Source organism: Massilia sp. P1_C10 (assembly GCF_056406475.1).
The window spans coordinates 54,610-109,428 of record NZ_JBFUAC010000004.1; the positions used below are offsets into that span (position 1 = coordinate 54,610).

56 protein-coding genes and 1 tRNA gene (2 of these 57 cut by a window edge) are annotated in these 54,819 nt (G+C 66.2%); 30 read left to right on the forward strand and 27 right to left on the reverse strand.

Annotated features, from left to right (window positions below; translation table 11 throughout):
- The 4 genes in view from AC1D02_RS10270 to AC1D02_RS10285 are tightly spaced (at most 60 nt apart) and all read left to right on the forward strand, a layout consistent with a single transcriptional unit that may run on beyond the window.
- A protein-coding gene (locus tag AC1D02_RS10270; protein ID WP_477316379.1) for an SPFH domain-containing protein crosses the window boundary here: on the forward strand, positions 1-1,797 show its 3' portion. It extends 339 nt beyond the left edge of the window; only the last 1,797 of its 2,136 coding nucleotides appear in the window; its start codon lies beyond the left edge, outside the window; it ends in the stop codon at positions 1,795-1,797.
- Between the two features lie 8 nt (positions 1,798-1,805).
- Entirely contained in the window at positions 1,806-4,019 is a 2,214-nt protein-coding gene (locus tag AC1D02_RS10275) for a bifunctional serine/threonine-protein kinase/formylglycine-generating enzyme family protein (RefSeq protein ID WP_477316381.1), read from the forward strand.
- Positions 4,020-4,079: 60 nt separating this feature from the next.
- Complete coding sequence (locus AC1D02_RS10280; protein ID WP_477316383.1) at positions 4,080-4,478, forward strand: OsmC family protein; 399 nt, start codon at positions 4,080-4,082, stop codon at positions 4,476-4,478.
- A gap of 4 nt (positions 4,479-4,482) precedes the next feature.
- A complete protein-coding gene (locus tag AC1D02_RS10285; RefSeq protein ID WP_477316385.1) occupies positions 4,483-5,358 on the forward strand; it encodes a pirin family protein in 876 nt (291 codons plus the stop codon).
- A 169-nt stretch (positions 5,359-5,527) separates the two neighbouring features.
- Here the strand turns inward: AC1D02_RS10285 and AC1D02_RS10290 are convergent, their stop codons facing one another.
- The 4 genes from AC1D02_RS10290 to AC1D02_RS10305 all read right to left on the reverse strand — a co-directional run bounded on the left by AC1D02_RS10290 (position 5,528) and on the right by AC1D02_RS10305 (position 9,995).
- Positions 5,528-6,022, reverse strand: a complete 495-nt coding sequence (locus AC1D02_RS10290) for a DUF1801 domain-containing protein (RefSeq protein ID WP_477316387.1) — start codon at positions 6,020-6,022, stop codon at positions 5,528-5,530.
- A 58-nt stretch (positions 6,023-6,080) separates the two neighbouring features.
- Positions 6,081-7,547: an FHA domain-containing protein gene (locus AC1D02_RS10295; protein ID WP_477316389.1), complete on the reverse strand. Its 1,467-nt coding sequence runs from the start codon at positions 7,545-7,547 to the stop codon at positions 6,081-6,083.
- A 167-nt stretch (positions 7,548-7,714) separates the two neighbouring features.
- Positions 7,715-8,674 (reverse strand): PP2C family protein-serine/threonine phosphatase, encoded by a 960-nt coding sequence (locus AC1D02_RS10300; RefSeq protein ID WP_477316391.1) that lies wholly within the window; start codon positions 8,672-8,674, stop codon positions 7,715-7,717.
- A 67-nt stretch (positions 8,675-8,741) separates the two neighbouring features.
- A complete protein-coding gene (locus tag AC1D02_RS10305; RefSeq protein WP_477316393.1) occupies positions 8,742-9,995 on the reverse strand; it encodes an MFS transporter in 1,254 nt (417 codons plus the stop codon).
- A 107-nt stretch (positions 9,996-10,102) separates the two neighbouring features.
- Between AC1D02_RS10305 and AC1D02_RS10310 the strand changes: the two genes are divergently transcribed.
- Positions 10,103-10,573 carry a GNAT family N-acetyltransferase gene (locus tag AC1D02_RS10310; protein WP_477316395.1) on the forward strand — a complete coding sequence of 157 codons (471 nt, stop codon included), beginning with the start codon at positions 10,103-10,105 and terminating at the stop codon, positions 10,571-10,573.
- Here the strand turns inward: AC1D02_RS10310 and AC1D02_RS10315 are convergent.
- From AC1D02_RS10315 to AC1D02_RS10345, 7 genes are all read right to left on the reverse strand, one after another.
- Positions 10,560-11,003 (reverse strand): STY0301 family protein, encoded by a 444-nt coding sequence (locus AC1D02_RS10315; protein WP_477316397.1) that lies wholly within the window; start codon positions 11,001-11,003, stop codon positions 10,560-10,562. The genes AC1D02_RS10310 and AC1D02_RS10315 overlap by 14 nt on opposite strands.
- A 178-nt stretch (positions 11,004-11,181) precedes the next feature.
- The gene (locus AC1D02_RS10320; RefSeq protein WP_477316399.1) at positions 11,182-11,484 is read right to left on the reverse strand and encodes a putative quinol monooxygenase; all 303 of its coding nucleotides are present in this window, start codon (positions 11,482-11,484) and stop codon (positions 11,182-11,184) included.
- A gap of 150 nt (positions 11,485-11,634) precedes the next feature.
- Positions 11,635-12,090: an SH3 domain-containing protein gene (locus tag AC1D02_RS10325; protein WP_477316401.1), complete on the reverse strand. Its 456-nt coding sequence runs from the start codon at positions 12,088-12,090 to the stop codon at positions 11,635-11,637.
- Positions 12,091-12,101: 11 nt separating this feature from the next.
- Entirely contained in the window at positions 12,102-13,628 is a 1,527-nt protein-coding gene (locus AC1D02_RS10330; protein WP_477316403.1) for a hypothetical protein, read from the reverse strand.
- On the reverse strand, positions 13,598-15,973 hold the full coding sequence (locus tag AC1D02_RS10335) for an FtsW/RodA/SpoVE family cell cycle protein (protein WP_477316405.1): 2,376 nt from the start codon (positions 15,971-15,973) through the stop codon (positions 13,598-13,600). Before AC1D02_RS10335 ends, AC1D02_RS10330 begins: the two co-directional genes overlap by 31 nt.
- Entirely contained in the window at positions 15,970-16,923 is a 954-nt protein-coding gene (locus AC1D02_RS10340) for a protein kinase domain-containing protein (RefSeq protein WP_477316407.1), read from the reverse strand. The genes AC1D02_RS10335 and AC1D02_RS10340 overlap by 4 nt, the downstream gene beginning before the upstream one ends.
- A 118-nt stretch (positions 16,924-17,041) precedes the next feature.
- Positions 17,042-17,536: a glycine zipper domain-containing protein gene (locus tag AC1D02_RS10345; protein WP_477316409.1), complete on the reverse strand. Its 495-nt coding sequence runs from the start codon at positions 17,534-17,536 to the stop codon at positions 17,042-17,044.
- Between the two features lie 208 nt (positions 17,537-17,744).
- Here AC1D02_RS10345 and AC1D02_RS10350 point away from each other — a divergent pair, with 208 nt between their 5' ends.
- Both AC1D02_RS10350 and AC1D02_RS10355 read left to right on the forward strand, forming a co-directional pair.
- Positions 17,745-18,878, forward strand: a complete 1,134-nt coding sequence (locus AC1D02_RS10350) for a metallophosphoesterase (RefSeq protein WP_477316411.1) — start codon at positions 17,745-17,747, stop codon at positions 18,876-18,878.
- Positions 18,879-18,957: 79 nt separating this feature from the next.
- On the forward strand, positions 18,958-20,394 hold the full coding sequence (locus tag AC1D02_RS10355; protein ID WP_477316413.1) for a M20/M25/M40 family metallo-hydrolase: 1,437 nt from the start codon (positions 18,958-18,960) through the stop codon (positions 20,392-20,394).
- Between the two features lie 63 nt (positions 20,395-20,457).
- Here the strand turns inward: AC1D02_RS10355 and AC1D02_RS10360 are convergent, their stop codons facing one another.
- From AC1D02_RS10360 to AC1D02_RS10380, 5 genes are all read right to left on the reverse strand, one after another.
- Positions 20,458-20,649 (reverse strand): Thivi_2564 family membrane protein, encoded by a 192-nt coding sequence (locus AC1D02_RS10360; protein WP_477316415.1) that lies wholly within the window; start codon positions 20,647-20,649, stop codon positions 20,458-20,460.
- Positions 20,650-20,843: 194 nt separating this feature from the next.
- Entirely contained in the window at positions 20,844-21,224 is a 381-nt protein-coding gene (locus AC1D02_RS10365) for an Lcl C-terminal domain-containing protein (protein ID WP_477316417.1), read from the reverse strand.
- 157 nt (positions 21,225-21,381) lie between these two features.
- Complete coding sequence (locus AC1D02_RS10370) at positions 21,382-21,531, reverse strand: hypothetical protein (RefSeq protein WP_477316419.1); 150 nt, start codon at positions 21,529-21,531, stop codon at positions 21,382-21,384.
- A gap of 90 nt (positions 21,532-21,621) precedes the next feature.
- Positions 21,622-22,050, reverse strand: a complete 429-nt coding sequence (locus tag AC1D02_RS10375; protein ID WP_477316421.1) for a hypothetical protein — start codon at positions 22,048-22,050, stop codon at positions 21,622-21,624.
- 299 nt (positions 22,051-22,349) lie between these two features.
- Positions 22,350-22,436, reverse strand: a tRNA-Leu gene (locus AC1D02_RS10380).
- Positions 22,437-22,702: 266 nt separating this feature from the next.
- Here AC1D02_RS10380 and AC1D02_RS10385 point away from each other — a divergent pair.
- The 11 genes from AC1D02_RS10385 (at position 22,703) to AC1D02_RS10435 (ending at position 35,167) form a co-directional block, all read left to right on the forward strand.
- Positions 22,703-23,491, forward strand: a complete 789-nt coding sequence (locus AC1D02_RS10385; RefSeq protein ID WP_477316423.1) for a hypothetical protein — start codon at positions 22,703-22,705, stop codon at positions 23,489-23,491.
- Between the two features lie 21 nt (positions 23,492-23,512).
- Positions 23,513-25,726: a penicillin acylase family protein gene (locus AC1D02_RS10390; RefSeq protein ID WP_477316425.1), complete on the forward strand. Its 2,214-nt coding sequence runs from the start codon at positions 23,513-23,515 to the stop codon at positions 25,724-25,726.
- Between the two features lie 149 nt (positions 25,727-25,875).
- Entirely contained in the window at positions 25,876-26,424 is a 549-nt protein-coding gene (locus AC1D02_RS10395) for a thymidine kinase (RefSeq protein WP_477316427.1), read from the forward strand.
- A gap of 23 nt (positions 26,425-26,447) precedes the next feature.
- On the forward strand, positions 26,448-27,011 hold the full coding sequence (locus AC1D02_RS10400; protein ID WP_477316429.1) for a hypothetical protein: 564 nt from the start codon (positions 26,448-26,450) through the stop codon (positions 27,009-27,011).
- 158 nt (positions 27,012-27,169) lie between these two features.
- Positions 27,170-29,410, forward strand: coding sequence for a carboxy terminal-processing peptidase (locus tag AC1D02_RS10405; RefSeq protein ID WP_477316431.1), 2,241 nt, complete (start codon positions 27,170-27,172; stop codon positions 29,408-29,410).
- Between the two features lie 143 nt (positions 29,411-29,553).
- Positions 29,554-30,741 (forward strand): acyl-CoA dehydrogenase family protein, encoded by a 1,188-nt coding sequence (locus AC1D02_RS10410; RefSeq protein WP_477316433.1) that lies wholly within the window; start codon positions 29,554-29,556, stop codon positions 30,739-30,741.
- A gap of 10 nt (positions 30,742-30,751) precedes the next feature.
- Positions 30,752-31,882 carry an acyl-CoA dehydrogenase family protein gene (locus tag AC1D02_RS10415; RefSeq protein ID WP_477316435.1) on the forward strand — a complete coding sequence of 377 codons (1,131 nt, stop codon included), beginning with the start codon at positions 30,752-30,754 and terminating at the stop codon, positions 31,880-31,882.
- Positions 31,879-32,325: a MaoC family dehydratase gene (locus tag AC1D02_RS10420; protein WP_477316437.1), complete on the forward strand. Its 447-nt coding sequence runs from the start codon at positions 31,879-31,881 to the stop codon at positions 32,323-32,325. The genes AC1D02_RS10415 and AC1D02_RS10420 overlap by 4 nt, the downstream gene beginning before the upstream one ends.
- Positions 32,318-32,761 (forward strand): MaoC family dehydratase, encoded by a 444-nt coding sequence (locus tag AC1D02_RS10425; protein WP_477316439.1) that lies wholly within the window; start codon positions 32,318-32,320, stop codon positions 32,759-32,761. Before AC1D02_RS10420 ends, AC1D02_RS10425 begins: the two co-directional genes overlap by 8 nt.
- 84 nt (positions 32,762-32,845) lie before the next feature.
- Positions 32,846-33,913, forward strand: a complete 1,068-nt coding sequence (locus AC1D02_RS10430) for a phosphotransferase (RefSeq protein ID WP_477316441.1) — start codon at positions 32,846-32,848, stop codon at positions 33,911-33,913.
- Positions 33,914-33,940: 27 nt separating this feature from the next.
- Positions 33,941-35,167 (forward strand): acyl-CoA dehydrogenase family protein, encoded by a 1,227-nt coding sequence (locus AC1D02_RS10435; RefSeq protein ID WP_477316443.1) that lies wholly within the window; start codon positions 33,941-33,943, stop codon positions 35,165-35,167.
- Between the two features lie 74 nt (positions 35,168-35,241).
- Here AC1D02_RS10435 and AC1D02_RS10440 read toward each other — a convergent pair whose 3' ends face one another.
- Genes AC1D02_RS10440 through AC1D02_RS10450 form a run of 3 tightly spaced genes read right to left on the reverse strand, consistent with a single transcriptional unit; the run spans position 35,242 to position 38,041 of the window.
- The gene (locus AC1D02_RS10440) at positions 35,242-35,949 is read right to left on the reverse strand and encodes a histidine phosphatase family protein (protein ID WP_477316445.1); all 708 of its coding nucleotides are present in this window, start codon (positions 35,947-35,949) and stop codon (positions 35,242-35,244) included.
- Positions 35,950-35,980: 31 nt separating this feature from the next.
- Positions 35,981-36,883 carry an HD-GYP domain-containing protein gene (locus AC1D02_RS10445; protein WP_477316447.1) on the reverse strand — a complete coding sequence of 301 codons (903 nt, stop codon included), beginning with the start codon at positions 36,881-36,883 and terminating at the stop codon, positions 35,981-35,983.
- Positions 36,884-38,041 (reverse strand): pyridoxal phosphate-dependent aminotransferase, encoded by a 1,158-nt coding sequence (locus AC1D02_RS10450; RefSeq protein WP_477316449.1) that lies wholly within the window; start codon positions 38,039-38,041, stop codon positions 36,884-36,886.
- Between the two features lie 208 nt (positions 38,042-38,249).
- Between AC1D02_RS10450 and AC1D02_RS10455 the strand changes: the two genes are divergently transcribed.
- Complete coding sequence (locus AC1D02_RS10455; RefSeq protein WP_477316451.1) at positions 38,250-39,290, forward strand: DUF5694 domain-containing protein; 1,041 nt, start codon at positions 38,250-38,252, stop codon at positions 39,288-39,290.
- 16 nt (positions 39,291-39,306) lie between these two features.
- Here AC1D02_RS10455 and AC1D02_RS10460 read toward each other — a convergent pair whose 3' ends face one another.
- Both AC1D02_RS10460 and AC1D02_RS10465 read right to left on the reverse strand, forming a co-directional pair.
- Positions 39,307-41,094, reverse strand: coding sequence for a tetratricopeptide repeat protein (locus AC1D02_RS10460; RefSeq protein WP_477316453.1), 1,788 nt, complete (start codon positions 41,092-41,094; stop codon positions 39,307-39,309).
- A 341-nt stretch (positions 41,095-41,435) separates the two neighbouring features.
- Positions 41,436-41,591 carry a hypothetical protein gene (locus AC1D02_RS10465; RefSeq protein WP_477316455.1) on the reverse strand — a complete coding sequence of 52 codons (156 nt, stop codon included), beginning with the start codon at positions 41,589-41,591 and terminating at the stop codon, positions 41,436-41,438.
- Positions 41,592-41,715: 124 nt separating this feature from the next.
- Here AC1D02_RS10465 and AC1D02_RS10470 point away from each other — a divergent pair, with 124 nt between their 5' ends.
- The 3 genes from AC1D02_RS10470 to AC1D02_RS10480 are packed head-to-tail and all read left to right on the forward strand — an operon-like array spanning position 41,716 to position 43,194.
- Positions 41,716-42,339, forward strand: a complete 624-nt coding sequence (locus tag AC1D02_RS10470; RefSeq protein ID WP_477316457.1) for a glutathione S-transferase family protein — start codon at positions 41,716-41,718, stop codon at positions 42,337-42,339.
- A gap of 13 nt (positions 42,340-42,352) precedes the next feature.
- Positions 42,353-43,000 carry a glutathione S-transferase family protein gene (locus tag AC1D02_RS10475; protein ID WP_477316459.1) on the forward strand — a complete coding sequence of 216 codons (648 nt, stop codon included), beginning with the start codon at positions 42,353-42,355 and terminating at the stop codon, positions 42,998-43,000.
- On the forward strand, positions 42,997-43,194 hold the full coding sequence (locus AC1D02_RS10480) for a hypothetical protein (RefSeq protein ID WP_477316461.1): 198 nt from the start codon (positions 42,997-42,999) through the stop codon (positions 43,192-43,194). Before AC1D02_RS10475 ends, AC1D02_RS10480 begins: the two co-directional genes overlap by 4 nt.
- Here AC1D02_RS10480 and AC1D02_RS10485 read toward each other — a convergent pair.
- Positions 43,191-43,643, reverse strand: a complete 453-nt coding sequence (locus AC1D02_RS10485) for a putative toxin-antitoxin system toxin component, PIN family (RefSeq protein ID WP_477316463.1) — start codon at positions 43,641-43,643, stop codon at positions 43,191-43,193. The genes AC1D02_RS10480 and AC1D02_RS10485 overlap by 4 nt on opposite strands.
- A gap of 37 nt (positions 43,644-43,680) precedes the next feature.
- Here AC1D02_RS10485 and yaaA point away from each other — a divergent pair, with 37 nt between their 5' ends.
- A complete protein-coding gene (gene yaaA / locus AC1D02_RS10490; protein WP_477316465.1) occupies positions 43,681-44,451 on the forward strand; it encodes a peroxide stress protein YaaA in 771 nt (256 codons plus the stop codon).
- Between the two features lie 48 nt (positions 44,452-44,499).
- Here yaaA and AC1D02_RS10495 read toward each other — a convergent pair whose 3' ends face one another.
- On the reverse strand, positions 44,500-45,309 hold the full coding sequence (locus tag AC1D02_RS10495) for an outer membrane protein assembly factor BamD (protein WP_477316467.1): 810 nt from the start codon (positions 45,307-45,309) through the stop codon (positions 44,500-44,502).
- 65 nt (positions 45,310-45,374) lie between these two features.
- Here AC1D02_RS10495 and AC1D02_RS10500 point away from each other — a divergent pair, with 65 nt between their 5' ends.
- Together AC1D02_RS10500 and pgeF are read left to right on the forward strand one after the other, a co-directional pair.
- Positions 45,375-46,412, forward strand: coding sequence for an RluA family pseudouridine synthase (locus AC1D02_RS10500; RefSeq protein WP_477316469.1), 1,038 nt, complete (start codon positions 45,375-45,377; stop codon positions 46,410-46,412).
- The gene (gene pgeF, locus AC1D02_RS10505; RefSeq protein ID WP_477316471.1) at positions 46,412-47,191 is read left to right on the forward strand and encodes a peptidoglycan editing factor PgeF; all 780 of its coding nucleotides are present in this window, start codon (positions 46,412-46,414) and stop codon (positions 47,189-47,191) included. Before AC1D02_RS10500 ends, pgeF begins: the two co-directional genes overlap by 1 nt.
- A gap of 87 nt (positions 47,192-47,278) precedes the next feature.
- Here pgeF and AC1D02_RS10510 read toward each other — a convergent pair whose 3' ends face one another.
- Complete coding sequence (locus tag AC1D02_RS10510) at positions 47,279-47,464, reverse strand: hypothetical protein (RefSeq protein WP_477316473.1); 186 nt, start codon at positions 47,462-47,464, stop codon at positions 47,279-47,281.
- 47 nt (positions 47,465-47,511) lie between these two features.
- On the opposite strand from AC1D02_RS10510, the gene phaC reads away from it, so the two are divergent.
- The 4 genes from phaC to AC1D02_RS10530 all read left to right on the forward strand — a co-directional run bounded on the left by phaC (position 47,512) and on the right by AC1D02_RS10530 (position 52,704).
- Positions 47,512-49,245, forward strand: coding sequence for a class I poly(R)-hydroxyalkanoic acid synthase (phaC, locus tag AC1D02_RS10515; protein ID WP_477316475.1), 1,734 nt, complete (start codon positions 47,512-47,514; stop codon positions 49,243-49,245).
- 169 nt (positions 49,246-49,414) lie between these two features.
- Positions 49,415-49,969: a polyhydroxyalkanoate synthesis repressor PhaR gene (gene phaR / locus AC1D02_RS10520; RefSeq protein ID WP_477316477.1), complete on the forward strand. Its 555-nt coding sequence runs from the start codon at positions 49,415-49,417 to the stop codon at positions 49,967-49,969.
- A gap of 162 nt (positions 49,970-50,131) precedes the next feature.
- Positions 50,132-51,541, forward strand: a complete 1,410-nt coding sequence (gene rimO / locus AC1D02_RS10525) for a 30S ribosomal protein S12 methylthiotransferase RimO (RefSeq protein ID WP_477316479.1) — start codon at positions 50,132-50,134, stop codon at positions 51,539-51,541.
- Positions 51,541-52,704 carry a cystathionine beta-lyase gene (locus AC1D02_RS10530; protein ID WP_477316481.1) on the forward strand — a complete coding sequence of 388 codons (1,164 nt, stop codon included), beginning with the start codon at positions 51,541-51,543 and terminating at the stop codon, positions 52,702-52,704. The genes rimO and AC1D02_RS10530 overlap by 1 nt, the downstream gene beginning before the upstream one ends.
- A gap of 35 nt (positions 52,705-52,739) precedes the next feature.
- Here the strand turns inward: AC1D02_RS10530 and AC1D02_RS10535 are convergent, their stop codons facing one another.
- The gene (locus AC1D02_RS10535; RefSeq protein WP_477316483.1) at positions 52,740-53,114 is read right to left on the reverse strand and encodes a DUF4870 family protein; all 375 of its coding nucleotides are present in this window, start codon (positions 53,112-53,114) and stop codon (positions 52,740-52,742) included.
- Between the two features lie 60 nt (positions 53,115-53,174).
- Complete coding sequence (gene trxC / locus AC1D02_RS10540; RefSeq protein ID WP_477316485.1) at positions 53,175-53,612, reverse strand: thioredoxin TrxC; 438 nt, start codon at positions 53,610-53,612, stop codon at positions 53,175-53,177.
- A 146-nt stretch (positions 53,613-53,758) separates the two neighbouring features.
- Here trxC and AC1D02_RS10545 point away from each other — a divergent pair, with 146 nt between their 5' ends.
- Entirely contained in the window at positions 53,759-54,559 is an 801-nt protein-coding gene (locus AC1D02_RS10545) for a DUF72 domain-containing protein (protein ID WP_477316487.1), read from the forward strand.
- Here the strand turns inward: AC1D02_RS10545 and AC1D02_RS10550 are convergent.
- A protein-coding gene (locus AC1D02_RS10550) for a hypothetical protein (RefSeq protein WP_477316489.1) crosses the window boundary here: on the reverse strand, positions 54,502-54,819 show its 3' end. It continues 360 nt past the right edge of the window; 318 of the gene's 678 nt are visible here — the last part of the coding sequence; its start codon lies off the right edge, out of view; the stop codon is at positions 54,502-54,504. The two genes, AC1D02_RS10545 and AC1D02_RS10550, sit on opposite strands and share 58 nt — an antisense overlap.

The window sequence follows — 54,819 nt, forward strand, 5'->3', positions numbered from 1 at the left end:
GAAATCCTGATCACCCGCAGCGCCGCGATGCCGGTGCGGTTCGAATTCGCCGACCTGCCGACCGCGGAGCACCTGACCGTTTCGGCCAGCGTCACCGTCAGCGTGAAAATCGAACAGGTGGCCGCGTTCGCGCGCCACTTCATGACCATGCCGGGCACCGTCACCACCGAACACCTGAGCGAGCTGCTGGCGCCGTCGGTGCGCCAGCTGGCCGCCGAATTCATCGCCGGCCAGTCGCTGCGCGACATGGCGCGCAATCCGGACCTGCGGGCCCAGCTCGACGAACGCCTGCAGGGCGCGCTGAAGATGCGGCTGGCGCAGTACGGCCTGGCGGCGGTGCAGGTCGACACGATCTCGCTGAAACACGAGAAGTTCGACGCCAACCGCGAGCGGATCGGCACCTTGTGGCTGGCGGCGGACGATCGCCACGTCGAACTCGAACACGCGAAACAGCTCGACCAGCTGTATGACGACGCGGAATGGCAGCGCATCCACCGCGAGGAACTCGAAAGCCGGCAGCGCTACCGCCGTGCCGAGCTGCGCCAGGACGAAGCGATCGAGCGCGCCGAGCTGTCGCTGCAAAACTCCGAGCGCATGCAGGCGGTGCGCGCGCGCGAGATCGACCTGTATTCGCGCATCGTCGACTCGAAGAACCGCAAGGAAGCCGTCGAACGCGGCGCCGGCGAGGTGCTGGCCGAACTGGAACACGAACTGGCCAAGAAGGACGCGGCGCGCGCCGACGAATCGTCCGACTGGGCGCACTTGCGCCACGTCGCCCAGATCCGCATGCGCACAGAGCTCGAAATCGCCCAGCAGGATGCTTTGGAAGCGCGCCAGATGGCGCAGCAGCGGTTCTCGCACCGTCTGCTGCAGCAGCAGATCGAGAACAAGGTCGCCCAGGCCCTGCTGATCGAGGACGAGTCGCGCAAGCGCGCCGAAATCGAGCGGCTGCACGCGCACCAGCAGGCGGCCACGCGGCGCCTGGCGGAGATCGAGGAAGAAGAGCATAGGGCCAGGTTCCAGTCGCTGTCGCTGGTCAACGCGGCGCACAAGCGCGAGGCCGAGCGCATGCAGGAGTGGGAAAACCAGGTGGCGCTGGAACGGCAGCGCGAGCTGCTGCGCGGCGGTTCGCTGCTGGCCGAGGCGGCCAACCAGAAGCTCGAGGCGATGCGGCGCGAAGGCGCCACCAGGGATTCGATCGCGCAGTACGAGAAGCTGCTGCGCACGATCGAGGCCGACGGCATCCAGTCGCGCCAGGCGCAGAAACTGGCGCTCGAAGGCGAGGAAGCGCGCCACAACATGAAGCGCCAGGGCCAGGAAGCGGAGTGGCAGCACGAGCTGCGCCGGCTCGAGCACGAGCGCGAGGAGAGGTTCGCGCAACTGGCGCACCAGGCCGACATGGCGCGCATCGAGATTTCGCGGGTCGAGACCATCGGCGCCATGAGCGACACCGCCAAGGTGGCGCTGGCGGCGGCGCCGAATGCCGCCGCGCTGGCCGACTACATGAAGACGCAGATCCATGCCGGCATGAGCCCGCAGCAGCTGGCGTCGCTGGCCGGCGTGGTCGGCGCATCGAACAACGTCACCGCGCAGGAAGCGTCGCGCATGGCGGAGCAGCGCGTGCTGCAGGAAAGCGCGCGGCGCGACGCCGAAGTCGACAAGGACCGGCGCCACCAGATCGACCTGGTCAATTTGCAGCATGACCTGCACCGGGGCGCGCTCCGCTGCGAAAACGGCCACGCGGTGCAGGCGGGCGACCGTTTCTGCCCGCAGTGCGGCGCGGCCGTCCGACCCTGATTGGAAAGATGCAGACAGCACGAGACAAGATCCGCGAGCTGCGCGCCCTGCATGAAGACGGGCTGCTAAGCCAGCAGGAATTCGACAGCCGCAAGAACGCCATCCTGGACGCGGAATACGCGCCGCCGGGAGGCGTGCTCGCGCCCGTGCGCCAGGGCACCGAGATCGGCCTGATGGCGGGCCAGGAGATCGGGCCGCAGAACCGCCGCTACAAGCTCGAACGCCTGATCGCGCAGGGCGGCATGGGCCAGGTGTGGCAGGCGATGGACCTGGCCACGCACGAGGAACTGGGCCACAGCGCCTGCGTGGCGCTGAAGATCCTGCCGCCGCAGCTGACCCTCAGCCCGACCCTTGCCAAGCTGCTGGTCGAGGAAGCGACCCAGGCGCGCCGGCTGGCGCACGAGAACATCGTGCGGGTCTACGAATGGGCGCAGGACCCGGCCACGGCGAGCTACTTCATCATCATGGAATGCCTCGAAGGCGAGGACCTGGACAGCATGCTGGCGCGCGAAGGCCCGTTCCCGCTCGAGCGCGTGACGCGCATGCTGGCGCCGGTGGCGGAAGCGTTGACGTACGCGTGGGACAAGCACCGGCTGGTCCACCGCGACATCAAACCGGGAAACGTGTTCGTCACGAAGAAGGGCGAGATCAAGCTGCTCGACTTCGGCATCGCCGCGCGCGCCCGTTCGAGCGCGAGCAATATCGGGCTGGAGGCGCCGGCCAGTTCGGGCACCGCCGGCTACCGGGCGCCGGAAGCGGGCGTGCACCAGCGCGAGCCGGCGCGCTCGCTCGACGTCTACGCGGTCGCAGTGATGATTTACCAGATGGTCGAAGGACGCATGCCGTTCGACGGCGGCCGCGGCGCGGCGCTGCAGCCGCCGCAGCCGGCCGCGCTGACCGAGCGCCAGTGGCAGGTGCTGCAAGCGGGCTTTGCGATGGACCCGGAGCAGCGGCCGGCCAGCGTGGCGGAATTGCTCGACAAGCTGCGCCACGCGGTCGGGCCGACCCCGCAGGAAGTCGCCGCCGCGCAGGCCGAGTCGCGCAAGCAGGAGGAACTGCGCCAGCAGCAGCTCGCGGCGCAGAAGAAAGCCAACGCCGCCGCGGCCGCCGCGGCCCAGTTGATCCGCGACCAGGAACGGCGCGCAAAGGAAAAGGCCGAGCGCGCGCTGGCCGAAGCGGCGCGGCGCGAGCGCAAGGAAGCGCTGCGCCAGCAACTGCGCGACCGGCGCGCGGCCGATGCCGAGAAGGCGCGGCTGGAGCAGGAAGCGCGCCAGCACAAGGCGCTGCAGGCAAAAGCCGCCGCGGCATATCGCGAGGAGCAGCACCGCGCCAGGCTCGAAGCGGCCGCGCGCGTGCAGGCGGAGCTGGACCGGCTGCTGCCGTCGCCGTCGAGCCCGGTCGCCGACACCGAAGGCGTGCTGCGCGACCGCTTCCTCGATGGATCGGGCGTGGCGCCGGACCTGGTGCTGATTCCGACCGGGCGCTTTCAAATGGGCTCGCCCGAGCACGAGCGCAAGAAGGCGATGGAGGCCGGCTCGCTGCAATCGTGGGTGGACCGCGAAACGCCGCAGCATTGGGTCGGCATCGAGCAGCCGATCGCGCTGGGCCGCTATCCGGTGACCGTGGGCGAGTGGCGGCGATTTGCGGAAGCCACCGGCTGGCAGCCGCACGAGGAATTCAACTGGGACGCGCCGGGCTTCAGCCAGGACGAAGGCCATCCGGTGGTTGGAGTGTCGTGGAACGACGCGCAGGCGTATGTGGCATGGCTGGGGGAGATGACCGGCCAGAAGTATCGGCTGCCCAGCGAGGCGGAGTGGGAATACGCCTGCCGCGCCGGCACGAAGACCGCGTTCAGCTTCGGCGACACGATCAACACCGAGCTGGCCAACTACGACGGCAATCACAGCTACGACGGCAGCCCGCCGGGCGAATACCGCCGCGGCACCACGCCGGTCGGGCAGTTTCCGCCCAATCCGTGGGGGCTGTACGACATGCACGGCAATGTGTGGGAGTGGGTGCAGGACCCGGTGCACGACAATTACAACGGCGCGCCGAATACCGGCGTGGCGTGGGAAGACGGCGGCGATCCGGGACGGCGCATCCTGCGCGGCGGCTCCTGGCTGTACAGCCCGCGCTACCTGCGCTCGGCGCTGCGCAACGGCTTTTCGGCGGGGCGCAGCAATGGCATCGTCGGGTTCAGGGTGGCGCGCAACCTGCTCTGACCGGGCCTTCTGAAATGGTGTAAATTCTCAGGTTCCACCACAGCTTTCAAAAGGAACCTTATGTCGATCTCCGTCACCCGCGACTTGTCGCAGCCGATGGGCCAAGTGGTCCATATTCGCGACCACCAGTTCGGCATCGATGGCAGCGTCGCGGAGGGAGGCACCGATTCCGGGCCGTCCGCGCATGACCTGTACGACGCGGCGCTCGCGTCCTGCAAGGCGCTGACGCTGGTGTGGTACGCCAAGCGCAAAGGCATTCCGTTGCAGGACGTGAAGGTCGACGTGGCGCGCGACGACAGCGGCGAGCGGCAGGGCGTCTACAAGCTCGCGACCACCTTGCATCTCGGCGGCGACCTGACCGAGGCGCAGCGCCAGGAGCTGTTGACGGTGGCCGGCAAGTGCCCGGTTCACAAGCTGATGACCACCGTGACCACCGAAATCACCACCGCGCTGGCGTGACGCCATGGCCATCGACTATTTCTTCAAGGCGCACGAAAAGGACCTCGGCGGCGGCTTCATGGTGCGGCGCATTTTGCCGGCGGCGGCCAAGCAGGCGGTCGGGCCTTTCATCTTTTTCGACCACTTCGGCCCGATCGACGCGCCGCCCGACGCCAACCACGACGTGCGTCCGCATCCGCACATCGGCCTGGCGACTGTCACCTATCTGTTCGAAGGCGCGATGCTGCACCGGGACAGTCTCGGCTCCCTGCAGCGCATCGAGCCGGGCGCGATCAACTGGATGACGGCCGGCAGCGGCATCGTCCACTCCGAGCGCACGCCGCCGGACCTGGTCGGCAAGCCGCGTCGCAGCCATGGCCTGCAGCTGTGGGCCGCGCTGCCCAGGGAGCACGAGGAAGGGCCGCCGGGATTCAGCCACACGGCGGCGGACCAGATTCCCGTCGCGGCGTTCGAGGGCGGCGTGGCGCGTGTGCTGATCGGCAGCGCGTTCGGCCTGACCTCGCCGGTGGCGACCTTCAGCGAAACGCTGTACCTCGACATCCGGCTCGAAGCGGGCGCCCAGCTCGAACTGGGCAAGCTGCCGGAAGAAGCGGCGATCTACCCGGTGATCGGCGAGCTCGCGATCGACGGCGCGGCGCTGGCGCCGAACACCATGGCGTATTTCCAGACCGGTGCGCGCCCGCGCATTTCAACGGCGGCGGGAGTACAATTTGTAGTGATTGGCGGCGCGCCGCTCGATGGCCATCGCTTCCTGTTCTGGAACTTCGTCTCGTCGAGCAAGGAGCGCCTGGCGCAGGCGGCGGACGACTGGGAACAGCAGCGTTACGCGAAGGTGCCGGGCGAAACCGAGTGGATTCCGCTGCCGAAACCGCTGCGCTGATTTCCCTGGCGGCGCGGCACTCGTTTAACGTGGCAACGCCTGGAAGGAAGCGCCATGAAGATCCCTAAAGATCTGCAAATCCCGGCCATTGTGTTCACGCTCGAAGCGGCCCTGCTGATCGGCCTGTCGCTCGTGTTCCTGGTGCTGGTGCCGCACTGAGGCGCCCGGTTCACGCCTTTTTCTTGCGGCTCGCTTTCGAGGCCGCAAGCACTTGCTGGTAGCGCTCGATGTAGCGCTGCGCGGGGATGCGCCGCACCGATTCGGCGATGACGTCGAGCGCGATGTCGTCGAGCTTCTTGAAGCGCAGGCAGGCGCGGCCCTTGTCGAGCTTCTTGCCCGACGCGGCCCACGCGTCGGTGAACCATTGCGCCTCGCCGCTCAGTTCCTCCTCGCAGCCGCAATACAAGCCCATCAGGTAGACCGACACGTAATTCTTCTGCGATGCGATCGCGGCGAACGGCAGCGGCTGCTTAGGGTCGCAGTGGTAGCCGGCGGGGAACACGCTGTGCGGCACCGCGTAGCCGATCATCCCGTACTGCATGCCTTCGCGGTAGCCGCTGTCGAGATTGTCGAGGATGACCTTGCGCACCGATTCGACGATGTGGCGGCGGTCTTCGGGCAGCGAGGCGAGGTAGTCGGCGACGGTGGAGGCGGACGATTGCATGCGGGACTCCTTCTGGCGATGGAGTCGATTCTATGTGTCCTGCGTGCAAATCACAACACTAAGCGGTGTGCATGTCCTGCGCCAGCGCCTGCTGCAACTGGCCCGAACGGCTGCGGATGATCCAGCTCTCGGGATACGGTTCGCTGGCAAAGCGCACGTGCCGCTGAAACGGGCTGAGCCGATCGAGCGGCGTCGCCGGCCCCAGCGCCGTCTCGACGCCGGTCACCGCGTCGAGGTGCCAGAAGCCGCCGTTCTGGTGGAACAGCACCGGCATCACGGCCGCGCGCGGCTCGCGCGGGAACGCCGGCATCGGAAAGCCCGGATGGCGCCCCGGCTCGAGGAAATAGAAGCACTCGGCGAACTCGCCCTGGTCGATGCGGTGCATGATCACGCCATGCGGCAGCAGCGCCGTCACGTTGAGCACGACGACGCCCTTGATGCTGGCCGTCAGTTCGATGCGCATGCCCAGGCGCAGCGGCACCGGCTTGTGCTTGCCCGGCCACACGCCGTCGAGCAGGATGCCGTAGCGCGACACGTCCTCGATCTCGAAGCCGCGTTCGCCGCGCCGGATGATGGCGTGGCGTCCCGACAGCCGGCGCGTCAGGCCGCTGTTGTCCTGGCCGTCGTCGCCGAAGTGCGCCAGCAGCACGTCTGCCTCGGGATCGTACTGTTCCCAGCGGCCCAGCACGCATTCGTCCAGCGCGAACAGGCGCACCTGGCGCTGGGCGCCGGCGTCCGGCGCCGCGTTGACCAGGCAGGCGCTGCTGCTCGGATACGGGTGCGGCTCGGCGCGCGACGGAATGTCGATTTCGATCAGGTCTTCGTCCCACGCGATCGTCGAGAAGCCGAGATCGACCTTGCCGGCGCCGCCGTCGAGGTTCAGGTGGGTGACCGAGGCGTTGCGCGCGGTGACGTCGATGTCGAGCCGGCCGCCGCCGGTCTGCGCGTCGACCTTGGCGATCGAGGCGTCGTCGGCGATCACGCGCACGTTCTTGTGGGTCGACAGGAAAGTCTGGTGGATTTCGGTCAGCGAGGCGTCGGCGCGCGGCACCAGCAGCACCATGGTGCAGGCCCAGCGGCGCGCCGGCAGGCTGTCCGGTTCGCTGTCGAGCTGGACGTCGATCTGGTACTGCCCGTGTTCCTTGTCGCGCGAGGAGAATTCGATGAACACCGGGCGCCAGTCGCCGCGGGTGGTGCGGGCGAACGCGTGGCGCGCGCCGCCGCCGGCGATCAGCGCCGAGCGCAGCTGCATGGTGATCCGAGGCGCCGCGTCGGCCGGCATGCTCCGCAGCTCGACCTTGATGGCCTGGCGTCCGCCGGCAGCGCGCGGATCGAAGCCGCTCACGTGCAGGTGCGGTCGCTGCAGCAGCGGAATGCCTTGCGCGTAGGCCGTCGGGACGAGCGCCTGCGCCGCCTCGCCGCCGGCGGCGCGGGCGCTGCGCACCGCGCTGATCAAGTCGAAACTCGTCGGCGTCGATGCGGCCGGCTGGGCATGCCCGCTGGCGCAAGTTTTGTCCCCTGGCATCACCCACAAGGTGCAGTGCGGGTGGTCGGAGTTACTACATTTATTCATAGTAACGTTGATCGCTTGTTTAGCTCTAGCTTACCCGGGTTTAATCACATTCCGGCAAAGCAATTGTTGCAGAGTGTGACACTTATCTTTCCTCTACGCAATTAAAGATACTTGACTAGTCAAGCATATGTCTCATCCGCGGGATCCGGGTCGGCCAACGGCCTCAGCATGATCGCGGTCAGGTTGTCGATATGCAGGCCCGGCGGCGGACTCGTGGCAATCGCGCCGAACAGCAGCTCGATCATTTCGGCCGCGCTATGGCCGGCGGCCAGCAGTTCGGGCCAGCGGCTCACCCACAGGTGCGGCTCGGCGCAGGCCCAGAAGCCGTCGGTGGCCAGCAGGTAGACCGCGTCCTCGCGCAAGGCTATCGCGCGCCGGTCGGGCAGGTGGCGCAGGAAGCGCGGCAGTCGCGCCGGCGTCAGTTCGAACAGCGCGTCGTCCAGCGCGGCCGGGTCGGCAAAGGCGTTGCCGAGCACGAAGGCCTGGGCGATCTGCGAGCGATGCTCTCCGTGCACCTGCTGCCACCATTCCTGTTCGCCCAGCACGCCGGTCATGGCGAACGCGGTGGCCGGCACGTGGTCCACGGTCAGCGGATAAATCCGCTCCGGCGTGATTTCGTACAGGCGCGAGTCGCCCACGTGGTACAGCAGCGGCGCTTCGCCGGGCGGCAGTTCGAGCAGGGTCAGCGTGGTGCCGGGACGTTTTTCGGCGTCGGCGCCCTCGGCGAACTCGGCCTGCAAGCGTGCATGCAGGCGTTCCAGGAGCTTGCTCAGCTGTGCGAGCGAGGTGCAGGGCGGCATCTCCAGCAGCCCGGCCACCGCGGCTTCGGCGGCTTCGCGGCCATGGCCGTGCCCGCCCATGCCGTCCAGCACCGCCAGGCGCGCATGGCCGCGCGGCCAGCCCTCGATCAGCCGCTGCTCGAGGCGCTCGCCGCGCAGGAATGCGGCGCGCCCGCCGGCGTCGATCATCAGCAGGTTGTCCTGGTTTTCCAGCTCGGTGCCCGGATCGGCGCCGGCAATGCTGGCGCCGGCGATGTCGAGGCGGGGGCCGAACCGGAGGCTGTCGGGCGAACGAATCATGGGCATGCTTCAGGCAGAATAACGATGCTGACAGCTTACCAAGGATTGTCCAAATCCCATGCGTCGATTAGAGCGGCTTTTCCCGCTTGCCGGTGGCCAGCACGATGGCGTTGACGATCACGCAAGATCCGGCCACGGCGAACGCGAAACGCACGCCGAAGTGGTCGGCCAGGCGGCCCCAGACCAGGCTGCCGACGGTGTAGCCGGCCGCCATCACGAACAGATAGATCGACAGCGTGCGCGCGCGGATGTGGGGCGGAAACGACGACTGCGCCGCGGCGTTCAGGGTCGAGACGGTGGCCGACCACGCCATGCCGGCGAACACGATCATCGGCACCAGCACGACCAGCGAGCGGGCGAACGACAGCGTGATCAGCATGGCGCCGTAGAGCAGCAGCGCGGCGCTCAGCAGGCGGGTCCGTTCGAAGCGGGTGCGCAGGCTCGGCAGCAGGAAGGCGGCGACCACGGCGCCGGCGCCCAGGCTGCCCATCAGCAGGCCGAACACGCTCGAATTCATCCGCAGCACGTCGCGCACGAATACCGGCAGCAGGCCGGCGAAGGCGATGGTGGCGAAGAACACGGTGCACACATTGACCAGGATGTGGCGATAACGGCTGCAGCCGAAGGCGCACGACAGGCCGGCTTTCAGGCTGTCGATGAACGGGGTGGAGGCCGCCGTGGAAGGCAGGCGCTCCTGCCACCACGCCCAGTAGACGGCCAGCAGGCCGACGAAGGACAGCGCGTTGGCCAGGAACAGCGCGCCCGGGCCGACCAGGTTGAACAGCACGCCGCCCAGCGCCGGCCCAAGGATCGCGGCGACGTTGTAGCTGAGGTTGTTGAGGGTGGCGGCCGCTTCGAGCTCGTCCGGCTCGACCAGCGCCGACATCGACGCCTGCCAGGCCGGCCACATGAAGGCCGATCCGGCGCCCAGGCAGAAGGTCAGCACCAGCACCGGCGCCGCCGTCACGTGGCCGGTGATGACCAGGCCGGCCAGGGTGCAGGCGCACAAGGCCATGAACAGGTTGCAGGAGAACAGGAATTTCGGCCGGTCCACCGCATCGGCGACCACGCCGGCGAACAGCGCGAACAGGAAGATCGGCACGTAGCTGGCGGTCTGGACGAGGGTGGTGGTCGAGGCGGAGTGCGACAGCGAGGCGATCAGCCAGGCTGAGGCGAAAGTCTGGATCCAGGTGCCGAGGTTGGACACCAGGTTGGCCGTCCACAGGCGCCGATAGCGCGCGTGCCGAAGCGGCTTCGACAGGGGCACCTTGCGGCGCACCGGCCGCGCCGGCAGGGGAACGGACAAACTGTCTTTGGACATGGTGGATCCAGTCTAGGCCTGATGGTGCTGTGCGTCAACATTCGTGTGGGCATTATTTGATCCGCTGTGCTATGTTGGCGGCAGTAACAACATGGACGAAACGACCAATGATTCGAATCAGGGCAATGGAAGCGGAGGATGTGCCGGCGATGGCGGGACTGTTGCGCACGCTGATGCTCGAATTCGTGCTGCATGATGCGACGCCGGAAGGCCGCGCGACGGTGCTGCGCGAAAACAACGAAGACGGCTTCCGCGGCTTCATCGAGAGCGGCTTCGTCTATCACGTTGCCGAAGCGGGCGGCCAAGTCGTCGGCTTTGCCGGGATGCGCGACCGCTCGCACCTGTACCACATGTTCGTCGACCGGCACTGGCATCGCCAGGGCGTGGCGCGCCGGCTGTGGGAAGTGGCGCGCGCGGCCGCGATCGAGGGGGGCGGCAGCGGCAATTTCACCGTCAACGCATCGAACTACGCGGTGCCGGTCTACGAGGCGATGGGCTTCGTGCGCACCGGCCCGACGCAGGAGCTCAAAGGGATGGTGTTCAATCCGATGGCGCTGCAGGGAACTATCGGCAGCTGATGCGATTGAGGCGCTGGCGTTTCCCGGTCGGCAGCAGGTCGTAGGAGACGTCGCAGCGCTCGACTCCGGGAGTCACCCGGATCATCAATTTCGCAGTGGTTCCCGAATACGCACAACCCATCCAGTATGTCTCGCCCGGCGATGCCGGCAAGTGCCAGCGTACGCGTTCTTGGCGTTTGGCCGGGGTGGTCGAGTCGGGAACCTGCGCGCTGTATTCGCCGCCGATCGCCACGTAGACTCCCGCCTGTTCCAGCTGGCGTGAACCAGGGGCGGCAACGAGGATCCATTCGGATGGCACGTGCGACACTGACGGTTTCTCGACAATCATCGGAGGGCATTGAATTATTTCCGGCTTCGCAAAAGCTGGATATTCGAATCCGGCTCCGAGGACTACAAATGCGGCAAGGCTTTGTATCATAAACGGCATCATTCAATCACATAAAAGGTGTCTGCGTCACGTATCTGGCTTTACCAAAGACATCGGCGTGTGGCACCTTCGACATGTTGGTCATGACGTACTTTCTCGAAGGAGGGAAGTACTTTTATGATGAGCGTGGACCTTTAGCCCGGCTAGCTAGCAGAAATGACAGTGTGGCGCACGCAAAGGGCTAACTTGCGGCCGGCATGCCTGTGCCGCCAACCGGCTCGGTCTCGAAGCGCTCGCCGAAGCCGGCGATCATCGGCCGCCCCCTGGCGATCGCCTGCTGCACGGCCGGAAGCGACAGCGACGCCTTGTGGCTGTCCTGGCTGTCCCAGGCTTCCGTTATCCAGATGGCGTCCGGATTCGACTTGTCGTGCGCGATCACGTAACTGAGGCAGCCCGGCATGGCGGCCGTGCCTTCGAGGAGGATAGCGACGAGCGCGTCACGCTGGCCCGGCACGCACAGCATTTTTCCGATCAAACCGTACATTGCGGCCGCTCCTTGAAAGTGATGGATGCGAGCGAGTGTAAGAGCAAATGATCAAATCGGCAATGGCCGCGGCCCAAGAGCTGGGGTCAGGTCCGGCGGACCTGACCCCGAATTCGTCGGCGCCGCACGAACTTGCCTCGAACTTCGAATTCAGCGCTGCCTACGCTGTTCGTCCGCGCGCCGCAGCCACAGACTGCTGACCCAACCCGTGACCGGCTTGCCGCCGACCCGCGTGCCGACTTCCCACCAGTCGCCGTCGCGCGCCCCGGTCGTCGTCACCACCGCGCCGACCGGCACCACCGCCAGCCGCCGCGCGCCGATTCCGCTGCCGGCGCGCAGGTTCAGGTCTTCGAACACCAGGTAGCTGTGGCCTGTCGATGGCCGGACGGGCGCTATCGACGCCACGCCCGCCGACGCCGCGGTCGTGGCCATCGCCGGCTTGGGCATCGCCGACAGCAGCAGGCTGCCGATGCCCCACGTCCCCGCAACCAGGATCGCCAGCGCGCGCGCGTTGGGACGCTTCCACCAGCGGGCGGGCGTCAGGAAGGCCGCCAGCACCAGCGTCAGCGCCAGCCCTACCGCAAACGCTCCGATCATGTAAGCCATGCCAGCCTCCGTCACGCGTCGAAGCGCATCACATAATGTCCCGCGACCAGGTGATGGCCGGCCGGCAGCAGGTAGGGCGTGTCGGCCCCGATGCTGGCGACGAACTGCATCTGCTCGTCGAGGTGGTACAGCGCCTGGGTCGTGCTGAGGCGGCCGATTTGATAGCCGCCCGCCGTCGCTTCGAAGCTGAACGCGTTGCGCGACAGTCCGATGCGGTCGGCGCTGGCGCTGTCGAAGCCGTCGGCGCGCTGCAGGAAACGCGCCGCGTCGAGCACGCGCAACGCGGCCAGCATTGGCGCGCTGCGGCCGAACACGAAGCGCGCGCCGCTGGCCACGGCCACGCCCGGCGGATTTGGCAAGGTGAGGATCGCCGAATAGCGGTCGGCCATCTCGGGCGCCGCGGCGGACAGGTTGACGACGCCGCCGTCGACAGGCGTGAAGCTGGCCGGCGCCGAGATGCGCTCGCGGCCGGCGCCGGTGATGGCGTGCAGCTGGTCGCTCGCGTCCACCGCGAAGCTGATCACCGCGTCCTCGGCGCGCGCGGCCACGCCGAGCGCACGATCGAGGCCGATTTCGAGCGCCAGCGCGCCGGTTTCGCGGTAGCGCGACAGCCGCGGCATCGCCAGCGCGACCAGGCTGATGCGCTGCTGCGCCACCGGCGCATAGGTCGCGTCGCCTTCGGCGGGCATCGTCGGCCGGTGGCTGACCGGCACCGCGGTCTGTTCGACTTCCTCCGGCGCGCGCGATCGCGTCTTCCATACCGCGGCGGGTTTGAGCTGGATCGGTGCGGCGGGCGGCGCCACGGCTGCCGGCGCCGGTCCGACGCGCGTCACCTTCATCAGCAGCCTGTCCGAGGGCCCGTCCATTTTCGACTTGATCGCGAAGTAGCCGCCGATCGGGTCGAAGGTGCAGTCGAACGCACCTTTCGGGCGCGCCTGGACCTCGATCGGCGCATCGGGCCCGTCGTTGATCAGCAGGATCGCGCCGTCCGCGCCGAACGGCCACGCCGGCACCGCGTGGCTGGCCGACTGGTCGTCCGCGCCGATCAGCGCCAGCCGCTGGTTCGGGTAAATCGCGCAGACCGGCTTCCAGATCGCGCTGTCGCGCGAAGTGGTGACCGCGTACAGCACTTTTTCGTCCGGCGCCGGCAGGTACACGGCGTGACCGAACTTGACTTCGACCTGGCCCGGCTCGAGCGATTCGGCGCCGACCACGTCGTAGCGCACTTCGTCGCTGCCCAGCAGGTCGCCGAAATCCTTCTGGTGCAGCTGGGCCAGCGACTGCGCCAGGTCGCGCACGCGCGCGCCGCGCGTGAGGTGGCGGTCGTCGTCGACCTCGTCCTGCGGCAGCATCAGGGTCACGTGCGAGAAGCAGCGGGTGGCGGCGCGGCCCCGATGCTCGCGCGGGGAGCGTTCGAGCAGGTCGCGCAGCAGCGGCCTGCGCGAAAACAGCGCCAGGCCCGGCGCCTGCCAGAGCGCCTCGGCGTTGAAGACGTCAGGCACTTTGCCTAGGACTTCGTGTTGGACATAGACCGGCATGATTGAATCTCCTCGGATGATTGGGCGCTGATTGCACTGAACGCTAGCAGGGGGCAGATGAAAAACAGCAGGTGGCTGCCGCCTGCCGAAAGAAAGCTCATGGGCTGGCCCATGATCGGGAAGATCGCCAGGTTGGTGCCCCAGGACAGCAGGAAGTGGCCCAGCACGAAGGCGGCGCCGCCGCACAGGGCGAAGCAGCGGAAGCGGCCCATCCAGGCGTGGCGGAAGTCGCGCGCCTCGCGGCTGGCGGCATACGAGCGCGCCGCCGTCTGCAGCACGCCGACCAGGAACAGCGCCTGCAGCATCCACAGCGCGAGGGCGCCGAGCAGTCCGTGGCGGTTCAGGAAGAACGAGGGCGCGAAGTCGTCTTGCACCTGCGGTATGTGCAGCGCGCCGCCGGCGGACTGGCCCAGCGACGAGAGGCCGAGCAGCGAGTCCGATCCCCACCACGCACCCTCGGCGATCGCGCGCGCGCCGAGCAGCAACTGCTGGCCGGTGTGCGGATGGCTGGCCGGATCGAGCCAGACCAGGAAGCGGTCGGCGTAGAAGGTCCATTGCGATACCTCGCCGGCGCCGGCGCTGCGCAGCCAGGCGATCGACGCGGCGGCGGCGCACGCAATGCAAACGACGCAGGCCGTGGCGAGATATTTGCGCGCCGCCAGCGACCAGGCGAACGCCATCGCCATGCTCCACACCAGCAGCAGGATCATGGGCGAGTAGTCGTCTACCTGGACCAGCGCCAGGCCAAGCAGGGCGATGAACAGCAGCGCGGGCGCGGCGAGCCGGAACCAGCGCAGGGCGGGGTGGATGTGCGCGGGCAGCGCCGCATTCCAGCCCAGGCCGAGGGCGATGCAGTGCGCCGTCAGCGCGGTCAGCGCGAGCTTGGCGAATTCCACAGGCTGCAGGTCGAACACGCCGGTTTCGTCGCCGAACACCACTTGCAGCAGCAGGGCAGCCAGCGCGCCGCAGGCAAGCAGCGCGAGCATCCACTCGAGCCGGGTCTGCGGCATCATGAATGGGCGCCCGCCCAATCGCAACCGCAGGTGCGCGCCGAGACCGAGGCCGATCGCCAGCAGCGCGGTGGTCTTCTGGTAGTGGCGCAGCCAGGACGATTCCATCGCGCCGAGGCCCAGTTCGAGCTGCGCCACCAGACCTACCGCGAGCAGCAGCACTCCGGCAACGGTCACCAGCGTCAGGCGGCCGGGCAGCAGAAGGCAGCACCACAGCGCGGCGCCGCCGAGCAGAATCGAAATGCCGACGCCGGGAGGCGTGCCCGCGCGCTGCAGCATCAGGGCGGCGATGCCGGCGATTGCCAGCAGCACGGCGGCGAAGCTCGCTGCGCGGGTGGCGAAGGCGACGCCGCGTTCGAACGGCCAGCTTCCGCGCTGCCACGCCAGCGCGCCGGCCAGCGCGAGCGCGCCGCAAAGGGCGATTGCGACCCACCACGCAGGCCCGCCCGGCACCGCCCATGGCCGCCGCTGGCGCCACTCCCATTGCACCTGCGGCGGCAGCTGGACGCGCGCGTCGGCGAACAACGCGACGTGGCCAAGCGGCCTGAGTTCCATCCGGTCGCCGGCCAGGTGCAGCGCCAGCCGCGTGCGGCCGGCAACCAGCGCCGTCACGCCGTCGAGCGACGTCTCGCTGCGCGCCAGGTCGAAACTGCCCGCGCCGGACGACACCAGCAGCGGCGCCGGGCCCGCGCCGCTCGCCAGTAGCAGCCGGCCATTGCCCCGGACGAGCGTCGCCGCGCCCGGGTCGATGTGTTCCAGCCCGAGCCGGTTGTCGCAATACAGGTTGCCGCCGAACGCGAGCGGGCGGGCGATGGTGATGGCGCGCGGCGCCCAGCGGTTCCAGGCCGCGGCGATGCGCGCGGCGGGGCGAGCGTCGGGGCAGGCAGCTTGTGCGCGGCCGTCGCGCAACAAGGTGGCGCCGTCGTAGCGCCAATGCTGGCCGGCGCCGGCGAATGCGACCGACTTGTCGTCGGCCGCTTCCACCGTGAACAGCGTGGCGCCGATGCGAAACTGCTGCCCTTCGCGCGGGGCGAGCGTTCCGGTGCGCCGGTCCGATCCGTCCCGTTGCAGCAGCAGCTGGCGATTGCTGACGTTTTGTGCGAACCAGCGGCCGGCGAGGTCGCGGCGAATGCCGATGTGGGCCTTGTCCGCCTGCGGCGCGGCCAGTTCCTGGCGTCCCAGCGTTATCGCTTCGCCGGGCTTGAGCGTCAGCGTGACCAGTGCCGGGGAGACCACAGCGGGCGAGCGCAACAGCGCCACCAGCTGCAAGGCGCACAACAAGCCAAGCAGGCCGGCGGCGATGGCGAATCCGCCATAGCGGAGGCGCCGGATCATGCTGCCCTCAGCGCAGTGGCCGATGCGCGCACGTCCGCGATCATGCGGCTGATCGCGATCGCGTGGGGCGGCCTGCCATCAGGGGCGGCGCTGAGCAGCTGGCGCAGCAATCCAAGCGCCTCGCCGCCGGCGCGCCGTTCGAAGAGGTTCGCCTCCTCCGGATGCAGGGTGGGCGGAATGGCGCCGCCGTGGCGCGCCAGCAGGATCGCCGCGCCGCCGGCCTGGTGCTCGCGGTAGGCCTGGCCGCAATCGCTGCAAAAGCGCAGAGGCAGCCCGGCCGTGACCAGGTAGTAGAACATCGCGCCCAGCGCGAAGTAGTCGCTGCGCGCGTCGGTGCGATAGCGGCCGTCGCGGCCGGGGAAGAACTGCTCGGGCGCCTGCCAGTTGGCGGTGCCCGCGTAGCTGTGGGCGGCCGGCTCGCCCAGCAGGCGGTTGGTGCCGAAGTCGGCCAGCTTGACGCTGCCGCGGGCGGCGTCGAGCAGCACGTTCGACGGCTTCAGGTCGAGGTAGCGCCAGCCGTACTGGTGGACCTTGGCCAGCGCCTCATTGATTTGGGCCAGCCAGGCCAGCGCCTGGTCGAAAGCGATCGAACGGCCGGCGTTGCGCAGCCGCGCCACATGCCTGGACAGGTCCGCATCCAGCAGTTCGAGCGCCATCACCGGCAAGCCGTCGTGAACGCCGCTGTCGAGCAGGCGCACGATGTGGCGTTCGTCCCAAGGTTCGAGCGAGCGCAGGAAGGCGATCTCCTTGTGGGCGCTGGCGATCCAGCGGTCGCGCTGTTCCGGCTGGGCGCGCGCCATCTGTTGCTGGTTGATCAGCTTGAGCGCGACCTGGCGGCCGGCGGGCAGGGCGTCCGCGCTCCACACCACACCGTATGCGGATCCGGCCAGCGGCGCGCGCAGGCGGTAGGCGCCCGTTTCGAGTGTGATGATCGCGCCCGCATCCAGCATGCTTCCCCCGTTCGGTGAGACGGCGAGTGCCGTCATCGAGGCTTAGTCGAGGGAGGACGAAAAAAAACGCCGCCGGTTGCCCGGGCGGCGTTTCATTACCGACTACGTTGCGCGGAAATCAACGGCCGTGATGACCGCGGTAGTAGCCACCGCGATGGCCGCCGTAGTATCCGCTACCGGTGCTGAAGTACACAACGGTCGAAGGACGGCTGTAGTAGACCGGCGCGGGCGCGTAGTACACAGGCGCTGGCTGTACATACACCGGAGCCGGTGCGTAGTAGCTGTCGCTGTACGAGCTGCGGTTGTCGTAGTACGACACTGGCGCCGGCGCTGGTACATAGCGGTTGTCGTAGTAACCACTGCTGCGGTTGTCATAGTAACCAGTGCTGCGATTGTCGTAATAACGGTCGTCACGGGTGCTGATCGAGTTACCGACCGCCGCGCCCAGCACGCCGCCGACGATGGCGCCATCGCGGCCACCGGTGTTATGTCCGATGGCGGCACCGATCAGGGCGCCGACCGCGGTATTCGCACCGCGGTCCTGAGCCATTGCCGTCGTCGAGACGGCCGTTGCGGCCAGAAGCACCGCGCCTACGAATTTTTTGTTCAACATGGCGATTTCCTCTTGCCTCAACCTGGATCGGAATGATCGTATAAAGTGCTGGGCATGGAGTCACTATAGGGGTGTCCAGAATCCCGCGCCATTGTTAATACAGACTCTTACAACTCGTGTGTCGCTTGTAACATACACTGTATTTACGCTTGCGAAGCGCCGTTTGTGCCCCATCTGGCTAGGATAAATCATTCGTCCCGGACCCTCAATGCCCCGTCGTTCCTTCCTCTTCCTCGCCTTCCTGGTCGCGCTGCTGCACGCCTACATCGGCTTTCGGTTGATCCCCGCGATGGCGCTCGGCGCCGCCGGCCTGGCCGCCGGGATCGCGCTGCTGGCAGCGTCGACGCTGCTGGTGCCCACCGGCCTGTTCGCATCGCGCCTCAAGCGCGGGCGCTGGGGCGAGCGGCTGACCTGGGCCGGACTGCTGGCGATGGGCTTCTTCTCGTCGCTGCTGGTGCTGACCGTGCTGCGCGACGCCGCGCTGCTGGTGCTGACGCTGTTCGGCGCCGCCGGCCCGGCCTTCGTGCGCGCCAGCGCGGTCGGGGTTCCCTTGCTGGCCCTGGCGGTCACGCTGATCGGATTCGTCAACGCGCGCCGGGTCGCCCAGGTGGTCGAAGTCGACGTGCCGATCGCCGGGCTGCCCGACGCGCTGCATGGCTACACCATCGCGCAGATTTCGGACATCCACGTCGGCCCCACCATCAAGCGCGGCTACCTGAACGCGATCGTCACCAAGGTCAACGCGCTGCAGCCGGACGCGATCGCGATCACCGGCGACCTGGTCGACGGCAGCGTGGCGCGGCTGGCGCTGCATACCGCGCCGCTCGAGCGCCTGTCCGCGCGCGACGGCACCTTCTTCGTCACCGGCAACCACGAATACTATTCGGGCGCCGACGCCTGGATCGCCGAAGTGCGCCGGCTCGGCATCACGGTACTGATCAACCAGCACGTGGTGCGCGAACGCGATGGCCATGCGGTGATGATCGCCGGCGTCGCCGACTTCACGGCCCACCATTTCGACGAGTCGCATCGCAGCGACCCGCATGCGGCGGCGGCCGGCGCCCCGGCCAACGTGCGGGCGAAGGTGCTGCTGGCGCACCAGCCGCGCAGCGCCGAGGCGGCGGCCGACGCCGGCTTCGACCTCCAGCTGTCGGGCCACACCCACGGCGGCCAGTTCTTCCCCTGGAATCTGTTCGTGCCGCTGCAGCAGCCGTTCACGGCGGGCCTGAACCGCTTTCGCACGCTGTGGGTCTACACCAGCCGCGGCACCGGCTACTGGGGGCCGCCGAAACGCTTCGGCGCGCCTTCCGAAATCACCCTGGTGCGGCTGGTGCGCGCGTAAAGACGCCTCGCAAAGTGTGCAAATTGGGTACAAATGGGATATTGTTCGGTCCTCATGAACCCACCGAAGGACCTGCTGCATGAATCGCACTCTGTTCCCATCGTTCGCCTTGTCCATCCTTGCCGGCGCCGTGCTGGCCGCAAACGCAGTCGCCGCCACGCCGGGTAACGATCCGGCCGCGCTAGGGCAGATCCGCGCCGCGGCCCTGAAGAGCGACTGGGCCTACGAGCGCCTGGCCGACATGACGGACCTGATCGGACCGCGCCTGTCGGGATCGCCGGGCGCCGCCGCCGCGGTGACGCAGGTGGCCGAGGCGATGCGCAAGATCGGCGCGAAGGTGACGCTGCAGCCGGTCAAGGTGCCGCACTGGGTGCGCGGCGCCGAGAGCGCGGAACTGGTCGATTACACCGGCCGTCCGGCCGGACTGTCGCAGAAAGTGGTGCTGACTGCGCTGGGCGGCTCGGGCGCGACGCCTGCCGCCGGCCTGACCGCGCAGGTGATCGTGATCCGCGACTTCGATGAACTGAAGGCGCGCGCGGCCGAGGTGAAGGGCCGCATCGTGCTGTTCGACGTGCCGTTCGACCAGCAGATGGCCGAACGCGGCCAGGCCGGCCAGGCGTATGGCCAGGCGGTGCAGTACCGCGGTGCCGGCACGCGCATGGCGGCGCAGATGGGGGCCGCTGCGGCGCTGGTGCGTTCGGTCGGCGGCGCCGACTACCGCTTGCCGCACACCGGCGCCAGTGGCTTGCAGGACGGCGCGCGCATACCGGCGGCCGCCGTGTCCACCGAGGATTCGATGCTGATGGCACGCCTCGCCAAGCGCGGCCCGGTGACCATGCACCTGACCCTGACCCCGCAGACGCTGCCCGACACCGACAGCTTCAATGTGATCGCCGACCTGCCGGGCACCGACAAGGCCGATGAAATCGTCATCGTGTCCGGGCACCTCGATTCGTGGGACCTGGGCACCGGCGCCAACGACGACGGCACCGGCGTCGTCAGCGCGATGGCGGTGATCGAGACGCTGAAGAAACTCGACCTCCGTCCGCGCCGCACGATCCGCGTGATCGCGTGGATGAACGAGGAAAACGGCGGCCGCGGCGCCCAGGCTTACCTGGAAGCGAACAAGGCCGACGCCGCCAAGCACTTCGCGGCGATCGAGAACGACGAGGGATCGGGCCGGGTATTCGGCATGCGCACCAGCGTGCCGTTCGAATCGATGAAGCAGTTTGCGCCTTTGCGCGCGGCGCTGGCACCGATGGGCGCGGGCGCGCTGCAGCGCACCGACGTGCTGGGCACGGGCGATTTGCACGGAATCGAAGCGGCCGGCGTGCCGAGCTTTTCGCCGCTGATCGACGACTCGACCTACTTCAATTATCACCACACGCCGGCCGACACGTTCGACAAGGTCAAGCCGGAAGATCTGCGCCGCCATGTGGCCGTGATGGCGACCACTACCTGGTTCCTGGCCAATATGGACCAGCCGATCGGCCGCACGGTCGTCCCCGCCCGCTGATCGCGGCGTGCAAAAAAGAAAACCCGGCGCGAGGCCGGGTTTTTTTATGACTGCTGCGGCGCGCTAAAAGTTCAGCCGCGGCAGGTAGCCGCCCGGGATGATGCCGAAGACCGACAGCACGATCAGGATCAGCAGGATGACGAACAGGACGCGCACGATTTGCGCGACCGGAGCCGGCAGGGGCAGCAGGCTGACTAGCCACCAGATCAGTCCGAAGATGACGAGGTAGACGATGAGGCTCATTATTGTGGACATGTTTTTATTCCTCTACGGCGGGGTTGACGAGATTTCAAATTAACTGGCGCAACGATATCGGAATATTGAACTCTCGACTGTACGGTAGGGCACATAAACCCTGGAATACACGCGGCGGCCCAAAGCCTTGGGTCAGGTCTGCCGGATCGACGGGGACGCCGAGTCCCGGTTTGAGGCCGGCGCCTGAACTTGCCTTAGGCCGCCTGTTCCAGAACCACCCGCCGCACCGCCCGCGCGCGCCCATGGAACTGGCGCCCGTACATGGTCTGGATACCGCTGGAAAAATTTTCACCCCACACCAGCTGCGACCGTGTCTCGGACGGCTCGCGCGACCAGTACCAGACCCGCTGGAACTGTTCCTTCTGGTTGGCGAACAGCAGCGCCAGTTCGCGCCGGTTGGGCAACTCGCCACCGGCCTGCACGGCCCAGTCGCGCGCGGCGGCCCAGGTGACGTCGTCGATTTCGCCCGGCAAGAGGATCAGGTGGTGGTCCGGCGCGCCGTCCTTTCCGAGGATGAGGCCGGCGTAGTACTCGCCTTCCCGCAACATGTCCTTGACTGGTTCGAGCCTGCTCATGCGCGCCTTCCTCGGTGATGGTCCCGGTCTGTCTCTTAAGACCGCGGCGAGGGACGCAAGTTGCCGCGTTCTGCGGCAGATATCGATTGCATCAAGCCGGCCCATCCGGAAAGCAAAAAGCCGCCCCTGAGGCGGCTTTGGCGGGCGCGGCTAAAAATCAATACAGGGCGCGCCGGCCCATCACAGGAGGGCGGACGATCGCCCGCTCGGCGCGCTGGAACAGGCCCGGCCACAACACCAGGGACCGTTCGCCGCAGTTCGAGCACAGGATATTCTTGCTGTTGACCAGCACGAGGCGCTGGATCATCGAGCGGGGTATACGGCGGGTATGTGTGGATCCGCATTCCGGGCAGGCGTTCATGATGGTCTTCTCCGATTGATTAGTCGATTGAATGGGTTACTGGCAATTCAGGGTCAGGCTGTCGCCTTCGTCGGCCTGGGCGCGCACCAGCGGGCTGTCACCGCAGCGGTAGGTGACGGTCAGGCGCTTGCGGGCGCCCGGCGCGGGGTCGCCGCACAGTTGATTGTTCGCGGTAATGGCTGGGTTCGCGTAGCGTCCGGCGATCTGGCGCACCGATTCGCGCGCATCGCACGAGGCGTTGCGCACGCCGTACAGGGCTTCGGCGATGTGCAGGCGGCTGCGGCCGTATCCGCCGTGGTCTTGCGGTCCGCCGCGTCCCTGCGCCGCCGCCATGCCGTCGCGGTAGCCCTGGTCGTAGCCGCGGCGATATTCCTGGCTCTGCGCGGATGCGGCAGCCGAAACCACGCCGAGGCCGATGAACGCGAGCGCGCACATCAGGCGCTTGCTTGTAAGTTGCTGGTCCATCGTGCTCTCCTTGCGATGATGTATTTTGTCAACAATACAACCCGCCGGAACTTCCTTCTGTGCGGTGACGCGCACAACGACCGTTCAGTTCGCTTATTCTTTGATATTCGCTCGGGTAGCAATAGAACTGCAATATTGCAAGTCTATTAATAGATTCGCCAGCACTTGGGGATGGCGGAAACAAGGTGCGGAAACCGAGCCCGGCGACTGCGGATTGAGGAGGCCCGTCTGGAAAACTCGCGCGCTGACGCAGCGCGGCATTGTTGGAGAATTTCGTTGGGCTTTGGTAGATTGTGCGATGGTGCCCGGGACCGGAATCGAACCGGTACGCCATTTCTGACACGAGATTTTAAGTCTCGGGTGTCTACCAGTTTCACCACCCGGGCAGCGGGCGAGATTTTAGCACAATGGCACCATCGCGGGCGAGGCCGCTCGTGCAAACTGCGTCTCGCTGGCTTCGAATCAAATTCGCTGGCGCCGACAAAGTTGGGGTCAGGTCCGCGGGACCTGACCCCGCCTTTGCACGCCGCACCATGCCGCTCCCGGTGAGGCGGCCAAACCGGTAACGATTAGCTTTGGCGGCGCCCCCGGATGGTGTAGCATTCTGGCGGCGCGCCGGCGCCTGGGCGCGCATGAACTCCGAGGACAAGAATTGAACATCACTATCAACGAAGAACTGCGTTCGTTTATCGATCCGCTCACCGCCAACGAACATGCCGCGCTCGAACGCAGCCTGCTGGCCGAAGGTTGCCGCGATGCGCTGGTGCTGTGGGGCGATGTGCTGATCGACGGCCATAACCGCTACGATATCTGTACCCGCCACGGCATCGAGTTCCGCACCGTGCAGAACACGAACTTCAACTCGATCGACGACGTCATGCTGTGGGTGATCGACAACCACCTGGCGCGCCGCAGCGTGTCCGACTACCAGCGCGGCGTGCTCGCCTTGCGCAAGAAGGACATCGTCACCGCCCGCGTCGCCCAGCGCGCCGCCGAGCCGGAAGCGCAGGACGCGCCCGAAACGGAAAAGAAGGTGCCGGAATCGCCGCCGTGGAACACGCGCGAAGACGTGGCCAAAGCCGCGCGCGTGTCCAGCAATACCATCAGCCAGATCGAGCGGATCCAGAAAGCCGCCACGCCGCAACTGGTGGAAGCCGTGCGCTCGGGGACCATCTCGATCAACGCCGCGGCCAACGTCGCCTCGCTGCCGGAGTCGGTGCAGATCGCCGCCGTCGCGGGCGGGCGCAAGGAGCTGCAGCAGGCCGCGCGCCAGGTGCGCGAGCAGAAGGCCGCATCGCGGCCGCCGAAGGAGCCGGAACAGGACGAAGCCGGCGAGCTGCGCGCCCAGGTGGCGGCGCTGCGCCAGAAAGTCGACACGCTCACGCAGGAAAACGCCGAACTCAGGGAAAAGCTGGGCCTCTCCGGCGACGAACAACAATAACCTTCACGAGGATTTTGCCCGATGACGTCACAACGCTTCATTTGGAGCGCGCTGCTGGCCGGCGCCTGCCTGTTCCCTCAGCTTCCCGCGGACGCCGCGGCGAAGGCGCCGACCGCCCAGCGCACCTCGCCCGAGCAGGCGCGCTGGGCGGCCACTGCGAAACGCGTGACGATCATGCGCGACAAATGGGGCATTCCCCACGTGTTCGGCAAGACCGACGCCGACGCGGTGTTCGGCCTGCTGTACGCGCAGGCCGAGGATGATTTCAACCGGGTCGAGCTCAATTACATCAATGCGCTGGGCCGCCTGGCCGAAGTCGAAGGCGAGGGCGAGATCTGGCGCGACCTGCGCATGAAGATGTTCATCACGCCGCAGGACATGCAGGCGAAGTACGCGGCCAGCCCGGCATGGCTCAGGCAGCTGATGGTGGCGTTCGCCGATGGCCTGAACTTCTACCTGCATACGCATCCGGAAGTGAAGCCTAAGCTACTGACGCATTTCGAGCCGTGGATGGCGCTGGCGTTCAGCGAGGGCAGCATCGGCGGCGACATCGAGTCGATCGACCTGAAGAAGCTCGAGCAGATGTACGGCAAACCGGCGCAAGTCACGCTGGCCGACGCCGGCACCGGCTTCGATCCCGAACCGCGCGGCTCGAACGGCTTTGCGATCGCGCCGTCGCGCAGCGCATCCGGTCACGCGCTGCTGCTGATCAATCCGCACACTTCGTTCTACTTCCGGCCCGAAGTGCACATGGTCAGCGAGCAGGGACTGAACGCCTACGGCGCGGTGACCTGGGGCCAGTTCTTCATCTACCAGGGATTCAACGAGCGGGCAGGGTGGATGCACACCTCCGGCGGCGGCGACGTCATCGACGAGTACCTCGAGACGGTCACCGAAAAGGACGGTAAGTTCTATTACCAATACGGCGGCGAGCAGCGCCCGATGCGCGCGGTGCCGATCGCGCTGCCGTACAAGACCGCGACCGGCATGGCCAGCAAGACCGTCACCGCCTACTTTACCCATCACGGCCCGGTGGTGCGCGAAGCTGACGGCAAATGGGTGTCGGTCAAGCTGATGGAAGAACCCCTCAAGGCGCTGACCCAGTCATACACGCGCACCAAGGCGAAAAACTACGGCGCCTTCTACAAGTCGATGGAGCTGCGCACCAATTCGTCGAACAACACCGTGTACGCCGACGCCGACGGCGCGATCGCTTACTTCCACGGGAACTTCGTGCCGCGCCGCGATCCGTCGTTCGACTGGAAGCATCCGGTCGACGGCAGCAATCCAGCGACCGAGTGGAAAGGCCTGCACGAGATCCGCGAGACCATCACTCTGCACAACCCGGCCAGCGGCTACATCCTTAACACCAACAACTGGCCGTTCGCGTCGTCCGGCGCCAACAGCCCTCGCCAGCAGGACTATCCGGCGTATATGTGGGCGCTGCCGGAGAACGCGCGCGGCCTGCATGCGGTGAAAGTGCTGAAGGACCAGAAGGGCTTCACGCTCGACAGCCTGATCGCCGCCGCCTACGACAGCTACCTGACCGCGTTCGAGCCGCTGGTCCCCGCGCTGGTCCAGGACTGGGAGGCGCTCGCGCCCACCGATCCGCTGAAGGCGCAACTGGCCGCGCAAGTGGCGGCGCTGCGCGGATGGGACCTGCGCTTTTCGACGGCATCGGTGCCGACCTCGCTCGCGGTCTACTGGGGCCAGCAGATGGTGGCCGCCGCATCCGCCGCGGCGAAAGCGAAGGAAGTGCCGGTGGCCGATTTCATCACCACCAGCATAGGCGCCCAGGACCGCCTGCAGGCGCTGGCGCGCGCGTCGGCCAAGCTGGAAGCGGACTTCGGCACCTGGCAGACGCCATGGGGCGAGATCAACCGCTTCCAGCGCGTCAGCGGCGACGTCGACCAGCAGTACGACGACCGCAAGCCAAGCTGGCCGGTCGCGTTCACCTCGGCGACGTGGGGCTCGCTGGCGTCATTCGGCATGGTGGCGAAGCAGAAGACCAAACGCATCTACGGCGACCGCGGCAACAGCTTCGTGGCGGTGGTCGAATTCGGCCCGCGCCTGCGCGCCAAGAGCATCCTGGCCGGCGGCGAAAGCGCGAATCCTGCGTCGAAGCATTTCAGCGACCAGGCCGAGATGTACAGCAAAGGCCAGTTCAAGGATGTGCTCTTTTATAAGAGCGACATCGAAAAGGCGTTGGAGAGGAAGTACCACCCGGGACAATAGGTCGATCGGCGCCGCGGCCCAACAGCTGGGGTCAGGTCCGCCGGACCTGATCCCGGGTTGGTCGGCGCCGCGGGCGACAGCCACTTCGCCCTCCAATTTGGGGGCGCCGCTTGCTATAATCCCGCATCCAACAGGGGACGGGGCGGCAAGTGGCAAAACTCTATTTCAGGTATTCGGCGATGAACGCCGGCAAATCGACGGCCATGCTGCAAGTGGCGCACAACTACGAAGAGCAGGGCCAGAAGGTCAAGCTGTACACCGCCGCCATCGACAGCCGCTACGGCGTCGGCAAGGTCACCTCGCGCCTCGGCCCGCAGCGCGAAGTCGACATCTTCGAAGCCGACACCGATTTCCTGGCCGAGGCGCCGAAAGTGGCCTGCGTGCTGATCGACGAAGCCCAGTTCCTCTCCACCGCCCAGGTCCAGCAGCTGCACCAGCTGGCGCAGGTGCGCGGCGTGCCGGTGATCTGCTACGGATTGCGTAGCGACTTCCGCGGCGATCCGTTCCCGGGGTCGGCCTACCTGCTGGCGCTGGCCGACGACATCGAAGAACTGAAGAACATCTGCACCTGCGGGAAAAAAGCGACGATGAACGTGCGCGTCGACGCGCAGGGCAACCGCATTCGCGAAGGCGAACAGGTCAGCATCGGCGGCAACGAGTCCTACCGCCAGGCCTGCGGCCGCTGTTTCTACTCCTGAGCGGCGCGCGCGCCGGCCGACCGATGAGTTTTCTCGCCAGCTGCCGCGCGGTCGCGCCCGCGTTCCTGTGCCAGCACGCCGACGTGCTGCTGTACCTGGCGCCATCGGCCGCGCTGGCCCTGCTGATCCGCATCCTGGCCGGCTCGCACCCGTTCTTTTTTCTGTTCACCGCCGCCGGCACCGTCTGCCACGAACTGGCGCACTTCGTCGTCGGCCTGCTGACCGGCGCCCGGCCGACCTCGCTGACCATCATTCCGCGCCGCGTCAAGACCGGCCACTGGGAGCTCGGCTCGGTCACCCTGACCCGGGTGCGCTGGTATAACGCCGCGCCGGCCGCGCTGGCGCCTTTCCTGATCATCACGATTCCCTTCCTGGTGGCGTTCTGGCGCACCGCGCCGGGCTGGCACTTCCAGCCGCTCGACCTGCTGCTGGCGTTCGCGCTGGCGCCGCAGTTCCTGTCGTTCTGGCCGTCGCCGGTCGACTGGCGCATCGCCTTGCGCTCCTGGCCTTATCTGTTGATCATCGGCGCGGGTGCCGCGCTGTTGGCGCATTACCATCCCGGGCTGTATCCATTTGTAAAACCGTGACCGCACGGGTGTGCGCTCCCTTAAGCTGGGCTGAAAATCCCTCAAGCTGGCTCTGCGCTGGGCCGGTATCCTGTTAGAATCGATCAGATTGGCCGTTCCGCGCATTTCCACGCCCGGAGCGCCCGCTTTACACAGCATCCCGCACGGAGAGACCAAGAATGAAGAAGCAGATTTTCATCGTTGCAATGGCATTCGCCATGTCAGCCCCGGTCGCCCTGGCCCAGCCCGAAAAAGTCGGCGCCACCCAGCTCAAGCCGGACGCGGCGCAGGCGCAAGCCGCCCTGTGGGCCTCCAAATTCCTGGCGCGCTACCACTACAAGTCGATGCCGCTCGACGACGCCTTGTCGGAAAAGATCTTCGACCGCTATTTCAAGACGCTTGACGGCGAGAAACTGTATTTCTTGCAAAGCGATGTCGACCAGTTCGATGTCGTGCGCACAAAACTCGACGACGCGATCAACAATGAAAACCTGACCCTGCCGTTCACGATCTACAACCTGTACCAGCAGCGCTTCAATCAGCGCATGGCATACGCGCGCGAGCTGATCAAGGGCAAGTTCGATTTCACCTCCGACGAGACCTTCCAGCTCGACCGCGAAAAGGCGGCCTGGCCGAAGAACGACGACGAGGCGCGCGACCTGTGGCGCCGCCGCGTCAAGAACGACTGGCTGCGCCTGAAGCTGGCCGGCAAGGAAGACAAGGCGATCCGCGAAACGCTCGACAAGCGCTACGAAAACTACGTCACGCGCATGCGCAAGCTGAACAACGAGGACGTGTTCCAGATGTTCATGAACGCGTATGCCACCGCGATCGAGCCGCATACCAACTACCTCGGCCCGCGCTCGGCGGAAAACTTCGACATCGCGATGCGCCTGTCGCTCGAAGGCATCGGCGCCGTGCTGCAGACGCGCGACGAATACACCATCATCCGCGAGATCGTGCCGGGCAGCCCGGCCGCGCTGTCGAACAAGCTGAAGGTCGGCGACCGCATCGTCGGCGTCGGCCAGGGCGAATCGGGACCGTTCACCGACGTGCTGGGCTGGCGCATCGACGACGTCGTGCAGCTGGTGCGCGGCACCAAGGATTCGACCGTGCGCCTCGACGTGCTGCCGGGCGAGACCGGCACCGACGGCAAGCACACCACGGTGGCGCTGGTGCGCAAGAAGATCAGCATGGAAGAGCAGTCGGCCAAGAAGTCGATCATCGAAGTGCGCGACGGCGGCGTCAAGCGCCGCGTCGGCGTGATCTCGCTGCCGACCTTCTACCAGGACTTCGAAGCGCGCCGCAAGGGCGACAAGGACTTCAAGAGCGCCACGCGCGACGTCGCCCGCATCCTCGGCGAGCTGAAAAAGGACAAGGTCGACAACGTGCTGATCGACCTGCGCAACAACGGCGGCGGCTCGCTGGTCGAGGCGGTCGAGCTGACCGGCCTGTTCATCGACAAGGGCCCGGTGGTGCAGCAGCGCACCGCGGACGGCCGCGTCGACATCGAGAGCGACACCGTGCCGGGCCTGGCATGGGACGGCCCGGTGGGCGTGCTGATCAACCGCGGTTCGGCGTCGGCGTCGGAGATCTTCGCCGCGGCGATCCAGGATTACGGCCGCGGCCTGATCATCGGCGAGCCGAGCTTCGGCAAGGGCACCGTGCAGTCGCTGGTCAACCTCGACCGCTTCGCGCCGAGCGACAAGGTCCATTACGGCGAGTTGAAGATGACGGTTGCCCAATTCTTCCGAATCAACGGCGGCACCACCCAGCTGCGCGGCGTCACCCCTGACATCAAGTTCCCGATCACGGGCGACAACGAAAGCTTTGGCGAGTCGACCTACGACAATGCCTTGCCGTGGGTGTCGATCAAGCCGGCCAGCTACTCGCCGTCGGGCGACCTGAAGGAACTGGTTGCGCCGCTGCAGAAGCGTCACGACGCGCGCATCGCCAAGGACAAGGACTTCCAGTACCTGCAGGAAGACATCAACGAGTTCCGCCGCATCCGCAAGGAAAACGCGATCTCGCTGAACGAGACCGTGCGCCGCAAGGAGCGCGATGCCCAGGAAGCCCGGGCCAAGCTGCGTGAAGCGCGCCTGGCGGCGCAGGCGCCGCTGGACGAAGCGGCGGCCGGCCCTGAAAGCAAGGAAGCGCGCGGCAAGGTGCCGGCGCCGGTGAAGCCGGTCAAGGCGGTCGCGCTGAAAGGCTCGGCGCGCCAGGACGACGGCCTGCAGGCGGACGAGCGCAACCTCGCGTCCGAACTGGCGGCGGAGAAGGCCTTCAAGAACGCCAAGGACGTGGTGCTGCAGGAAGCGGCGCACGTGCTGGCCGACGAATCGGCGATGCTCAAGACCGACCTGCGCATGGCATCGCGCGTGATGCCGTACCGCGCGCCGACCAAGGACGCCGGCAACTAAGTGACGAGAAGGGGGGGCAGGTCCGCCGGACCTGACCCCGGTTTTGCACGCTGCAGAATGAACCGCCTACGGCGGTTTTTTTTCGGGTAGAATCTTCCTGAACGGTCGTGCTTTTTTAGGCGGCGTAATAACTAGGAGACTGCATGGACCTGACTTACACTGCCGAAGACTTGGCGTTCCGCGACAGCGCGCGCGCCTTCCTCGACGCCAACCTCCCCGCGGACCTGCAGCAGAAAGTGCGCAAGCACCTGCGCCTTGCCAAGGACGACTACGTGCGCTGGCACCGCATCCTGGCCAGGCAGGGCTGGGTAGCGCCAGGCTGGCCGGTCGAATTCGGCGGCCCGGGCTGGACGCCGGTGCAGCGCCATATATGGGAAGAAGAGTGCGCGCGCGCCGGCACGCCGCCGATCCTGCCGTTCGGCGTCAATATGGTCGCGCCGGTCATCATGGCCTTCGGCAGCCCGGAACAGAAAGCCCACTTCCTGCCGCGCATCCTGTCGTGCGAGGACTGGTGGTGCCAGGGCTACTCCGAGCCCGGCGCCGGCTCCGACCTCGCATCGCTGAAGACCACCGCGGTGCGCGACGGCGACCACTACATCGTCAACGGCCAGAAGACCTGGACCACGCTGGCGCAGCACGCCGACATGATCTTCTGCCTGGTGCGCACCGACAGCGGCGTGCGCAAGCAGGAAGGCATCTCGTTCCTGCTGATCGACATGCACGCGCCCGGCATCACGGTCCGCCCCATCATCATGCTCGACGAAGACCACGAAGTGAACGAAGTGTTCTTCGATAACGTGCGGGTGCCAGTGGCGAACCTGGTCGGCCAGGAAAACAAGGGCTGGACCTACGCCAAGTACCTGCTGGGCCATGAGCGCACAGGCATCGCCGCGGTGGGCCGCTCCAAGCGCGAGCTCGGCTTCCTCAAACGCTTCGCGGCCAAGCAGATGGTCGACGGCCGGCCGCTGCTGGCCGACCCGCTGTTCGGCGCCAAGGTCGCCACGCTCGAAATCGAGCTGATGGCGCTGGAGATGACGGTGCTGCGCGTGCTGGCGCAGGCGCACAAGGCGCCCGGTCCCGAGGCGTCGGTGCTGAAGGTGCGCGGCACCGAGATCCAGCAGATGCTGACCGAACTGATGGTCGAGGCGGCCGGGCCGCTCGCCCTGCCGTTCGACCCTGCCTACCTCGAAGGCGAGACGGAGCACAGCATCGCCGACGACGATGCGGCGCCGCTGGCCGCGCACTACTTCAACGTGCGCAAGACCTCGATCTACGGCGGCTCGAACGAAATTCAACGAAACATCATCACCCAGATGATCCTGGGCCTGTGAGGAACTGAGCATGGATTTCAACTTCAAGGAAGAACAGCTGCAGTTCGCCGACGCGCTCAAACGCTGGGTGGCGAAGGACTACAGCTTCGAGGAGCGCGCGAAAATCATCGGATCCGATGCCGGCGTGTCGGATGCGGCGTGGGCGACGCTTGCCGAACTGGGAATGACGGCGCTGCCGATCCCGGAAGAGCAGGGCGGCTTTGCCGGCAGCGCGGTCGACATGTTCGTCGTGATGCAGGAGCTGGGCCGCGGCCTGGTCGTTGAGCCTTACCTCGCCACGGTGATGGGCGCCGAGTTCCTGAAGCTGGCGGGCGGCCACGAGTCGATGCTCGAACAGGTCGCCGCGGGCGAGCTTAAACTGGCGTGCGCGCTGGGCGAGCGCCAGTCGCGTTACGACTTGGCCGACATCGCAACGACCGCGGTGGCCGACGGCGCAAGCTGGATCATCAACGGCAGCAAGAGTGTCGTCGTGCACGGCGCGCAGGCGGGACGCCTGATCGTCTCCGCGCGCACCGGCGGCGCGCAGCGTGCCCAGCATGGCGTGTCGCTGTTCACGGTGCCGGCCGACGCGCCGGGCCTCACCATCACCGGCTACCGCACCCTCGACGGCCAGCGCGCGGCCGACATCGCGTTCGCCAACGTCCGCGCCGACGCGCTGGGCGAAGCGGGCAAGGGCTGGGAGATACTGGACGCGGCGGCCGACTACGGCGCCGGCCTGCTGTGCGCCGAAGCGCTGGGCGTGATGGAAGCGATCTTCGCCGCCACGCTGGAATACCTGAAGACGCGCACCCAGTTCGGCGCGCCGATCGGCAAGTTCCAGGCTTTGCAGCACCGCATGGCGGACATGTACATCCACCTGGAGCAGGCGCGCTCGATGGCCTTGCTGGCCGCGGTCAGGATGTCGGCGCAGGCGGACGAACGGCGCCGCACGGTCGCCGCTGCAAAGTTCCGCGTCGGCCAGGCGATGAAGTTCATCGGCCAGCAGTCGGTGCAGCTGCACGGCGGCATGGGCGTGACCAACGAACTGCCGGCCGCGCACATGTTCAAGCGCCTGACCATGATCGAGCTGACCCTGGGCGACTCGGATCACCACCTGAAGCGCTTCATGGCGCAGCCGGGATTTGCCGAGGTGGCGGCATGAGGTATTTCGAAGACTTTCATCCCGGCCAGGTGATCGATTTGGGCAGCAAGACAGTCAGCGAAGAAGAGATCATCGCGTTTGCCACGCAGTTCGACCCGCAGCCCTTCCATGTCGACCACGACGCGGCGGCCGAGTCGATTTTCAAGAGCGTGATCGCCAGCGGCTGGCATACCTGCAGCATGATGATGCGCATGGTGGTCGATGGCCTGATGTGCGAAGCGTCGAGCATGGGATCGCCCGGCGTGGACGGCATTCGCTGGATGCAGCCGGTGCGCGCCGGCGACACCCTCAGCGTCAGCTACGAAACCATCAAGGTCAAGGCGTCGGCGTCGCGCCCGGACCGCGGCGTGGTCTGGTCGAAGTGGACCGCGACCAACCAGCACGGCGAAGCGGTGTGCACGATCGAAGGCATGGGCATGTTCGGGCGGCGTCCCGATGCGTGAGCTCGATAACCTGGATGGGCTGGTCGGCACCGAGGTCGCGGTGTCGGACTGGATCGACATCACGCAAGAGCGCATCGACACCTTCGCCGACGCGACTTCGGATCATCAGTGGATCCACGTCGACCCGGAGCGTTGCGCGCGCGAGTCGCCGTTCGGGAAGACCATCGCGCACGGCTTCCTGACCCTGTCGTTGATGTCCACGATGTTCGAGAATGCGATCCGCCTGGTCGGCGCGAAGATGGTGCTGAACTACGGGATGAACAAGGTGCGCTTTCCGGCGCCGGTGCCGGTGGACAGCCGCCTGCGCGCGCGGCTGACGCTGGCGAAAGTCGAGGCGATCGAGGGCGGGACGCAACTGGAGTGGTCCGTGATCGTCGAATGCGAAGGCAATCCGCGGCCCGTTTGCGCCGCCGAATTCCTGATGCGGCGTTATTGAAGTGCGGGAACTGGGCGTCCCCGTCGTTCCGACCTGACCCCATTTTTCAGCAACGGCTAGAATAAATAGAACCAAGGAGACGCCATGTTCGATGAAATGATGGGCACCAAGGATGTGTCGGAGCGCCAGCGCTTCGACGTCGATGCGCTGGGGGCTTACCTGCGCGCCCATATCCCCGAGTTCCCCGAAGGTCCGATCGCGGTCAGGCAATTCAAGGGCGGCCAGTCGAATCCGACCTTCGAGCTGTCGGCGGGCGGCCAGTATTTCGTCCTTCGCACCAAGCCCGGACCCGCTGCCAAGCTGCTGCCGTCGGCGCACGCGATCGACCGCGAATACCGCGTGATGGATGCGCTGAACCGGGCCGGCTTCCCGACGCCGCGTCAATATTTGCTGTGTACCGACGAATCGGTGATCGGCCGCGCCTTCTTCCTGATGGAGTACATCGAAGGCCGCGTGCTGTGGGACCAGTCGCTGCCGGGCATGACGCCGGCCGAACGGGCCGCCATCTACGACGAAACCAATCGCGTGATCGCCAGGCTGCACACGATCGATTACGCCGCCATCGGCCTGGCCGACTACGGCAAGCCGGGCAACTACTTCGCGCGCCAGATCGAACGCTGGACGCGCCAGTATCAGGCCTCGGCCACGGAGACCATCGAGGCGATGGACAAGCTGATCGAATGGCTGCCGCAGCACATCCCGCCAGGCGAGCAGACCTCGATCGTGCACGGCGACTTCAGGCTCGACAACATGATCTTCCACCCGACCGAGCCGCGCATCCTCGCGGTGCTGGACTGGGAACTGTCGACGCTGGGCCATCCGCTGGCCGATTTCTCGTATCACTGCATGAGCTGGCACATCGAGCCGGGCCAGTTCCGCGGCATCGCGGGCCTCGACCTCGAAGCGCTCGGCATCCCGAGCCAGGAGCAGTACATCTCCACCTACTGCGCGCGCACCGGCGCCACGATCCGCGCGGAGGACTTCAACTTCTACCTGGCCTACAACATGTTCCGCCTCGCCGGCATCATGCAGGGCATCATGAAGCGCTACGTCGACGGCACCGCATCGAGCCCGCAGGCGCTCCAGAACGGCAAGGCCGCGCGCCCGATGGCCGAACTGGGATGGCAGTACGCGCTGGCCAGCATGGCCTGACCCGATCACCTCACTCAAGGACCGACCATGAACTTCGATTACTCCGACCGCTGCAAGGATTTGCAGGGCCGGCTGCTCGCCTTTATGGACGAGCATATCTACCCGAACGAAAAGGCATTCAAGCAGGAGGTCGACCGCAACGGACTTGAAAAGGGCAACCGCTGGATTCCGACGGAGCTGATCGAACGCCTGAAGCCGATCGCGCGCGAGCAGGGCCTGTGGAACCTGTTCCTGCCGAAGTCGCCGCGCGCCCCGGACGGCCTGTCGAACCTCGACTACGCGCCGCTGTGCGAGATCATGGGCCGCGTGGTGTGGGCGCCGGAGGTGTTCAACAGCGCCGCGCCCGACACCGGCAACATGGAAACGATCGAGCGCTACGGCACCGAGGAGCACAAGCGCGAGTGGCTCGAACCGCTGCTGCGCGGCGAGATTCGCTCGGCGTTCGCAATGACCGAGCCGGGCGTGGCGTCGTCGGATGCGACCAACATCGCCACCCGGATCGAGCGCGATGGCGACTCGTACGTCCTGAATGGCCACAAATGGTGGATCTCCGGCGCGGGCGACCCGCGCTGCCGGATATTCATCGTGATGGGCAAGACCGATCCGAACGCCGCGCGCCACGCGCAGCAGTCGATGATCCTGGTGCCGGCCGATACGCCGGGCATCACCATCGTGCGTCCGCTACCGGTGTTCGGGTATGACGACGCACCGCACGGGCACTGCGAGATCCTGTTCGAGAACGTGCGGGTGCCGGCGTCGAACCTGCTGCTGGGCGAAGGGCGCGGCTTCGAGATCGCGCAGGGGCGCCTGGGGCCGGGACGCATCCACCACTGCATGCGCTCGATCGGCGTGGCGGAGCGCGCGCTGGAGCTGATGTGCAAGCGCCTGAATTCGCGGGTCGCGTTCGGCAAGAAGGTGTCGGAGCAGGGCGTATGGCGGGAGCGGATCGCGGAGTCGCGCATCAAGATCGATACCGCGCGCCTGCTTACCTTGAAGGCCGCCGCGATGATGGACACGGTCGGCAACAAGCAGGCGGCCGCCGAGATCGCGATGATCAAGGTGCTGGCGCCGAACGTCGCGCAGGAAGTGCTGGACTGGGCGATCCAGGCGCATGGCGCGGCGGGCGTGTCGGACGATTTTCCGCTGGCGTCGCAGTGGGCCGGCAACCGCACATTGCGGCTGGCGGACGGACCGGACGAGGTGCACCGCAACGCGATCGCCAAGCTGGAACTGGCGAAGTGGCTTAGCGCCTAGAAGGTTCACGCGGCGCGGGCGAAGGGCTGGGGTCAGGTCCGCGACCTGACCCCGGGTTTGCCGGCGGCGCATGCTTATCTCGAGCGCTTGTACTGCGCGAACAGCGCTTCCATCGTGGTGCTGCGCGAATCGCCGTGCAGCGGCGCCGGCGGCGCGTAATTGACGAAGCGGACGACCCAGTCGGCATCGGCCGCGCCGACGTCGAGCGCGTTGATGCAGCCGGCCGCCTGCGCCAGGCCGCCGAGAAACATGCGCTGGTGCGTCAATGCAAGCGACAGGATCGCGCAATTGACGCCGCCGTGCAGCACCAGCAGCACCGTGTCCCACGTTGGGTCGGCGCGCAGCCGGGCCATCGCGGGATGGATACGGTCCATCAGTTCGCCGACAGATTCTCCGCCGAGGAAGCGCTTGTCGGCGCTGACCATGCCTTCGAACGCGCCGGTGAAGGCGTCGCGCAGTTCCGCGTCGGGAATCGCCGACAACCGGCCGCCGCGGATCTCTTCGAGTTCGGGCCAGCGGTCGATGGCGATGTCCTGGCCGGTCTCGGCGAGTACGCGCTGCGCCGTTTCCACGGTACGCGGCAGTCCCGACACGATGACGCGGTCGAAGCGCACGCCGTGATCGGCGAACGCGCGGCCGGCGGCGCTGGCCTGGTCGCGGCCCTGCGCATTGAGCGCGACCGACTCGGGCAAAAACGGTTTGCCGGATTCGTCGAAATAGGTGACGCTGCCATGCCGCATCAGGTAGACGCGTCGGCGTGCCGGGTTGGGTTGATCGCTCATCGCCATATGGTACACCGCCGCGGCGCGGGCGTCACAGCGCGGCCAGCGGTCCCCACACCGCCTTCATGCTGAAGCGCAGGTGCGCGTCGTCCTCATGCAGCGCTGCGGCGATCGGCGTGTCTCCGGTGTGCCGCACCAGCGAGACCGATGCGCCGCCGGCGTCGCGCAGCACATGCACCGTTTGCGCGGCCGCCACCACGCCCACCTCGCCGTTCTCCAGCTTCACCAGCGTCCCCGGCGGATACGCGCCGATGCATTCCTCGAACAGCACCACCAGTTCGGGATCGTTGGCGCTGTCCGCGCGCAGCTTGGCCAGCGCCAGCGGCGGCGCCATCGAGCGACGGTAGTTGCGCGCCGAGACGCAGGCGCAGTAGCGGTCGGCCATCCCGACCAGCTTCGCGTCGGTGTTGATGTCGGACTCGCGCAGGCCATCCGGGTAACCGCTGCCGTCATGGTTTTCATGGTGCTGCGTGACGCAAGCGATCCACTGCTCGTCGCCGACGCCGGCGCAGCGCAGCAGCTCGGCGCTTTCCTGGGGATGGCTGTGCACCAGCGCGCGTTCGTCGGGACTCAGGGGCAGGGTACGGTCCTGGAAAGTCTCGATCTGGCGCATCATTCCCGCGTTCATGGTCAGGGCCGCGGCGGCGATGGTCATCACTTCGAGCGGCGGCTTGCCCAACGCGCGCGCCAGCACGGATGCGATCACCGCGGTGTCGATGCAGTGGCGCACGGCGTAGCGCCCGGCGATCTGGTTCAGCAGGATGCAGGCGATGGCAACGTCGGGGCCGCGTTCGGTGGCATAGGCGACTGCGTGCGCCAGCTCGCGCAGATCGGCAGGAGCGTCGCCAACATCGCGCAGGTGCGACAGCAATCGCTCGAGCCGCGCGCTGGCCGCGTTCAACGCATGCAGCACCGAAGCGGCCGGCGCGGTCATCTAGAGGCTCGCCAGGCGTTCGAGGGCCGTCTGCAAGGTGGCGTCCTGCTTCGCAAAACAGAAACGCACGATGCCGGACTCCGTGGCGTCGCGGTAGAACGCCGACACCGGAATCGCCGCTACCTTCACTTCGCGCGTCAGCCATTCGGCGAATTCGGCTTCCGGCAGCGCCGATATCGCGTCGTAACGCACGCATTGGAAGTAGGTGCCGTCGGCCGGCAGCAAGGTGAAGCGGCTGCCCGCCAGTCCCGCGCGGAACAGGTCGCGCTTGCGCTGGTAAAAAGCGGGAAGGTCGCGGTAGGGCGCCGGATCGGCCATGTAGCTGGCCACGCCATGCTGCATCGGCGTGTTCACGGTGAACACGTTGTACTGGTGGACCTTGCGGAACTCCGCCGACAGCGCGGCCGGCGCGGCGACGTAGCCGATCTTCCAGCCGGTGACGTGATAGGTCTTGCCGAAGCTCGAGACGACGAAGGCGCGTTCGGCCAGTGCCGGATGGCGGCACATCGACTCGTGCGGCGCGCCGTCGTAGACCATGTGTTCGTAGACCTCGTCGGACAGGATCAGGATGTCGGTGCCGCGCACGATGCCGGCGAGCGCGTCGATGTCGGCGCGCCGGAATACGGTGCCGGTCGGATTGTGCGGCGAATTGATGACGATCATCCGGGTGCGCGTGCTCACGGCGGCGGCCACGCGGTCCCATGGCACGCTGTAGCCGTCATCGCCCACCTGCATCGACACCGGCACCGCAACGCCGCCCGCCAGCTCGATCGCCGGGAGGTAGCTGTCGTAGGCCGGTTCGATGACGATCACTTCGTCGCCCGGGTGCACGCAGCACAGGATCGCGGTGGTCAGCGCCTGGGTGGCGCCGGCGGTAATGGTGATTTCCGTCGCGGCGTCGTACTGGCGGCCGTAGATGGTGGCGATCTTGGCGGCGACCGCTTCGCGCAGCGCGGGTGCGCCGGCCATCATCGGATACTGGTTGTGGCCGGCGCGCATCGCATCAGAGACCATGTCAGGCAGCGCCGGATCGCACGGAAAGTCGGGGAATCCCTGGCCAAGATTGACCGCGCCGTGCTCGATGGCCAGCGCCGACATCCGGGTGAACACCGTGGTGCCGACAGCGGGCAACCTGGTGCGAAGGACGGGTGTCGTCATGTGGAATGCTGGAAAAGTTGTTGGTGTGCCCATTCTAGCGCAAGGTTCCCTTCGGGGCTCTGCGGTGGCGCTGATTCGGCCGCCAGCCGACGGTCCATGGCATGCATACCAAGTTTTTCTGATTTTTTAACGCAAACGTGTGAGCATTCGTGTTCGCTAAATTTCACAGGAGATGGGTATGCGGGGGATATTTTGCCTGGCGATTTCGATGGCTGTTTCGGGCCTGGCCGCGGCGCAGGGCTACCAGCCCGATTTCGTTCCGAGCGCACTGAAAGGCCCGGCCTCCGGGACTCCGAACGAAGTGCTGGTGCTCGGTTCGCCGCACATATCCCAACTGCCGCCGTCATTCGATACCGCCAATTTGCGGCTGCTGAACGATCGGCTTGCCGACTGGCGGCCGCAGGCGATCGCCATCGAAGCGCTCTCCGGATTGCAGTGCGATTTCCTGCGCCGCTATCCGTACCGCTACAAGGACTCGGTCGAATATTGCTGGGATGCGGCGCCTGCGCGCGCTGCCACCGGGCTCGACGTGATCGCCGCCTCGGCGGAAGCGGAAAAAATGCTCGCAGCCTGGCCCGCAAGCCCCAGTGCGCAGCAGCGCCGGCGCCTGGCGGCGGTATTGCTTGCGGCAGGCGAGCAGGCTTCGGCAATGGTGCAGTGGCTGCGCCTGCCCGACGCCGAGAGGCATGCAGGCGAGGGCCTCGATGCGGCGTTGGTCGATCGGCTCAACACGCTGGGGCGCAAGCGCGACGAGAGTTACCTGATCGCCGCCGAGCTGGCCGCCCGGCTCGGCCACGAACGCGTGTATGCGATGGACGATCACACGGCCGACACCATGACCGAGGATGAAAAAGCCGCGGGCGCCGCGATCATGAAGGCGTGGGACAACCCGGCCAACCAGCAACGCAAACGGACGGACCAGGCGCAGCGCGAGCGGCTCGGCACGCCGGAGGACGTGCTGTCGTTGTATCGCGCCTACAACGGCGCCGGCATGGGCAAGGTGGTATTCGACAGCGACTTCGGCGCTGCCTTGAACGAGCCGTCGCCCCAGGGGTTCGGACGCGGCTACGTCGGCTACTGGGAAACGCGTAACCTGCGCATGGCGGCCAATATCCGCGACGTGCTCGGCGCGCGGCACGGCATCCGCATGCTGGTGGTGGTCGGCGCGTCGCACAAGGGCTATCTGGAAGCGTACCTGCACCAGATGCACGACGTGCGTGTGGTCGACGCCACGCCGCTGTTGAAATGATGTCTGGGGCGGCGTGCTATGGCGCGACGCCCGACAGCTTCGCGAGAAGTTCGCGCGCCTCCAGGGCGCCATCGGAGCGAGGCGCCAGCGCAATCAGGGCGTTCAGTTTCGCCCTGGCCTCGGCAAGCCGGTGCACGCCGGCCAGCGCCTGCGCCGCGCCGATGTACGGAGCGCCGCACTTCGGTTCGGCGGCGATGCCGCGTTCGAATTCGGCGAGCGCTTCGGGAATCCGCCCGGAGCGCGCCAGCACTCGTCCAGCGTCGTCGAACAGAATGCAGCGCCGGGGAGAATAGTACTGGCCCTGGCGAAGCAGACGAATCGCCTCATCGGGTTTCTGCAGTTTTTCAAGCGCCAGTGCGAGCCAGTGGTAGTCTTCCATCGAGCTGCCCGGCGCGGCCTGAAGGCGCGCGCCGGCTTCGCGTTCGACGCCGGCATAATCGGCGTTGGCATACATGACCGCCGCCTTCAGACGGGTGAAATCGGCGCGTTCGGTCGGCATCACCGCCCGCGCTTCCCGATACACCTTCTCGGCTTCGGCGCCTTCGCCCAAACCGGCCAACGCCGAAATCAGATTCGTATGCGCGAAATAATTCAGGATGTCGTGCTGGTCCTGGCTCCTGGCGATCGCCTGGCGGGCTGCCTCAGCCCCTTCGCGCAGATGGCGCACACCGGGCCGTTCGGTCAGGACGGCGCTCAGATAGACCCAGGAATTCGCGGCGTCCGGATGCAGCAGGGCGATATTTCGCGCAATCGCCGCTCCCTGTTCTTCCGCGTAGCCGCAATTGACCAGGTAGCGCGCTTCCGACCACTGTTCCCACAGCTCGTCGTACTTCGCGAAGTTCTTCAGGTCGGACAGCGCGTTTTCCGCGGTTTTGCAATCGAGCGAATTCAAGGCCAGCGACACGCGCCGCCGCAAGGCGCCGCGCTTGACCGATTCGGCAATCGGCATGCTCGCGGCCCGGATGTACAGGCGATCCGCCTCCTTGCGGTGATCGAGCCGGAAGTTGACTTCGGCCGCGTTCATCACCGCGAGGCCGAGGTTCGGATCGTAGTGCAGAGCGGTGTTGAAGGCGGCGAGCGCTTCGCGCAGACGGTCCTGCCGCATCAGCGCGCCGCCGTATGCGTCGTACGCCACCGCGATGGCGTTGCGCGGGAGGCGCGGACTGGCGTTGGTCATCTTTACGACGAGCCTGGACAGGGCGCCGATGTCCTGCGGCGTCTTCGCCGTCAGCCCCTGGTAACTGGCCAAAACCGCCGGCTGCGTCGCTTCGTAGACGTAATCGGCGACGCCGCCCATCAACGCTTCCCACTGCGCAAGCGGGCCGCGCACGGTCACAGGCGGGTTGCCGGCGACGCGGGCGCGGATCGTCACCGACTCGCCGTCGACCAACATCTCGCCGGCCACGCCGATCTCGTTGCCGGTCAGGTGGCGCAAATAGGAGAACACCGACTGCAGCGTGAAGTGCGTCTGCGGAATCGCCACTTCGCTGCGGTGGTCGGTCCACGCCTCCTTCAGTTCGCCCGCATCGAGCGTGGTGACCGTTTTGCGCCGTTTGATCAGTTCATCGAACAGGGTCTTGGCAACGATCTCCCCATTTACGCCGTGCTCCTTCATCCGGGGCGAAACGTCGAAGGCGGCGATATTCAGGGTTTGCCGATACGCCTCCAGATAGCAGATCGCCAGCGCGACAATGACGCCGGTGAGCACGGCCAGCGCGATGACGCCATTGCGAAGAACGATCAGGCGCTTGTTGACCCAGTCGTATTTGCTGGCATGGCCGATCAGCTTGAGCTCATGGCGCACGGCGACCAGGGTTTCCGCGAGGCCCTCGACCTGGACGGGCGCCGGGTGTGGGACTGGCGCGGGCTTCCGCGCAATCGCTCGATTGGGGTCCGCATGCTGCTCCGTCATGGCGCCGCCTTTCCTTGAAAAACGAAATCGGAAAGCTACTGGGGGTCTAAGTCAGATTCTCGAACGTAACGCTATTGTAGGATCGCGCGTCATTCGCATCCAATGAATCATCGCCGAAGATGTTGTTACTACGCACTCAGCGGCGGGCCGCCCGGCCAGCGTCGGTTCCTGTAATGTTTTCGCGTCTACATCGTGATGTTCGTTGGGAAATTTTGGATATCGAATGCTCGCGTTCAGGAGCCTTCGCGCTTCGGCAGCATTGGTGGAATTTTATTTTCCACCACGATGACGCGGGTGTCGATCGCACCGGAATGCTCCTGTTTGACTACTTGTGTGGCGACTTCCCGTCGACGCGGGGGCAGCTGGGGAGGACGAGGGAAAAAAGCCATTTAGCTCCTGGGTGCAGTGGTGAAAGTGACAGCTAAGTGAGGCTGATTATATTTTTCGCAAGTGCATTTTTCAGACCGGGCAACGGCCCTATAATTAAAGCACTGTCTGGAATGGAGGATCGCCGTGATTCGAATCCTGGGGAAAGCGAGTTCGATCAACGTGCGCAAGGTATTGTGGACTTGCGCGGAATTGGACTTGCCATTCGAGCGTGAGGACTGGGGCAGCGGTTTTCGCCCGACCGACTCGCCGGAATTCCTGGCCCTGAACCCGAACGCAATGGTGCCGGTGCTGGTCGATGGCGACACCGTGCTGTGGGAGTCGAACACGATTTGCCGCTACCTGGCCGGGCGATACGCCGCGGGCCGGCTGTTGCCGGGCGATCCGGTGCGGCGCGCCCGCGTGGAGCAATGGATGGACTGGCAGGCGACCGAACTGAACAACGCATGGCGCTACGCCTTCATGGCCCTGGTGCGCGACAGTGCCGCGCATCGCGATGCCGCCCAGGTGGCGGCCAGCGCGGCGCAGTGGAACCGGCACATGCGGATCCTCGAAGCCCAACTGGAACGGACCGGCGCATTTGCCGCCGGCGCCGAGTTCTCGCTGGCCGACGTCGTCCTCGGCCTGTCGGTCAACCGATGGCTGATGACGCCGATCGACCGTCCGGCGCTTGCCGCGGTCGATTCGTATGTGGCGCGCTTGCGCGAGAGACCGGCGTATCTTCAATTTGCCGGCAACGGCGTCCCTTGAGCGGAGGCGCACGATGACCATCACGATCACCGCGTTCGAACGGTCGCCCGACGGCGGCAAGGGACTGGCGCGCGACACGCGCGTGCGCTGGGCGCTGGAGGAGGTCGGCCAACCCTACGCGGTGCGCCTGGTTTCATTCGCCGCGATGAAGGAAGCCGCGCACCTGGCGCTGAACCCGTTCGGCCAGATTCCGACCTACGAGGAGGGCGACCTGGTCCTGTTCGAGACGGGCGGGATCGTGCTCCATATCGGCGAGCGCCATGCGGGCCTGCTGCCGGCCGACCCGAATGCGAGGGCGCGCGCGATCACCTGGATGTTCGCCGCGGTCAACACGGTAGAGCCGCCGATCCTCGAACTGTCAGGCGCCAAAGTGCTGGAGCACGACAAGCCGTGGTACGAGGCGCGGATGCCGCTGGTCGCGCAGCGCGTGAGGGACCGGCTGGTCCCGCTTTCGCGCCGCCTCGGCGATGCCGACTGGCTCGACGGCGAGTTCAGCGCGGGCGACCTGATGATGGTGTCGGTGCTGCTCCGGCTGAGGGCGTCGGGCATCCTGGACGAATATCCGAACCTCGCCGCCTATGTCGCCCGCGGCGAAGCGCGGCCGGCGTACAAGCGGGCATTCGAGGCGCAACTGGCGGTCAACGCAGGAGGAATCCGATGAAACCTTTTACTTCATTCGCGGTCGCATTGTTCGCGCTGATCGCAGTCGCCCACGTGCTTCGCCTGATTTTTGCCTGGGAAGTCGTGGTCGCGGGCTTTGTGATTCCGGTGTGGTGGAGTTTCGCCGGTTTCCTCATCGCCGGTGGTTTGGCGCTGATGCTCTGGCGCGAAACGAGCGCGTCGGCCCGCCTTTAATCGAGCTCCGCCGCCTGCGCCTTGATCCACGCTTCCGGCAGCATGATCCGGAACAGTCCCGCCTGCGCGGTCTTGCGCGCCAGTTTCAGCAGCGCCTTGTCCTTGGTGATCAGCACGGCGGCGCGGGCGTCGCGCGCCACTTCGAGAAATTTCTGGTCGTCGCGATCGGTGCAGACCGGCAAGCGCACCAGGCTCACTTCCGGCGCCACCACCTTGACCAGCGCATCGAAGCGCGCCGCCGCCAGCGGGCGGCTGTCGTCGTCGAGCGGCAGGTGCTTGTAGTGCAGCACGATGTTGTACTCGTCGCGGCAGTCGGCGCGGGTGACCGCTTCGACGGCGCCGCTCTCGAGCGCGGCGAGCAGGCTGGCCCAGCGCGGATCGTGGAATACCATCAGGTCGAGGCAAACATTGGTATCGATGACGATGCGTTCTGCTGGTACGGGTATCATGTCGGCAATTCTATTTGTTGGATGTTGATCGAATCTTATGCTGATTGTCTTGTCGCCTGCAAAATCCCTCGACTTCGAAACCCGCCCCACCACGAAACTGACCACCACGCCCGACCTGCTGGATCGCTCCGGCGAGCTGATCGACGTCCTGCGCGGCTACTCGCTGGGCCAGGTCGCTGAACTGATGAGCCTGTCCGATACGCTGGCCGCGCTCAACGTCGCCCGCTACGGCACCTGGAGCGCCGACCCCGCCGGCGCGCGCCAGGCCATCATGGCCTTCAACGGCGACGTCTACCACGGTCTCGATGCGCGCTCGCTCAAGCCGAAGGCGCTGGGCTGGACCCAGCAGAACGTGCGCATCCTGTCGGGCCTGTACGGCGTGCTGCGCCCGTTCGACCTGATCCACCCGCACCGCCTGGAAATGGGCACCCGCCTGCCGACGCCGGGGGCGAAGGACTTGTACGGATTCTGGGGCGACACCGTCACCGGCAAGCTGAACGAGGCGATCGCCGCGAACGGCGCCGAGGCGCTGGTCAATCTCGCGTCGGAAGAGTATTTCCGCTCGGTGCGGCCGAAGCTGCTGCCGGTGCCGGTAATCACGCCGGTGTTCGAAGACTGGAAGGACGGCCGGTACAAGATCATTTCGTTCTTCGCCAAGCGCGCCCGCGGCATGATGGCGCGCTACGCGGCGGAGAAGGGCATCACGGACGTCGAAAAGCTCAAGCGTTTCAAGGTCGACGGCTACGCGTTCGACAAGAAAGCGTCCAGCGCCAACGAGTGGGTGTTCCGGCGCAAGCTGGTGGCTTGATGCGAAACCAGGGTCTGACCCGATTGGGTCAGACCCTGCGAAGCCGATTTAGTCGGCCTTCTTGGACCAGAAGTTCAGCCAGTTGCGCTGGCCGGCGTTCGGGTTCATGAAGCGGCTGTTCGGATAGTTCTTGACGAACACGCGCTGGGCGTCGTCGCGCAGGTCGAGGTTGCCCATCTTGTCGTAGCAGCGGATCATCAGGAACAGCGCTTCTTCGCGCGCCGGCGCATCGGTGTAGTCCGTGACGGCGCCTTGCGCGCGGTTCAGCGCGGCCAGGTAGGCGCCGCGGCGGAAGTAGTAATTGGCCACGTGCACTTCATACTGCGCCATCGCGTTGACCAGGTACTTCATGCGCGCGATCGCATCCGGCGTGTACTTGCTGTTCGGGAATTTGTCGACCAGCGCCTTGAACGCGGCGAACGATTCGCGCGTCGCCTTCGGGTCGCGCTCGGTCGGATCCTGCGAATAGATGATGCTCATGAAGCCGACCGAATCGTTGAAATTGATCAGGCCGCGCAGGTAGTACATGTAGTCGGCCTGCGGATGATTCGGGTGCAGCTTGATGAAGCGTTCGACCGCGGCGAGGGCCTGGGCCTGGTCCTGGGTCTTGTAGTAGCCATAGGCGATTTCCATCTGCGCCTGGGTCGCGTACGTGCCGAACGGATAGTTCGCTTCGAGCTTTTCCCACAGCTTGATGGCTGCCTCGTAGTGGGCGCCATCCATTTCGGAGCGCGCCTCCGAGTATAATTTCGTCACCGACCAGTTTTTGGTCTCGTCGGATTTATCCGGCAACAAGCTGCAAGCAGACATACCTAGCAGTACACATGAAGCAACCAACAAAGATAATTTTTTTTGCATGACGTTTTGCAAGAGAGTATTTACCGAGATTCAACGAAAGGCTGATTATAGCCGATGGGACTGCTGTGACTTTAACTTCAACGCCGAATTCGGCGGTTTTACCCCTCGACCCTGATTTCGACGACGAGATCGACGTCGATTTCGCCTACGAGAACGGCGGCGCCGACCTGTCCCCGATCACCCTCGAGCTGACCCCGGCCGCCTGCGGCCAGCGTCTCGACAAGGTGATCGCCGGCCTGGTGCCGCAATTTTCCCGCAGCCGCCTGCAGCAATGGTTCGACGGCGGCTTCGTGCTGGTCGACGGCAAGCCGGCGCGCGGCAAGGATACCGCGTACGGCGACGAAACGATAGTCGTCACCCCGCAGGCCGCGCCGGAAGACACCGCCTTCACGCCCGAAGAGATCCGCCTCGACATCGTCCACGAGGACGAGCACATCATGGTGATCAACAAGCCGGCCGGCCTGGTGGTCCATCCGGGCGCCGGCAACTGGTCGGGCACCTTGCTCAACGGCCTGCTGTTCCACGCGCCGCAACTGGCCAACGTGCCGCGCGCCGGCATCGTGCACCGGCTCGACAAGGACACCAGCGGTTTGATGGTGGTCGGCAAGACGCTGGCCGCCCAGACCGACCTGGTGCGCCAGCTGCAGGCGCGCACCGTCAAGCGCGAGTACTTTGCGCTGGTGTGGGGCACGCCGCGCGAAGCCGGCACCGTCGACGCGCCGATCGCGCGCGACGCCAAGGACCGCATCAAGATGGCGGTGTCGAACAACTTCACGGCCAAGCCGGCCATCACGCACTACCAGGTGATTGCCAGCGGCCTGCTGGACCGCCGCCCGGTCAGCCTGGTGCAGTGCCAGCTCGAGACCGGACGCACCCACCAGATCCGCGTGCACATGCAGCACCTCGGCTTCGCGCTGGTGGGCGACTCCACCTACGGCAAGCAGCACCTGACGCCGGTATTCCCGCGCCAGGCGCTGCAGGCGCGCCGCCTCGGCCTGGTCCATCCGGCCACCGGCGAGGATTGCGAATGGATCGTGCCGCTGGCCGCCGATTTCGCCGCCTTGATCGAAGACGCGGGCATCGAAGAGCCGGACCTGGTCTGATGGCCGAAATGATCCTGCCCGACTGGCCGGACGCGCCCGCGAACGTCGGCGCACTGGCCAGCACGCGCCGCGGCGGCTGGAGCACCGGCCCCTACGACGACGGCGCGGGGGGCGGCGGGCTCAATCTGGGCATGCACGTCAACGACGATCCCGACACCGTCCGCAGGAACCGCGCCGCGGTGCGCGCCATGCTGCCGGGCGACCCGGCGTGGATCTCGCAGGTGCACGGCGTCGCCGTCGTGGACGCGGCCACCGTGGGGCCGGACCAGCCGGTGCGCGTGGCCGACGCCAGCATCGCGACCCAGTCTGGCGTGGTGTGCGCGGTGCTGACGGCGGACTGCCTGCCGGTGCTGTTCGCCGACGTGGACGGCAAGGTGGTGGGCGCCGCGCACGCGGGCTGGCGCGGCCTGGCGGCCGGCGTGCTGGCCGCGACGGTGAGCGCGATGCGCGAGGCCGGCGCCTGCGAGGTCACGGCCTGGCTCGGGCCGGCGATCGGTCCGGCGCAGTTCGAAGTGGGGCCGGACGTATTGGACAGCTTCCTTGCCAGCGGCGCCGACGCGGAAAAGGTGCGGGCGGCCTTTGCGCTTTATCCCGGGCGCCCCGGCAAGTACCTGGCCAACATGAATGCACTGGCCAAACTGCTGCTGGCGCGCGATGGCGTGACGCGTGTGTGGGGCGGCAGCCACTGCACCGCCAGCGAGACCGACCGATTCTATTCGTATCGGCGCGATGGCGTGACGGGCCGCCTGGCCAGCCTGATCTGGCTGAAGCCCGATTAGCACGGGCCGCGGCTCAAGGTCTGGGGTCAGGTCCGGTGGACCTGACCCCGGGTTTGTCGGCGCCGCGTGAACTTGCTCATGCCGCTGTCACGCCTCCGGAGGCGTCGGTTTTTCACGTCGTGCGCGCCGCGCCTTCGACCCCGCGATATAAAAAAGTAAAGACAACGGCAACACGCAATAGAACAAAAAGGTCATAATTCCAGCAACGACGGACGGTTCGGTGAGCGCCATCAGGCCCACCACATAAACCCAGGCAACGGCGACAATCCACATAGATTTCCTTCGGCAGAAACCGCAATTGTAACCAATGGAACCCACTCATGAACAAGCCTGATCCTCAAGCCATGGCAAGCGCCTGGATGGCGCAGTTTTCCGACCCCTCCACCTGGCAGTCGTGGATGAAGATGCCGCAGCAGGACGCCAACCCCCTGGCCGGCGTGCTGAAGGAAGTCGGCGCCCACATCAGCCCGGCCGCGATGGAGTCGCTGCGCAACGACTACCTGCAAAAGGCCGGCGCGCTTTGGCAGGACATGGCGATGATGAAGATGCCCGAGCTGAAGGACCGCCGCTTCGCCGCGCCCGAGTGGCTGGCCAATCCGCTGTCGGCGTTTTCCGCCGCTTCCTACCTGCTCAATTCGCACTTCCTGACCGCGATGGCCGAAGCCGTTGACGCCGCCCCGCGCGACAAGCAGAAGATCCGCTTCGCCGTGCAGCAGCTGGTCGACGCGATGTCGCCGGCGAACTTCCTCGCCACCAATCCGGAAGCGCAAAAGACCCTGCTGGACTCCAAGGGCGAAAGCCTGGCCAAGGGCCTGGCCAATATGCTGGGCGACATGCAGAAGGGCCGCATCTCGCTGTCCGACGAATCCGCGTTCGAGGTGGGCCGCAACGTCGCCACCACGCCGGGCGAGGTGGTGTTCGAGAACGACCTGTTCCAGCTGATTCAGTACACCCCGAGCAGCGCTACCGTACACGCGGTGCCGCTGGTGATGGTCCCGCCGTGCATCAACAAGTTCTACATCCTCGACCTGCAGCCCGAGAACTCGGTGGTGCGCTACGCGGTCGAACAGGGCAACACGGTGTTCCTGGTCTCGTGGCGCAATCCCGACAAGTCGCTGGGCAAGGTCACGTGGGACGACTATGTGGAGAAGGGCGCGATCGAAGCGATCCGCGTGGCGCGCGAAATCACCGGCGCACCGAAGGTCAATGCCTTCGGCTTCTGCGTCGGCGGCACCATCGTCACCACCGCGCTGGCGGTGCTGGCCGCGCGCGGCGAACAGCCGGCCGCCAGCCTCACCCTGCTCACCACCTTGCTCGACTTCGAAGACACCGGCGTGCTGGACGTCTTCATCGACGAAAGCCAGGTCGCGCAGCGCGAGAAGCAGCTGGCCAAGGGCGGCCTGATGCCGGGCCGCGACCTGGCCACGACCTTCTCGTCGCTGCGCCCGAACGACCTGGTATGGAACTACGTCCAGTCCAACTACCTGAAAGGCAAGGAGCCGCCGCCGTTCGACCTGCTGTACTGGAACTCGGACAGCACCAACCTGCCGGGCCCGATGTTCTGCTACTACCTGCGTAATATGTACCTGGAAAACAAGCTGCGCGAACCGGGCGCGCTGAGCACCGCGGGCGCGAAGATCGACCTCGGCGCCATCGACGCGCCGGTGTTCATCTACGGCTCGCGCGAGGACCACATCGTGCCGTGGGATGCGGCGTACGAGTCGATGAAGCTGCTCAACCCGGGCAAGCCGAAGAACAACCGCTACGTGCTGGGCGCGTCCGGCCACATCGCCGGCGTGATCAATCCCGCCTCGAAGGGCAAGCGCAGCTACTGGACCAACGACGCCAGGCCGAAGGCCAAGGCGAAGATCCTGGACGCCAAGTCGTGGATGGAAGGCGCCACCGAGCACAAGGGCAGCTGGTGGGTCGAATGGGCCGCTTTCCTGGCCGAAAATGGCGGAAAAGACGTCAAAGCGCCCGCCAAAGCCGGTAACAAGCAGTATCCGCCGATCGAGCCGGCGCCGGGCCGCTACGTCAAGACGCGTGCCGATTAAGGTTGTCAGGCTTTTACTTTAAGTTGCGTTCCGATAAATGCTGCACTTGCGCGCCCAACATGGTATTTTGACGAATATTCAACCTATAATTCACGTATAGGCCAGTCACGGAGCGGACTTCGGTTCGCTTTTTTAAGAAGGCGCTGCGGCGCAATAAGTGGAACTTGAGATGAGTAGTGCAAAGAAAAGTACTGAACGCCTGATCAAGAAATACCCAAACCGTCGGCTGTACGACACCCAGACCAGTTCGTACATCACGCTGACGGACGTCAAGCAACTGGTGCTCGACGCGGACGAATTCACGGTGGTCGATGCCAAGTCGAACGAAGACCTCACGCGCAGCATCCTCCTGCAAATCATCCTGGAAGAAGAAGCGGCCGGCGCCCCGATGTTCTCGAGCGCGGTGCTGTCGCAGATCATCCGATACTACGGCCATGCGATGCAGGGGATGATGGGTTCCTACCTGGAAAAGAACGTCCAGGCCTTCACCGACATCCAGAACAAGTTCACCACCGGCACGACCGGCGGTTTCGAAGGCAAGCCGTTCAGCCCGGAAATGTGGACCCAGTTCATGAACGTCCAGGGCCCGATGATGCAAGGCATGATGAACAACTACATCGACCAGAGCAAGAACCTGTTCGTGCAGATGCAGGAACAGATGCAAACGCAGAGCAAGTCGATTTTCGGCGCGTTCCCGTTCCCGCCGGTCGATACCAAAAAGTAGATCTTTGGCCGTAAGGCCGTCGTTCCTGCGAAGGCAGGAACCCATGCTGAGCTAGCAACACAGGTACCCGGATTCGGCATGGGTACCTGCCTCCGCAGGTACGACATTCCGTATGGATGCGGTACAATGGAAGATTAGTCTGCCTGAGTACAGCCTCCCATCATGTCCGAACTTCGCCGCATCCCCGTTCCCGCCGCATCCGATTCCCTCGTCAACGCCCCCGCCAACGCGCCCAAAGTCGGCTTCGTATCGCTCGGCTGCCCGAAAGCGCTGGTCGATTCCGAGCAGATCCTGACCCAGCTGCGCGCGGAAGGCTACGAAACCGCCAAGTCCTACGACGGCGCCGACCTGGTGATCGTCAACACCTGCGGCTTCATCGACGCCGCGGTGCAGGAGTCGCTCGACGCGATCGGCGAGGCGCTGGCCGAAAACGGCAAGGTCATCGTCACCGGCTGCCTCGGCGCCAAGAAGGATGCGTCCGGCGACGACATCATCATGAAGGTGCATCCCAAGGTGCTGGCCGTGACCGGCCCGCATGCGCTGGCCGAAGTGATGGACTCGGTCCACCTGCACCTGCCGAAGCCGCACGCGCCGTTCTTCGACCTGGTGCCGGCGCAGGGCGTCAAGCTGACCCCGAAACACTACGCCTACCTGAAAATCTCCGAAGGCTGCAACCACCGCTGCAGCTTCTGCATCATCCCGTCGATGCGCGGCGACCTGGTGTCGCGCCCGATCGCCGACCTGATGCTCGAAGCCGAGAACCTGTTCAAGGCCGGCGTCAAGGAGCTGCTGGTCATCTCGCAGGACACCAGCGCCTACGGCGTCGACGTCAAGTTCCGCTCCGGCTTCTGGAACGGCCGCCCGGTCAAGACCCACATGACGCAGCTGGTCGAAGCGCTCGGCCAGCTGGCCGCGCAGTACGGTGCGTGGGTGCGCCTGCACTACGTCTATCCGTACCCGCACGTCGACCAGGTGATCCCGATGATGAGCGGCGGCCACGTGCTGCCTTACCTCGACATCCCGATGCAGCACGCGCACCCTGATGTCCTCAAGCGCATGAAGCGTCCGGCCAGCGGCGAGAAGAACCTGGACCGCATCCAGGCCTGGCGCGCGATGAACCCGGACCTGACGATCCGCTCGACCTTCATTGCCGGCTTCCCCGGCGAGACCGAAGCCGAATTCGAATACCTGCTCGACTTCCTCAGGGAAGCGCAGATCGACCGTCTCGGCTGCTTCGCCTATTCGCCGGTCGAAGGCGCGACCGCCAACCTGCTCGACAACCCGGTGCCGGAAGAACTGCGCGAAGAGCGCCGCGCCCGCGTGATGCTGCTGCAGGAAGAGATCTCGGCCAAGCGCCTGCAGGCCAAGGTCGGCAAGACCGTGCGCGTGCTGATCGACGAAGTCAACGCCCGCGAAGCGATCGGCCGCTCGTCCGCCGACGCGCCTGAAATCGACGGCGTGGTGCACATCAAGCGCTCGCTGGTGCCGGGCAAGAAGCTGGCGGTGGGCGAGTTCGCCGATGTCGTCGTCACGTCCGCCGACGCGCACGACCTGTGGGCCTCGGTGGCGTAATGAAGAAGAAGTCGCCGCAGACCACGCTGATCCACAGCGATTACGCAGCGCCGGAAGGCTTCGCCGCTTACCCGACTGCGATCCACCACGCTTCGACGGTCCTGTTCAAGGACGTCGCGGCGATGCGCTCGGGCGAGTGGAAAGAGAAGAACGCCTATACCTACGGCCTGCACGGCACGCCGACCACGTTTACGCTGGAAGCGCGCCTGGCCGAAATCGAAGGCGGCAGCTACTGCCTGCTGGCGCCGTCCGGCCTGGCGGCGATCGCGATGGTCGACTTCGCGCTGCTCAAGACCGGCGACGACGTGCTCCTGCCGGACAATGTCTACAACCCGAACCGCGAGCTGGGAAACTGGCTCACGCGCGACTTCGGCATCACCGCGCGCTACTACAATCCGCTGGTGGGCAGCGCGATCGCGGACCTGATCCAGCCGAACACGAAGCTGATCTGGACCGAGGCCCCGGGATCGGTGTCGATGGAAGTGCCGGACCTGCCGGCGATCTGCAAGGCCGCCCACGAGAAGGGCGTGCTGGTCGCGCTCGACAACACCTGGTCGGCCGGCCTCGCGCTGCGCGGCTTCGATCACGGTGTCGACATCATCATGCAGGCGCTGACCAAATACCAGTCGGGCGGCTCGGACGTGCTGATGGGCGCTCTCGTCACGCGCGACCGCGCGCTCAACGACCGGCTGGCGCTGGCCCACATGCGGCTGGGGATGGGCGTGAGCCCGGACGACGCTTACCTGGTGATGCGCGGCCTGCCGAGCATGAAGCTGCGCTTCGAAGCGCACGACGCCAGCGCGCGGGCAGTGGCGCAGTGGCTCAAGGGACGTCCCGAAATCAGCAAGGTGCTGCATCCGGCATTCGAGGACTGCCCGGGTCACGACATCTGGAAGCGCGATTTCAACGGCGCCGGCGGCTTGTTCTCGGTGCTGTTCGATCCGAAGTACACCGAGGCGCAGACCGACCGCTTCGTCGACAAGCTGACCCTGTTCGGCCTTGGCTACAGCTGGGGCGGCGCAAACAGCCTGGTGATGCCGTACCGGATCCAGGCGATGCGCCAGGGCTGGCACGACGGCGGCATGCTGGTGCGCTTCAACATCGGGCTGGAAGACACGGCCGACCTGATCGCCGACATCGAACAGGCCTTCGCCGCGATGTGAAAGCAGAAGGGGCCCGGTCCCGGGCCCCTTCTTCGTTACACCGGCATCGGCCGATTGTTATTCAGGTCGATGAATCCCTTGATCACGCGGTACATGTACCACAGCCAGGCCAGGCCGAAGATCGCCCATGCAATTGGAATGCCGATCAGGATCCAGCCGAGGGTGAACAAGATTACCCAGGCGACCGCCGCCCATATCAAGTAAAACCAGAATGTCCGGATCATCCAGGTGTGATGGCTGTAGACCAACGTGCCCTCGGTGTACGGCCGTTTGACGTAGTTGACGATCAGCGGAATCAGCGACAGCGCGCCGAACGAACATAAGAACATCACGGCGTGCACGATGTACATGATGCGCGCGAACTGCTTGGATTCTTCGAGACTGCTGTCTAACACCAGTTGCTGGGACATGGTTACTCCTTCGTTGACGATGCGCCGATTGTAGCAGGACGCGTTGACAATTTGATTACTTTATCGTGCGTGCTGCATCGCCCACGCGACGATGCCGCGCGCGTCCATCGCGCCCGGCTGGCGCGCGACTTCGCGACTCGCCCGGAACAATGCCAGCGTCGGGATCGAGCGGATGTTGTAGCGCGCGCCGAGGTCCTGGGCCTGCTCGGTGTCGACCTTCAGCAGGCGCATGCCCGGTTCGAGCTGCGCCGCCGCCTGGGCGTAGGCGGGCGCCATCATCTTGCAGGGGCCGCACCACGGCGCCCAGAAGTCGACCAGCACCGGCAGGTCGTTGCGCTCGATGTGCTTGGCGAAGCGGGCGCCGGCGACGTCGAGCGGGCGTGCCTGGAACAGCGGCTGCGCGCATTTGCCGCACACCGGCTGGTCGGCCAGCCGTTCGTGGGCGAGGCGGTTCACGGCGTCGCAGTGCGGGCACACCACGTGGACTGGGTCGCTCATCGGTATCCTCCGGAGATCTTGTTCGAACGATCATTGTAAATCCATCGTGGCGGAGCCGGCGTCCCGGTAGATCGTCGTACCAGCCTTCGCCGGTTCGACGTGCATGGTGTACGACACCGTATCGGGCACTATCGTAAAATCGTTCGATGAGCTACCCACCCCTGTCTCCCTCCGCCCTGATCGGCTGCGCCGGCTGGAGCATTCCTCGCCAGTCCGCCGACGCATTCCCCATCGACGGCAGCCACCTCGAACGCTACGCCGCCGCCTTCGGCGCCGTCGAAATCAATTCCTCGTTCTACCGGCCGCACCAGGCGTCGACTTACGCGCGCTGGGCGGCCAGCGTGCCGGCCGGCTTCCGCTTCTCGGTCAAGCTGCCGCGCTCCATTACGCACGACGCGCGGCTGGTTGGCGGCGATGCCCAGATGGACCAGTTTGCGATGGAGGCGGGAGCGCTTGGTGAAAAACTCGGATGTGTGCTGGTGCAGCTGCCGCCAAGCCACGTGCTCGACGCGGACGTCGCCGCCGATTTCTTCGTGCGCCTGAAGCAGCGCTTCGGCTGCATGCTCGCGCTGGAGGCGCGCAACCCGAGCTGGTTCTGCGACGAGGCGACGGCGCTGCTGCACGATGCCGGCGTCACCCGCGTGATCGCCGATCCGCCCAAGGGACAGCCGGGCGAGCACGTGCCGACCGCGCAGGACATCTACATCCGGCTGCATGGCGCGCCGCGCATTTACTATTCGGATTACGAGCCAAGCTGGCTCGCGCAGCTGGGCCATGACATGGCGGGCCACATCGACGCCGGCCGCGCGGTCTGGTGCATCTTCGATAACACGATGTCAAAGACCTTTGTCGACCAGGCGCTGGCGCTGCAGCGCGCCGTGCGCGAGGCTCAGGCGCCCGAGCAGGCCAGCGGCACGGTCGATCTGGCGCGCGGCATGCTCGGATAGCCGATCTGGCGCGCCGCGGCGTGCGCTTCTTCCAGGCTCAATTGGGGATTGAGGGATTTGACGATGGCCGCGGTCAGCGGCGCATGCGCGTAGATATGCTCGATGCTTGCCAGCGGCGGCTCGCACTCGAAATAGTCGCTGGCGTAGTCGTAATAGCAGCTGGCCGGCGCCACCAGGATCGACAGGTAGTCTTCCGAGCCGTCGTAGCGGTAGGCCAGCGCCAGGTCAGGATGCTCGACCTTGTTCCAGGCGCTGTCGCC

Bases quoted from the DNA above. Each gene is read 5' to 3' on its own strand.
- AC1D02_RS10275 (WP_477316381.1), top strand. From the start codon at position 1,806: ATGCAGACAGCACGAGACAAGATCCGCGAGCTGCGCGCCCTGCATGAA.
- AC1D02_RS10280 (WP_477316383.1), top strand. From the start codon at position 4,080: ATGTCGATCTCCGTCACCCGCGACTTGTCGCAGCCGATGGGCCAAGTG.
- AC1D02_RS10285 (WP_477316385.1), top strand. From the start codon at position 4,483: ATGGCCATCGACTATTTCTTCAAGGCGCACGAAAAGGACCTCGGCGGC.
- AC1D02_RS10290 (WP_477316387.1), bottom strand. From the start codon at position 6,022: ATGCAATCGTCCGCCTCCACCGTCGCCGACTACCTCGCCTCGCTGCCC.
- AC1D02_RS10295 (WP_477316389.1), bottom strand. From the start codon at position 7,547: ATGCCAGGGGACAAAACTTGCGCCAGCGGGCATGCCCAGCCGGCCGCA.
- AC1D02_RS10300 (WP_477316391.1), bottom strand. From the start codon at position 8,674: ATGATTCGTTCGCCCGACAGCCTCCGGTTCGGCCCCCGCCTCGACATC.
- AC1D02_RS10305 (WP_477316393.1), bottom strand. From the start codon at position 9,995: ATGTCCAAAGACAGTTTGTCCGTTCCCCTGCCGGCGCGGCCGGTGCGC.
- AC1D02_RS10310 (WP_477316395.1), top strand. From the start codon at position 10,103: ATGATTCGAATCAGGGCAATGGAAGCGGAGGATGTGCCGGCGATGGCG.
- AC1D02_RS10315 (WP_477316397.1), bottom strand. From the start codon at position 11,003: ATGATGCCGTTTATGATACAAAGCCTTGCCGCATTTGTAGTCCTCGGA.
- AC1D02_RS10320 (WP_477316399.1), bottom strand. From the start codon at position 11,484: ATGTACGGTTTGATCGGAAAAATGCTGTGCGTGCCGGGCCAGCGTGAC.
- AC1D02_RS10325 (WP_477316401.1), bottom strand. From the start codon at position 12,090: ATGGCTTACATGATCGGAGCGTTTGCGGTAGGGCTGGCGCTGACGCTG.
- AC1D02_RS10330 (WP_477316403.1), bottom strand. From the start codon at position 13,628: ATGCCGGTCTATGTCCAACACGAAGTCCTAGGCAAAGTGCCTGACGTC.
- AC1D02_RS10335 (WP_477316405.1), bottom strand. From the start codon at position 15,973: ATGATCCGGCGCCTCCGCTATGGCGGATTCGCCATCGCCGCCGGCCTG.
- AC1D02_RS10340 (WP_477316407.1), bottom strand. From the start codon at position 16,923: ATGCTGGATGCGGGCGCGATCATCACACTCGAAACGGGCGCCTACCGC.
- AC1D02_RS10345 (WP_477316409.1), bottom strand. From the start codon at position 17,536: ATGTTGAACAAAAAATTCGTAGGCGCGGTGCTTCTGGCCGCAACGGCC.
- AC1D02_RS10350 (WP_477316411.1), top strand. From the start codon at position 17,745: ATGCCCCGTCGTTCCTTCCTCTTCCTCGCCTTCCTGGTCGCGCTGCTG.
- AC1D02_RS10355 (WP_477316413.1), top strand. From the start codon at position 18,958: ATGAATCGCACTCTGTTCCCATCGTTCGCCTTGTCCATCCTTGCCGGC.
- AC1D02_RS10360 (WP_477316415.1), bottom strand. From the start codon at position 20,649: ATGTCCACAATAATGAGCCTCATCGTCTACCTCGTCATCTTCGGACTG.
- AC1D02_RS10365 (WP_477316417.1), bottom strand. From the start codon at position 21,224: ATGAGCAGGCTCGAACCAGTCAAGGACATGTTGCGGGAAGGCGAGTAC.
- AC1D02_RS10370 (WP_477316419.1), bottom strand. From the start codon at position 21,531: ATGATCCAGCGCCTCGTGCTGGTCAACAGCAAGAATATCCTGTGCTCG.
- AC1D02_RS10375 (WP_477316421.1), bottom strand. From the start codon at position 22,050: ATGGACCAGCAACTTACAAGCAAGCGCCTGATGTGCGCGCTCGCGTTC.
- AC1D02_RS10390 (WP_477316425.1), top strand. From the start codon at position 23,513: ATGACGTCACAACGCTTCATTTGGAGCGCGCTGCTGGCCGGCGCCTGC.
- AC1D02_RS10400 (WP_477316429.1), top strand. From the start codon at position 26,448: ATGAGTTTTCTCGCCAGCTGCCGCGCGGTCGCGCCCGCGTTCCTGTGC.
- AC1D02_RS10405 (WP_477316431.1), top strand. From the start codon at position 27,170: ATGAAGAAGCAGATTTTCATCGTTGCAATGGCATTCGCCATGTCAGCC.
- AC1D02_RS10410 (WP_477316433.1), top strand. From the start codon at position 29,554: ATGGACCTGACTTACACTGCCGAAGACTTGGCGTTCCGCGACAGCGCG.
- AC1D02_RS10415 (WP_477316435.1), top strand. From the start codon at position 30,752: ATGGATTTCAACTTCAAGGAAGAACAGCTGCAGTTCGCCGACGCGCTC.
- AC1D02_RS10420 (WP_477316437.1), top strand. From the start codon at position 31,879: ATGAGGTATTTCGAAGACTTTCATCCCGGCCAGGTGATCGATTTGGGC.
- AC1D02_RS10425 (WP_477316439.1), top strand. From the start codon at position 32,318: ATGCGTGAGCTCGATAACCTGGATGGGCTGGTCGGCACCGAGGTCGCG.
- AC1D02_RS10430 (WP_477316441.1), top strand. From the start codon at position 32,846: ATGTTCGATGAAATGATGGGCACCAAGGATGTGTCGGAGCGCCAGCGC.
- AC1D02_RS10435 (WP_477316443.1), top strand. From the start codon at position 33,941: ATGAACTTCGATTACTCCGACCGCTGCAAGGATTTGCAGGGCCGGCTG.
- AC1D02_RS10440 (WP_477316445.1), bottom strand. From the start codon at position 35,949: ATGAGCGATCAACCCAACCCGGCACGCCGACGCGTCTACCTGATGCGG.
- AC1D02_RS10445 (WP_477316447.1), bottom strand. From the start codon at position 36,883: ATGACCGCGCCGGCCGCTTCGGTGCTGCATGCGTTGAACGCGGCCAGC.
- AC1D02_RS10450 (WP_477316449.1), bottom strand. From the start codon at position 38,041: ATGACGACACCCGTCCTTCGCACCAGGTTGCCCGCTGTCGGCACCACG.
- AC1D02_RS10455 (WP_477316451.1), top strand. From the start codon at position 38,250: ATGGCTGTTTCGGGCCTGGCCGCGGCGCAGGGCTACCAGCCCGATTTC.
- AC1D02_RS10465 (WP_477316455.1), bottom strand. From the start codon at position 41,591: ATGGCTTTTTTCCCTCGTCCTCCCCAGCTGCCCCCGCGTCGACGGGAA.
- AC1D02_RS10475 (WP_477316459.1), top strand. From the start codon at position 42,353: ATGACCATCACGATCACCGCGTTCGAACGGTCGCCCGACGGCGGCAAG.
- AC1D02_RS10480 (WP_477316461.1), top strand. From the start codon at position 42,997: ATGAAACCTTTTACTTCATTCGCGGTCGCATTGTTCGCGCTGATCGCA.
- AC1D02_RS10485 (WP_477316463.1), bottom strand. From the start codon at position 43,643: ATGATACCCGTACCAGCAGAACGCATCGTCATCGATACCAATGTTTGC.
- yaaA (WP_477316465.1), top strand. From the start codon at position 43,681: ATGCTGATTGTCTTGTCGCCTGCAAAATCCCTCGACTTCGAAACCCGC.
- AC1D02_RS10495 (WP_477316467.1), bottom strand. From the start codon at position 45,309: ATGCAAAAAAAATTATCTTTGTTGGTTGCTTCATGTGTACTGCTAGGT.
- pgeF (WP_477316471.1), top strand. From the start codon at position 46,412: ATGGCCGAAATGATCCTGCCCGACTGGCCGGACGCGCCCGCGAACGTC.
- AC1D02_RS10510 (WP_477316473.1), bottom strand. From the start codon at position 47,464: ATGTGGATTGTCGCCGTTGCCTGGGTTTATGTGGTGGGCCTGATGGCG.
- phaC (WP_477316475.1), top strand. From the start codon at position 47,512: ATGAACAAGCCTGATCCTCAAGCCATGGCAAGCGCCTGGATGGCGCAG.
- phaR (WP_477316477.1), top strand. From the start codon at position 49,415: ATGAGTAGTGCAAAGAAAAGTACTGAACGCCTGATCAAGAAATACCCA.
- rimO (WP_477316479.1), top strand. From the start codon at position 50,132: ATGTCCGAACTTCGCCGCATCCCCGTTCCCGCCGCATCCGATTCCCTC.
- AC1D02_RS10530 (WP_477316481.1), top strand. From the start codon at position 51,541: ATGAAGAAGAAGTCGCCGCAGACCACGCTGATCCACAGCGATTACGCA.
- AC1D02_RS10535 (WP_477316483.1), bottom strand. From the start codon at position 53,114: ATGTCCCAGCAACTGGTGTTAGACAGCAGTCTCGAAGAATCCAAGCAG.
- trxC (WP_477316485.1), bottom strand. From the start codon at position 53,612: ATGAGCGACCCAGTCCACGTGGTGTGCCCGCACTGCGACGCCGTGAAC.
- AC1D02_RS10545 (WP_477316487.1), top strand. From the start codon at position 53,759: ATGAGCTACCCACCCCTGTCTCCCTCCGCCCTGATCGGCTGCGCCGGC.